58 protein-coding genes, 1 tRNA gene and 1 riboswitch (2 of these 60 only partly in view) are annotated in these 55142 nt (G+C 74.3%); of the genes, 24 read left to right on the forward strand and 35 right to left on the reverse strand.

Annotation, left to right across the window (positions count from 1 at the left end):
- Together V6U77_RS00795 and V6U77_RS00800 are read right to left on the reverse strand one after the other, a co-directional pair.
- Positions 1-190 carry the beginning of a hypothetical protein gene (locus tag V6U77_RS00795; protein ID WP_334604088.1) on the reverse strand. It extends 1049 nt beyond the left edge of the window, so only the first 190 of its 1239 coding nucleotides appear in the window; the start codon lies at positions 188-190; its stop codon lies beyond the left edge, outside the window.
- A 177-nt stretch (positions 191-367) separates the two neighbouring features.
- Complete coding sequence (locus tag V6U77_RS00800) at positions 368-571, reverse strand: cold-shock protein (protein WP_088998148.1); 204 nt, start codon at positions 569-571, stop codon at positions 368-370.
- A 210-nt stretch (positions 572-781) separates the two neighbouring features.
- On the opposite strand from V6U77_RS00800, the gene V6U77_RS00805 reads away from it, so the two are divergent.
- Entirely contained in the window at positions 782-1315 is a 534-nt protein-coding gene (locus tag V6U77_RS00805) for a GNAT family N-acetyltransferase (RefSeq protein WP_334604089.1), read from the forward strand.
- Between the two features lie 51 nt (positions 1316-1366).
- Here the strand turns inward: V6U77_RS00805 and paaN are convergent, their stop codons facing one another.
- Positions 1367-3040, reverse strand: a complete 1674-nt coding sequence (gene paaN, locus V6U77_RS00810; protein ID WP_334604090.1) for a phenylacetic acid degradation protein PaaN — start codon at positions 3038-3040, stop codon at positions 1367-1369.
- Between the two features lie 213 nt (positions 3041-3253).
- Here paaN and V6U77_RS00815 point away from each other — a divergent pair, with 213 nt between their 5' ends.
- A complete protein-coding gene (locus tag V6U77_RS00815; protein WP_334604091.1) occupies positions 3254-3802 on the forward strand; it encodes a matrixin family metalloprotease in 549 nt (182 codons plus the stop codon).
- A gap of 2 nt (positions 3803-3804) precedes the next feature.
- Positions 3805-4317: a hypothetical protein gene (locus tag V6U77_RS00820; RefSeq protein WP_311411751.1), complete on the forward strand. Its 513-nt coding sequence runs from the start codon at positions 3805-3807 to the stop codon at positions 4315-4317.
- Between the two features lie 590 nt (positions 4318-4907).
- On the opposite strand, the gene thrC is transcribed toward V6U77_RS00820, so the two are convergent.
- Both thrC and V6U77_RS00830 read right to left on the reverse strand, forming a co-directional pair.
- Positions 4908-6194 carry a threonine synthase gene (gene thrC, locus V6U77_RS00825; RefSeq protein WP_334604092.1) on the reverse strand — a complete coding sequence of 429 codons (1287 nt, stop codon included), beginning with the start codon at positions 6192-6194 and terminating at the stop codon, positions 4908-4910.
- 10 nt (positions 6195-6204) lie between these two features.
- Positions 6205-6340: riboswitch (SAM riboswitch) on the reverse strand.
- A 142-nt stretch (positions 6341-6482) separates the two neighbouring features.
- Complete coding sequence (locus V6U77_RS00830) at positions 6483-6911, reverse strand: DoxX family protein (RefSeq protein WP_334604093.1); 429 nt, start codon at positions 6909-6911, stop codon at positions 6483-6485.
- A gap of 163 nt (positions 6912-7074) precedes the next feature.
- Here V6U77_RS00830 and V6U77_RS00835 point away from each other — a divergent pair, with 163 nt between their 5' ends.
- Complete coding sequence (locus V6U77_RS00835) at positions 7075-7824, forward strand: hypothetical protein (protein ID WP_334604094.1); 750 nt, start codon at positions 7075-7077, stop codon at positions 7822-7824.
- A 75-nt stretch (positions 7825-7899) separates the two neighbouring features.
- Here the strand turns inward: V6U77_RS00835 and V6U77_RS00840 are convergent, their stop codons facing one another.
- Positions 7900-8823 (reverse strand): hypothetical protein, encoded by a 924-nt coding sequence (locus V6U77_RS00840; protein ID WP_334604095.1) that lies wholly within the window; start codon positions 8821-8823, stop codon positions 7900-7902.
- Positions 8824-9551: 728 nt separating this feature from the next.
- Between V6U77_RS00840 and V6U77_RS00845 the strand changes: the two genes are divergently transcribed.
- Complete coding sequence (locus tag V6U77_RS00845) at positions 9552-10070, forward strand: DUF4232 domain-containing protein (RefSeq protein ID WP_334604096.1); 519 nt, start codon at positions 9552-9554, stop codon at positions 10068-10070.
- Here the strand turns inward: V6U77_RS00845 and V6U77_RS00850 are convergent.
- Positions 10067-10942, reverse strand: a complete 876-nt coding sequence (locus V6U77_RS00850; protein ID WP_334604097.1) for an ABC transporter permease — start codon at positions 10940-10942, stop codon at positions 10067-10069. The two genes, V6U77_RS00845 and V6U77_RS00850, sit on opposite strands and share 4 nt — an antisense overlap.
- Positions 10939-13806 carry an alpha/beta fold hydrolase gene (locus V6U77_RS00855; RefSeq protein WP_334604098.1) on the reverse strand — a complete coding sequence of 956 codons (2868 nt, stop codon included), beginning with the start codon at positions 13804-13806 and terminating at the stop codon, positions 10939-10941. The genes V6U77_RS00850 and V6U77_RS00855 overlap by 4 nt, the downstream gene beginning before the upstream one ends.
- A 360-nt stretch (positions 13807-14166) precedes the next feature.
- Here V6U77_RS00855 and V6U77_RS00860 point away from each other — a divergent pair, with 360 nt between their 5' ends.
- Genes V6U77_RS00860 through V6U77_RS00890 form a run of 7 tightly spaced genes read left to right on the forward strand, consistent with a single transcriptional unit; the run spans position 14167 to position 22466 of the window.
- Positions 14167-15351 carry a hypothetical protein gene (locus V6U77_RS00860; RefSeq protein ID WP_334604099.1) on the forward strand — a complete coding sequence of 395 codons (1185 nt, stop codon included), beginning with the start codon at positions 14167-14169 and terminating at the stop codon, positions 15349-15351.
- Entirely contained in the window at positions 15338-17878 is a 2541-nt protein-coding gene (locus V6U77_RS00865) for a nitrate- and nitrite sensing domain-containing protein (protein WP_334604100.1), read from the forward strand. The genes V6U77_RS00860 and V6U77_RS00865 overlap by 14 nt, the downstream gene beginning before the upstream one ends.
- A complete protein-coding gene (locus V6U77_RS00870; RefSeq protein WP_334604101.1) occupies positions 17875-18345 on the forward strand; it encodes a roadblock/LC7 domain-containing protein in 471 nt (156 codons plus the stop codon). Before V6U77_RS00865 ends, V6U77_RS00870 begins: the two co-directional genes overlap by 4 nt.
- Complete coding sequence (locus tag V6U77_RS00875; protein ID WP_334604102.1) at positions 18342-18815, forward strand: DUF742 domain-containing protein; 474 nt, start codon at positions 18342-18344, stop codon at positions 18813-18815. Before V6U77_RS00870 ends, V6U77_RS00875 begins: the two co-directional genes overlap by 4 nt.
- On the forward strand, positions 18793-19533 hold the full coding sequence (locus tag V6U77_RS00880) for a GTP-binding protein (protein WP_334604103.1): 741 nt from the start codon (positions 18793-18795) through the stop codon (positions 19531-19533). The genes V6U77_RS00875 and V6U77_RS00880 overlap by 23 nt, the downstream gene beginning before the upstream one ends.
- Before the next feature lie 43 nt (positions 19534-19576).
- Positions 19577-20146, forward strand: a complete 570-nt coding sequence (locus V6U77_RS00885) for a hypothetical protein (protein WP_334604104.1) — start codon at positions 19577-19579, stop codon at positions 20144-20146.
- Positions 20147-20168: 22 nt separating this feature from the next.
- Positions 20169-22466 carry an AAA family ATPase gene (locus V6U77_RS00890; RefSeq protein WP_334604105.1) on the forward strand — a complete coding sequence of 766 codons (2298 nt, stop codon included), beginning with the start codon at positions 20169-20171 and terminating at the stop codon, positions 22464-22466.
- A 29-nt stretch (positions 22467-22495) separates the two neighbouring features.
- Here V6U77_RS00890 and V6U77_RS00895 read toward each other — a convergent pair whose 3' ends face one another.
- From V6U77_RS00895 to V6U77_RS00985, 19 genes are all read right to left on the reverse strand, one after another.
- Positions 22496-22861, reverse strand: coding sequence for a gas vesicle protein K (locus V6U77_RS00895; RefSeq protein ID WP_334604106.1), 366 nt, complete (start codon positions 22859-22861; stop codon positions 22496-22498).
- A complete protein-coding gene (locus V6U77_RS00900) occupies positions 22858-23115 on the reverse strand; it encodes a gas vesicle protein (protein ID WP_334604107.1) in 258 nt (85 codons plus the stop codon). The genes V6U77_RS00895 and V6U77_RS00900 overlap by 4 nt, the downstream gene beginning before the upstream one ends.
- Positions 23116-23170: 55 nt before the next feature.
- A complete protein-coding gene (locus V6U77_RS00905) occupies positions 23171-24010 on the reverse strand; it encodes a GvpL/GvpF family gas vesicle protein (protein WP_334604108.1) in 840 nt (279 codons plus the stop codon).
- Entirely contained in the window at positions 23994-24362 is a 369-nt protein-coding gene (locus V6U77_RS00910; RefSeq protein WP_334604109.1) for a gas vesicle protein, read from the reverse strand. Before V6U77_RS00910 ends, V6U77_RS00905 begins: the two co-directional genes overlap by 17 nt.
- A 1-nt stretch (position 24363) precedes the next feature.
- Positions 24364-24711, reverse strand: a complete 348-nt coding sequence (locus V6U77_RS00915; RefSeq protein WP_334604110.1) for a gas vesicle protein GvpO — start codon at positions 24709-24711, stop codon at positions 24364-24366.
- Positions 24665-25096: a gas vesicle protein GvpG gene (locus V6U77_RS00920; RefSeq protein ID WP_334604112.1), complete on the reverse strand. Its 432-nt coding sequence runs from the start codon at positions 25094-25096 to the stop codon at positions 24665-24667. Before V6U77_RS00920 ends, V6U77_RS00915 begins: the two co-directional genes overlap by 47 nt.
- 3 nt (positions 25097-25099) lie before the next feature.
- Positions 25100-25855 carry a GvpL/GvpF family gas vesicle protein gene (locus V6U77_RS00925; RefSeq protein WP_334604113.1) on the reverse strand — a complete coding sequence of 252 codons (756 nt, stop codon included), beginning with the start codon at positions 25853-25855 and terminating at the stop codon, positions 25100-25102.
- Between the two features lie 2 nt (positions 25856-25857).
- On the reverse strand, positions 25858-26325 hold the full coding sequence (gene gvpJ, locus V6U77_RS00930) for a gas vesicle protein GvpJ (protein WP_334604114.1): 468 nt from the start codon (positions 26323-26325) through the stop codon (positions 25858-25860).
- Positions 26322-27572, reverse strand: a complete 1251-nt coding sequence (locus V6U77_RS00935; protein WP_334604115.1) for an SRPBCC family protein — start codon at positions 27570-27572, stop codon at positions 26322-26324. The genes gvpJ and V6U77_RS00935 overlap by 4 nt, the downstream gene beginning before the upstream one ends.
- A gap of 2 nt (positions 27573-27574) precedes the next feature.
- On the reverse strand, positions 27575-28090 hold the full coding sequence (locus tag V6U77_RS00940) for a hypothetical protein (RefSeq protein WP_334604116.1): 516 nt from the start codon (positions 28088-28090) through the stop codon (positions 27575-27577).
- Between the two features lie 276 nt (positions 28091-28366).
- Positions 28367-28876: a GNAT family N-acetyltransferase gene (locus V6U77_RS00945; protein ID WP_334604117.1), complete on the reverse strand. Its 510-nt coding sequence runs from the start codon at positions 28874-28876 to the stop codon at positions 28367-28369.
- Positions 28877-29085: 209 nt separating this feature from the next.
- Positions 29086-29985, reverse strand: a complete 900-nt coding sequence (locus tag V6U77_RS00950; protein WP_334604118.1) for a hypothetical protein — start codon at positions 29983-29985, stop codon at positions 29086-29088.
- Positions 29954-30715 carry a DUF3618 domain-containing protein gene (locus V6U77_RS00955; RefSeq protein ID WP_334604119.1) on the reverse strand — a complete coding sequence of 254 codons (762 nt, stop codon included), beginning with the start codon at positions 30713-30715 and terminating at the stop codon, positions 29954-29956. Before V6U77_RS00955 ends, V6U77_RS00950 begins: the two co-directional genes overlap by 32 nt.
- 22 nt (positions 30716-30737) lie before the next feature.
- Positions 30738-31130, reverse strand: a complete 393-nt coding sequence (locus V6U77_RS00960; protein ID WP_334604120.1) for a phage holin family protein — start codon at positions 31128-31130, stop codon at positions 30738-30740.
- Positions 31127-31840 (reverse strand): hypothetical protein, encoded by a 714-nt coding sequence (locus tag V6U77_RS00965; protein WP_334604121.1) that lies wholly within the window; start codon positions 31838-31840, stop codon positions 31127-31129. Before V6U77_RS00965 ends, V6U77_RS00960 begins: the two co-directional genes overlap by 4 nt.
- Positions 31841-32132: 292 nt before the next feature.
- Positions 32133-32636, reverse strand: a complete 504-nt coding sequence (locus tag V6U77_RS00970) for a DUF3263 domain-containing protein (protein ID WP_334604122.1) — start codon at positions 32634-32636, stop codon at positions 32133-32135.
- Between the two features lie 245 nt (positions 32637-32881).
- Positions 32882-33898 carry an ABC transporter permease subunit gene (locus V6U77_RS00975; protein ID WP_334604123.1) on the reverse strand — a complete coding sequence of 339 codons (1017 nt, stop codon included), beginning with the start codon at positions 33896-33898 and terminating at the stop codon, positions 32882-32884.
- Positions 33895-34905, reverse strand: a complete 1011-nt coding sequence (locus V6U77_RS00980; RefSeq protein ID WP_334604124.1) for an ATP-binding cassette domain-containing protein — start codon at positions 34903-34905, stop codon at positions 33895-33897. Before V6U77_RS00980 ends, V6U77_RS00975 begins: the two co-directional genes overlap by 4 nt.
- Before the next feature lie 118 nt (positions 34906-35023).
- The gene (locus V6U77_RS00985) at positions 35024-35809 is read right to left on the reverse strand and encodes a DeoR/GlpR family DNA-binding transcription regulator (RefSeq protein ID WP_088998118.1); all 786 of its coding nucleotides are present in this window, start codon (positions 35807-35809) and stop codon (positions 35024-35026) included.
- A gap of 195 nt (positions 35810-36004) precedes the next feature.
- Between V6U77_RS00985 and V6U77_RS00990 the strand changes: the two genes are divergently transcribed.
- The 3 genes from V6U77_RS00990 to nagA are packed head-to-tail and all read left to right on the forward strand — an operon-like array spanning position 36005 to position 38960.
- Positions 36005-36934 carry an SIS domain-containing protein gene (locus V6U77_RS00990; protein ID WP_334604125.1) on the forward strand — a complete coding sequence of 310 codons (930 nt, stop codon included), beginning with the start codon at positions 36005-36007 and terminating at the stop codon, positions 36932-36934.
- Positions 36931-37851 (forward strand): ROK family protein, encoded by a 921-nt coding sequence (locus V6U77_RS00995; protein WP_334604126.1) that lies wholly within the window; start codon positions 36931-36933, stop codon positions 37849-37851. The genes V6U77_RS00990 and V6U77_RS00995 overlap by 4 nt, the downstream gene beginning before the upstream one ends.
- Positions 37851-38960 (forward strand): N-acetylglucosamine-6-phosphate deacetylase, encoded by a 1110-nt coding sequence (gene nagA, locus V6U77_RS01000; RefSeq protein WP_334604127.1) that lies wholly within the window; start codon positions 37851-37853, stop codon positions 38958-38960. The genes V6U77_RS00995 and nagA overlap by 1 nt, the downstream gene beginning before the upstream one ends.
- A 40-nt stretch (positions 38961-39000) precedes the next feature.
- Here the strand turns inward: nagA and V6U77_RS01005 are convergent, their stop codons facing one another.
- Positions 39001-40209 (reverse strand): DUF4032 domain-containing protein, encoded by a 1209-nt coding sequence (locus V6U77_RS01005; protein ID WP_334604128.1) that lies wholly within the window; start codon positions 40207-40209, stop codon positions 39001-39003.
- Between the two features lie 112 nt (positions 40210-40321).
- Between V6U77_RS01005 and V6U77_RS01010 the strand changes: the two genes are divergently transcribed.
- Together V6U77_RS01010 and V6U77_RS01015 are read left to right on the forward strand one after the other, a co-directional pair.
- Positions 40322-41089, forward strand: coding sequence for a phosphatase PAP2 family protein (locus V6U77_RS01010; RefSeq protein WP_334604129.1), 768 nt, complete (start codon positions 40322-40324; stop codon positions 41087-41089).
- 9 nt (positions 41090-41098) lie between these two features.
- On the forward strand, positions 41099-42337 hold the full coding sequence (locus V6U77_RS01015) for an APC family permease (RefSeq protein WP_334604130.1): 1239 nt from the start codon (positions 41099-41101) through the stop codon (positions 42335-42337).
- Between the two features lie 42 nt (positions 42338-42379).
- On the opposite strand, the gene V6U77_RS01020 is transcribed toward V6U77_RS01015, so the two are convergent.
- On the reverse strand, positions 42380-44158 hold the full coding sequence (locus V6U77_RS01020; protein WP_442934348.1) for an NAD-binding protein: 1779 nt from the start codon (positions 44156-44158) through the stop codon (positions 42380-42382).
- A 100-nt stretch (positions 44159-44258) separates the two neighbouring features.
- On the opposite strand from V6U77_RS01020, the gene V6U77_RS01025 reads away from it, so the two are divergent.
- The 4 genes from V6U77_RS01025 to V6U77_RS01040 all read left to right on the forward strand — a co-directional run bounded on the left by V6U77_RS01025 (position 44259) and on the right by V6U77_RS01040 (position 48318).
- Positions 44259-44750, forward strand: coding sequence for an MSMEG_6728 family protein (locus V6U77_RS01025; RefSeq protein ID WP_334604132.1), 492 nt, complete (start codon positions 44259-44261; stop codon positions 44748-44750).
- Positions 44751-44841: 91 nt separating this feature from the next.
- Positions 44842-46374, forward strand: coding sequence for an FAD-dependent oxidoreductase (locus V6U77_RS01030; RefSeq protein WP_334604133.1), 1533 nt, complete (start codon positions 44842-44844; stop codon positions 46372-46374).
- Positions 46375-46444: 70 nt separating this feature from the next.
- Entirely contained in the window at positions 46445-47632 is a 1188-nt protein-coding gene (locus V6U77_RS01035) for a hypothetical protein (protein WP_334604135.1), read from the forward strand.
- 242 nt (positions 47633-47874) lie between these two features.
- Positions 47875-48318 (forward strand): HNH endonuclease, encoded by a 444-nt coding sequence (locus tag V6U77_RS01040; RefSeq protein ID WP_334604136.1) that lies wholly within the window; start codon positions 47875-47877, stop codon positions 48316-48318.
- Positions 48319-48392: 74 nt separating this feature from the next.
- On the opposite strand, the gene V6U77_RS01045 is transcribed toward V6U77_RS01040, so the two are convergent.
- Positions 48393-49166, reverse strand: a complete 774-nt coding sequence (locus V6U77_RS01045; protein WP_334604137.1) for an enoyl-CoA hydratase/isomerase family protein — start codon at positions 49164-49166, stop codon at positions 48393-48395.
- 87 nt (positions 49167-49253) lie between these two features.
- Positions 49254-51647, reverse strand: a complete 2394-nt coding sequence (locus V6U77_RS01050) for a M4 family metallopeptidase (RefSeq protein WP_334604138.1) — start codon at positions 51645-51647, stop codon at positions 49254-49256.
- A gap of 183 nt (positions 51648-51830) precedes the next feature.
- On the opposite strand from V6U77_RS01050, the gene V6U77_RS01055 reads away from it, so the two are divergent.
- The gene (locus V6U77_RS01055) at positions 51831-52346 is read left to right on the forward strand and encodes a hypothetical protein (RefSeq protein WP_334604139.1); all 516 of its coding nucleotides are present in this window, start codon (positions 51831-51833) and stop codon (positions 52344-52346) included.
- A 166-nt stretch (positions 52347-52512) separates the two neighbouring features.
- Here the strand turns inward: V6U77_RS01055 and V6U77_RS01060 are convergent, their stop codons facing one another.
- The 3 genes from V6U77_RS01060 to V6U77_RS01070 are packed head-to-tail and all read right to left on the reverse strand — an operon-like array spanning position 52513 to position 54030.
- Entirely contained in the window at positions 52513-52932 is a 420-nt protein-coding gene (locus V6U77_RS01060) for a VOC family protein (protein WP_334604140.1), read from the reverse strand.
- A gap of 10 nt (positions 52933-52942) precedes the next feature.
- Complete coding sequence (locus tag V6U77_RS01065; protein ID WP_334604141.1) at positions 52943-53401, reverse strand: AraC family transcriptional regulator; 459 nt, start codon at positions 53399-53401, stop codon at positions 52943-52945.
- 23 nt (positions 53402-53424) lie between these two features.
- Positions 53425-54030 (reverse strand): TetR/AcrR family transcriptional regulator, encoded by a 606-nt coding sequence (locus V6U77_RS01070; RefSeq protein WP_334604142.1) that lies wholly within the window; start codon positions 54028-54030, stop codon positions 53425-53427.
- Between the two features lie 213 nt (positions 54031-54243).
- Between V6U77_RS01070 and V6U77_RS01075 the strand changes: the two genes are divergently transcribed.
- Positions 54244-54471 carry a hypothetical protein gene (locus V6U77_RS01075; protein ID WP_334604143.1) on the forward strand — a complete coding sequence of 76 codons (228 nt, stop codon included), beginning with the start codon at positions 54244-54246 and terminating at the stop codon, positions 54469-54471.
- Between the two features lie 168 nt (positions 54472-54639).
- On the opposite strand, the gene V6U77_RS01080 is transcribed toward V6U77_RS01075, so the two are convergent.
- Positions 54640-54716 (reverse strand) — tRNA-Thr (locus V6U77_RS01080).
- Between the two features lie 332 nt (positions 54717-55048).
- Between V6U77_RS01080 and V6U77_RS01085 the strand changes: the two genes are divergently transcribed.
- Positions 55049-55142, forward strand: the start of a protein-coding gene (locus tag V6U77_RS01085; protein WP_334604144.1) for an ABC transporter ATP-binding protein. It continues 998 nt past the right edge of the window; 94 of the gene's 1092 nt are visible here — the first part of the coding sequence; the start codon lies at positions 55049-55051; its stop codon lies beyond the right edge, outside the window.

Genomic DNA, 55142 nt, shown 5'->3' on the forward strand with positions numbered 1-55142 from the left:
GACCGTCCGGGGCCGGGACGGCCGGGCCCGCACCCCAGGCGGTGGGATCGCCCGGGGCCGCAGGGGGCGGCGTGCCGGTGGCCGGGGGCGTGTCGGCGCCGGGCTCCGGTGCGGCCGCACCGCCGGGTGGCGGCGCGGCGGGGTCGGGGTCTCCCGGGGGCGGCGCGGCCTGGGGCGGCTGGTCGGACATGAACCCTCCTCAGCGGTGGCTGGAACGGCTCACGATCCTCCCCTGCCGACGCAACCGCGCCGACGCCCGCCCCCGCGCCGGCCGACGGCTGGACCGCACCGGCGGGTCAGCCCGCCGGCCGCCTGACGACCGGGGCGGAGAGGGGCCCACCGGGGGCGGGGGGCGACGGGCGCCCGGTCAGGCGACGACCCGCACGCGCTCGGCCTGAGGGCCCTTCTGGCCCTGGGCGATCTCGAACTCGACCCGCTGGCCGTCGTCCAGTGCCTTGTAGCCGTCCATCTCGATCGCCGAGAAATGGACGAAGACGTCCTGCCCGCCGTCGACGGCGATGAAGCCGTAGCCCTTTTCGGAGTTGAACCACTTCACGGTGCCCTGTGCCACGGTGCACTTCCTCACTCTGCGCGGCGTTCCACGACCCCGAGGCCGGGCGGGCCGGCACCGGAGGACCACCGGCTCGGCGATCGACGAGGGCCGCTGAAACGGTGACCGAAATCGCACGCTACACGAAGCGTGACGAAGGCGCACGACCACAAATCGGGCGAATTTCGACCGGTAGACATCGCCAGTCGTCGCTGTGGTAGGTATGCGTTCATGACGAGCACGCCCGGCGGGCCGGGACCGGGGCGGCGGGCGGAGATCCGGCGGGTCCGGCCGCACGACGCGGCCCGGATGCGGGCCCTGCGGCTGGAGATGCTCGCCGACGCCCCGCTGGCCTTCCTGGAGACCCTCGCCGACGCGGCGGCCCATCCGCACGCGGACTTCGCGGCCGGGGTAGCGGCCGTCTCCGTCGGGGCGGGCACCGCACAGTTCGTCGCGGACCCGGGCGGCCGGCTCGTCGGGCACGCCGGCGGCACGGTGGCTCCCGGGGAGCCGGGGCTGACCGTGGTGTACGCCGTCTACGTCACCCCGTCCTGGCGGGGCACCGGGCTCCTCGGCGACCTGGTCGAGACGGTCGCCCGGTGGTCAAGGGCCTGCGGGCGCCCCGAGCTCATGCTGGAGGTGGTGGTCGGCAACGACCGGGCCTACCGCGCGTACCGGCGGCTGGGCTTCGTCGACACCGGCGTACGCGTCCCGCACCCCACCGTCGCGGCGCTCACCGAACTCCAGATGCGCCGCGCGGCCTGACGCGGCTGCCCGGACCGACCCGTGCGGGGACGGTCCGGGCAGCCGGACGGATCACGCGTGCCGGCGCGACTGCACGATGCGGAACCGGTTGGCCACGTAGGCGCCGTCGGTGAGCGCCGAGTTCGCCGCCGCGTTGGCGCCGCTGCCGTGGAAGTCGGAGAAGGCCGCCGACTGGTTCACGAAGACCCCGCCGGTCAGGTTGCAGGACAGGTGCACCCCGACCTCGATCGCCGCCGCCTCGGCCGCGTCGAGGACCGCCTCGTCGGTGGAGTAGACCGCCGCGGTGAGCGCGCCCTTCTCGCCGACGGTGGAGCGAAGGATCTCCAGGCTGTGCGCGGTGGACTCCGTCGCGATGGCGAACGAGATCGGCCCGAACCACTCCTTCGAGTAGGTCGCGGTGTCGTCGGCCGCCAGCCTGACCACCGTCGGGGTGCGGACCACCGCGCCGGGGAAGGCGGGGTGCTCGACCGTACGCGACTCCAGCACCGCCTCGCCGACCTTGGTGACCTCGTCGAGACGCTCCAGCACCCCGTCGTTGACGATGGCGCCGGTCATCTCCACCCCGCGAGCCGGGTCTGCGGTGATCTTGGCGACCGCCGCGGCGATCCCGCCCGCCACCTCGTCGAAGCTCTTGTGCCCCTGGTCGGTGGCGATGCCCCCACCGGGGATGAGGATGTTCTGCGACGTGGTGCACATCTGGCCGCTGTAGAGGCTCAGGGTGAAGCCGAGGTTGCGGCACATCCCCGTGAAGTCGTCGGTGGAGTCGATCACCACCGTGTTCAGCCCGGCCTTCTCGGTGTAGACCGCCGCCTGGCGGGCGTTGGCCTCCAACCAGTCGCCGTACTCGGTCGAGCCGGTGAAGTCGATGATCTTCACGGCCGGGTGCAGGGCCAGCGTGGAGGCGAGCTTCTCCCCCGGGGCCTCTGGGGCGAGCAGCACCAGGTTCGGGTCGAAGCCGGCCTCGGCGAGCACCTCCCGGGCGTACTTCACCGTGATCGCCAGCGGCAGCACGGCGCGCGGGTGCGGCTTCACGACCACCGGGTTGCCGGTGACCAGCGAGGCGAACAGTCCCGGGTACGAGTTCCAGGTCGGGAAGGTGTTGCAGCCGATCACCAGCGCCACGCCGCGCGGCACCACGTGGAAGGTCTTGCTCATCCGCAGCGGGTCGCCCTTGCCGGCCGCCTTCTCCCAGCCCGCCGTCGCCGGGTGCCGGGTCATCTCCGCGTACGCGTAGGCCACCGCCTCCAGCGCGCGGTCCAGCGCGTGCGCGCCGCCGGCCTGGAAGGCCATCACGAAGGCCTGGCCGCTGGTGAACTGCACCGCGTTGGCCAGCTCGAAGATGTGCTTGTGCAGCCGGTCGAGGATCTCCAGGCAGACCCCCGCCCGGGCCTGCGGACCGGCGTCGCGCCAGCCGGGCAGGGCGGCGGAGGCCGCGGCGACCAGTTCGTCGGCGCCGGCGTGCGGGTAGCGGACGTTCAGCTCGACGCCGAACGGGCTGGTCTCGGTGGCGACCCGGTCGGCCGCGCCCGGCTGGTCGAGGGGGAAGTCACCGCCGAGGTACGCCTCGAAGGCGGCCTTGCCGTCGGCGGCGGCGGTCTCGCCGTAGACCCGGGGGCTGGGCGACTCGGGGTAGGCGGACCAGTACCCGCGCTCCGTGATCGCGGTCAGCGCACGGTTGAGGGTGTCGGCGTGCCTGTCGTACAGGGGGTGCGGGGTCTCCGTCATGCCCGCAATCATGCAACAGGAACCCCTCAGATCAGTAGGCCCGTGTCACAACTCAGATGGTGAGCTGCCAGTCCGTCCAGCCGCCGAGGCAGCGACGGCGTCGCCGCACGCCCGCACCCCCCTCGGGCGGACCGGGGTCCGCGGAATTCGGGTCACACCGGATTCCCCGGGTCGGATACAGTGACGACCTTCTATCTGTATCGAGGAGGTTCTGTGGAGCAACGAGAGTCTGCCTTCCGTCGCCGGCCGGCCTGGACAATGCTGGTGGTGTCCGGGATGCTCGCCGCGTCCGCCCTGTTCGCCACCCCTGCCGCGGCTGACGTGGGAATTGCCGGAAGCGCCTGCAATGCGGTCGACGGCGGGGAACTCGTCTACGATGACTTCACCAAGTACAACGACTCGCTCAGTCACGCGGTCAACCAGTGGAACGCGCTCAATCCCATCAACGTCAGAGCGGACGACGCCTGGAGTTACTCCGACGTCGACGTCAGCGACAGCAATGACGGCGGGAACGGCACGGTCGCCTACTACTCCTGCGTAGCCGGCGCGGACGACATCGTCATGAACACGCACTATCTCGACAGTTACAGCACCTCACGTGATCACGCCGCGATGACCCACGAATTCGGGCACGCCATCGGCCTCGACCACGGTCCTGAGGTGGCGGTCATGGACCCCTACCCGGCCGACTACAACCCGAACATGAACAACAATTTGCAATCGTGGGACATCAGCACCTATCACAGCAAATGGGGGTACTGAAGATGAACCACCGACTGAAGGCCCCGTTCGTCGGGCTGGTCGCCCTTGTCCTGGCCGTCGGCGGCTGGTTCACCTACCAACAGCTTCGCCCGGCTCAGACCCACCCGGTTTCGGTGAGCTTCGCGTTCGACACCACCAACCGCGCCAAGGTCGCCGGCTACGCCGACGCGGTCGTGGTCGGGACCGTCACTGGCGTCGCGGAGGTACGCCAGGGTGAGCGCGGCGCCCCCCACACCATCTTCAAGGTCGCCGTTTCCGACAAGCTCAAGGGCGACGTCGAGGACACCATCCTCGTCGACCAACTCGGCGGAACCCGCGGGAAGGACACCTGGACAGTCGAAGGCGTCCAGCAACTCGCCGTCGGCTCCGCGTACGTCCTGCCCCTCACCAGCCGGAACGGGTCCGACGAACACGTCCTGGTGCTGACCCCGACGCTGGCACCGGTCACCACGTCCGGCGCGAGCGTGCACGTCTGGACCCAGGCGGTGGCGAACCAGGACACCACGGTGTCCTAGCTCGGGCAGACACCGCGGGGCGCCCGGCCCCGATCCGATCGGCAGACAGCCCGGCCGGACCCACCACCCTCGGTCACCGACCTGACCGCAACCCGGTGGACGCGGTCAGGTGGGTGGTGGGGATCGACGCGCTCGGTCAGCCCGCCTGGCGTGGGTGTGCCGCACGACGACGATCGGGCCAGCGGATCAACCGCTGGCCCGATCGGAGGTTGGTCGGGAGGGACGCTCGCACAACGCCTCCGGCGTTGGGTCGCAAGAACTAGAAGTCTCCGGCGAAACGCCCTCCCGCACGGAGCATCTTGCGCCGTCCGATTCCTGCCGTCAAGTCCTTGTCGGCGCGTTTTCCGCACTCACAGCGAAAACCCAGTTACCGGCTGAATCCCCACCCTCCTGCCCGCAACCCCCCAGCCACGCCACCTCCCGGCCCCCCGAACCACGAGGCCGATCATGAGGTTGGCGGCACTGTTCGCGATCGACTTCGCGGCCAACCTCATGATCGACGCGGAGGGGACGGGCGCGGGCCAGGGTGGGTGGGCCAGGGTGGGTGGGGTGGGTGGGTGGGGTGGGTGGGTGGGGTGGGTGGGTGGGGGTCAGCCGAGGAGACCGGCGTCGCGGGCGGCACGCAGCGAGGGCTTTATGCGGTGGGTGGGACCGACCTGGCCGGCCACCGCGTCGAGGGTCTTGAGCCCCTCGCCGGTGTTGAACACGACGGTCTCCGCGGTCGGGTCGAGGCGGCCGGACTCGACCAGCTTGCCCAGCACGGCCACGGTCACCCCGCCGGCGGTCTCGGCGAAGACGCCGGTGGTCCGGGCCAGCAGCCGGATGCCGGTGCGGATCTCGTCGTCGTCGGCGTACTCCATCCAGCCCCCGGTGCGGCGCACTGCCTCCAGCGCGTAGAGGCCGGCGGCCGGGTCGCCGATGTTCAGCGACTTCGCGATGCCGGTCGGCTTGACCGGGACGATGGTGTCGGTGTCGGCGTGCAGCGCGGTGGCGATCGGGTTGCAGCCGGCCGACTGGGCGCCGAACACCTTCCAGCCACCGGCCGGCGCCTCGACCAGGCCGATCTCGACCAGCTCGGCGAACGCCTTGTCGATCTTGGTGAGCAGCTCGCCCGAGGCCATCGGGATCACCACCTGCGCGGGGATCCGCCAGCCGAGCTGCTCGGCGACCTCGTAGCCGAGCGTCTTCGAGCCCTCGGCGTAGTAGGGACGCACGTTGACGTTGACGAACGCGGTGTCCTCGAACTCGTCCGTCTCCACCAGCTCGCCGCAGAGCCGGTTGACGTCGTCGTACGAGCCGTCGATGGCGACCAGCTCACCGCCGTAGACGGCGGTGGTGATGACCTTGCCCTGCTCGAGGTCACCGGGGATGAAGACCACCGACGGCACGCCGGCCCGGGCCGCGTGCGCGGCGACCGAGTTGGCCAGGTTCCCGGTGGAGGCGCAGGCGTAGCGGCCGAAGCCGAGCGCACGGGCGGCGGTCAGCGCCACCGAGACCACCCGGTCCTTGAACGAGTGGGTCGGGTTGGCGCTGTCGTCCTTGACCCAGAGCGGGGCGGTGAGGCCCAACTCGGCGGCGAGGTGCGGGGCGGCCACCAACGGGGTGAAGCCCGGATCGAGGGTGACGCGGGTGGCCGGGTCCTGGCCGGCGGGCAGCAGCGCCGCGTACCGCCAGATGTTGCGCGGGCCCGCCTCGATCTGCTCCCGGGTCACCGCCGCGAGCGCGGCGGTGTCGTAGTCGACCTCCAACGGGCCGAAACACTCGTGGCAGGCGTGCTGGGCGGCGAGCGGGTAGCGGGCCGAGCAGGCGCGGCAGACCAGGGCGCGGGCGGGGCTGGCGGTGGTGTCGATGCCGGAGGGGGCGTACGTCGACGTCATGTCGAGGGTCCTCTCATCTTTCCCCGCATCGCACCCTGCGGCGGGGACGGAATTGGCACCTGCCCCACCGGTCGCTCTGCGGTGAGCGCGCGGGGTGGTTGCCGGGGCGTCGTCGGGCCGTATCCCTCAGCCCCTCTGGATGAGGTATGCAGTTGTGCCTGCGAGTCTAAGCACCGGCGACGCCCGGACTCAGGGGAGATCCCACGCTGTGAGCGACGCCGCAGGTTTCGCGCCGGCCCCCTGACCACGCACGGCGGCGGCGGACCCCGACGCCCTCGGCGGCCTGGGTCAGACGGTCACCGAGGTGGTCCCGGCCGGGCGCCGGGCGCGCAGCAGGGTGTCGACCGCCCACGTGCCGGGACCGAACACGGCGATCAGCAGGAACGACCAGCAGAACAGGATCGCCAGCTCGCCGCCGTTGCGCAGCGGGAACAGCGCGTCGGGCTGGTGCACCACGAAGTACGCGTAGGCCATCGAGCCGGACGCCAGCAGGGCCGCCGCCCTGGTCAGCAGCCCGACGAGCACCAGCGTGCCGCAGACCGCCTGGATCAGCGCGGCCCACCACCCCGGCCACTCGCCGAGCGGGACCGCCTCGCCGGTGCCCCGGTTCCCGCCGAGAATCCCGAGCAGCGAGGCCAGGCCGTGGCAGAGGAAAAGCAGGCCGACGACGACGCGGAACAGGGACAGGGCCGGGCCACCGATCCGGTCAGCGAGCATCAGGGCACCTCCGATCAGGACGAGGGGACGACACCAGGATGCCGACAGGGATTCGGTGATGTCGATTTGTTCCCTGTTCGTGGGAACGCTCCCAAGGATGCCGGCGTGGGCGCTGGCGCGGGCCCGCTACGGTGCGGGCACATCGACGGAAAGGAACACGCGAATGCGTCGCAAGCTCGTCCCGGTGGTGGCGCTCTCCCTGGCCTGCCTGCTGGTGGCCACCACCGCCTGTTCCTCGGGCAACCGGAAGAAGCGCAGCCGGTCCGCCGACCGGCCCGCCGGCACCGCCGCGAAGCGGGACGACGTCGACGCCGCCCCCACGACCACCCGGGCGACCCCGACCCCCCGGCGCACCGGCGACCAGCTCACCTGCCTCGAACTGCGCAACAGCCGGGTCGGCAGCAGGAAGGTCCGCTACCGCGAGTACGCCGCCCCGATCCGCCTCGCCGACGGACGCTGGTCCGACCGGGACGGCACGACGGTGCAGTTGCAGCGGCCGTGCGCCGTCGGCGACCTCGACGGCGACGGCGCGGGCGACGCCATCGGCGTGGTCGTGCTCGACGGGGGCGGCACCGGCCGCTTCTTCACCCTCGCCGCCTGGCGCAACGTCAGGGGCGAACCGGACTACCAGGCCCAGGTCGACCTCGGCGACCGCACCCCGGTGGAGAGCGTCAGCGTGCGCGACGGCAGGGCGACGGTGGTCTACCTGACCCGCCCCGCGGACGGCCCGATGGCGGAGCTGAGCATCCGGCGCACCGCCGTCTACCAGCTCCGGGGCACCACGCTGGCCGAGCTGCGCCACACCGACGCCCGGGTGACCGGGACATTCGGCGACGAGGAGACCGCCGACTCGGGCACCGCGCCGGACTCCCCCGACTCCCCCACCCGCAAGCGCAGGCCCCGGTCCCGCTGACGTCCCCGCGACCGGGCCGTCCCGGCCCGGGACCCGTCGACCGCTGCCGGCTCCGGCGGCAGGAGCACGCGCGGCTCAGCCCGGGACCGGCCGGTGGGCCGCTGGCCTCGGGAGCCGTACGGATGCGGTATCCGGGCAATTCTGCTGGCTCACCTCGCCGAGGCAGCCCCACCCCGGGCCCGGAGGGCGTTCGAAGTACTGGACGGGCTGCGACGGGACGGCCTCGGTGGTGAACGTGCCGGTACCGCTCGGGATGCGTTGCTCGTGGGAACCGGTCGTGTCGGTGTAGGAGGCGACGATGTGCCACTCGCACGTGTGGGTGGACACCTCGGGCTGGATACGGAAGGCCATGTTGGACTGACCGTTGCCCAGCTCGACGACGTTGCGGCGGAAGTACAGCCGGCCCTCCTCCGGCTCGCCCTCGGCCAGGGCGTACGGGCCGTGCGGCTTGTCCGTCGGCCCACCGGTCAGGTCCCACAGCAGCCCCTGCCGGGACTCCGCACCCGCCGGGGGAATGGTGACGACGGTCTGCGCCGTCGGTGCGTGGCACGAGTCCTTGACGGCAGTCATGTCGTTGATCGTGAGCCCGGCGGCGCGGTCGCTGTTCAGGTTCAGGTCGAACGTCTGGGCATGGCCGCGATTCTCGTTGCCGTCCTCCCGCGGGGCCACGTAGGACGCGTGCTCGACCATCCGGCCGCCGAGCGGCTTCAGGAACTCCCACACCTCCGGCCCTGCGCCGGTCAGGGCGGTGAGGGCCGCCTGCTCACCCTCGGTCAGCGGCCGGTCGAGCAGCACGGTGAAGGCCTCGGGCAGGTCCCGGTCGTAGTCGAGGGGCGTGACGGTGGCCACGAACGCGGGCTGCTCACGGTCGACCGCCTTCGCGGCCTGCCTGTCCGAGCGGGCCCGATCGGTGGCCGTCGACCGGTCCAGCAGAAGGTCGGCGTGGTAGGCGAACAGCACGCCGAGCACCACGACGACGGCGGCCACGGTCACGTACACCGCGCGCTGCCTCGGCGGAAGCCTGCGAAGACCGGGCAGGCGTTCGTCGGCCAGCACGGCCCAGGCTTTCGGCTCGCGCGGCGGCGCGGGCACAGACGCGGACGGCGGCGCGGGCGCAGACGCGGAGGATGGCGCGGGCACAGACGCGGCGGACCGCTCGGACGGCGGCGCAGGGGGCGACGCGGATGACGGCTCAGGCGGCGGCTCAGGCGACGGATTGGCCATACCCGATTCTCACTCACCGACACCAGAGCATCACTGGAACCGCTCTCACCTCGCCGGGGTCGAGCGGGACGGGTGACGTCGTAGGCGATTCAGCTCGACAGGCGCCGCACCCGGTCGGGACGGCCCGACCGTCGCCCAAACGGTGGCCCCGGTCCGGGTCGGTCCCACAGTTGGGGCAGCTCGACAGCACTCCACCGGAGCCACGGCGGCCAGATTCCCGGAACCCGCCGCGCGGCTGGCAGGGGCCCGGCGCGAGGGTGTCCGGGGCTCCGGCGGGGCCCGCCCGGTGCGATGATCGGAGGATGGTGACGGCAGGGGCGACGACGAGGCGCGCGTACCGACGTGCGGTCCCGGGTCCGGTTCGGACGGTCGGGGTCGCGGTCGCCGGCCTCGTCCTGCTCGGCGCCTGCGCGCCGGGGTCCGGCACACAGCCGGCCAGCCCACAGCCGGCCAGCCCACAGCCGGCCAGCCCACAGCCGGTCGAACCTCGGCCGGTCGAACCGATGCCGACCGGTCCCCGGCCGGTCGACCCACGGCCCGGCGAACCGGCGCCGCGCCAGACGGCGTCCGACCTCGCGGGCGAATGCCCGGAGTCCGGCGTACGGATCACGTCACCGGGCGTCAGCGCCGCGATGGGACTGCGGGCACTCAGTCTGCAACTGGTCAACTGCGGCACGAAGCCATACCGCCTGAACGGCTACCCGGTGCCGCGTCTCTACGACGGCGACGGCGATCCGATACCCGTCCGGGTCGTCGACGGGGCCGAGGAGATCACGTCGGGCTTCGACGCACCGCCCCGGCCGCTGACCCTGCGGCCCGGCGAAGGCGCTGCGGCCACCGTGCTCTGGCGCAACCTGGTCACCGACTCGACGGTCGTCGCCACCAACGGCGAGCGCCTGGAGATCGCGCCCGCCAAGGGCCGGCCCACGCAGCTGGTGGCGCTGGACGGGCCGATCGACCTCGGCAACACGGGCCGGATCGGGGTCAGCGCCTGGCGGAAGGCGACCGACCCGACGCCTTAGCTGGTGATGTCCTTACGGGTGAAGCGCCAGAAGGCGAGCCCCCAGAACAGGGTCGCGTAGCTGATCGCGGAGATCGACCCGCGTACCACGTCGTCGGTCTGCACCGGCGTCGACAGCAGCCCCAACCAGGCGGTGCTGTAGTGCGTCGGCAGGAACGCGCGCAGCGCGCCCAGGGCGGTGATCTGGTCGAGGATGCTGGAGAGGATCCAGAGCAGCACCGCGCCGCCGACCGCGCCGAGCGCCGCGTCCGTCACCACCGACAGCAGGAACGCCAGGCCGGCCACCACCAGGAGTACGACCGCCAGGTAGCCGAGCACGCCCAGCAGCCGCAGCAGCCCCTCCCCCGGTTCGAGCTGGGCCGCGACGGTGCTGCGCAGCGGCTCCCAGCCGTAGCGAAGCGTGCCGATCAGCAGGGCGGTGCCCGCGAGCAGCAGCAGCGCCAGGGCCGAGTAGACGAGCGCGACGAGCAGCTTCACCGTCAGCAGGCGGGCCCGGGGCACCGGCACCGCCAGCAGGTACCGCAGGCTGCCCCAGCTCGCCTCGCTGGCCACCGTGTCACCGCAGAACAGCGCCACCACCACGACCATCAGGAAGGACGCCGAGACGAAGATGGTGAAGAGCGTGAAGTTCAGCCCGCCCGACGTGGCGAACTCCACGAGGCTGCCGAACTCCCCGCGCCCGTTGTCGTCGTCGTCGCCCGTGTCGAACTGGAACGCGATCAGGATGATCAACGGCAGCAGCACCATGAACCCGAGCGCGAGCTGCGTACGCCGCCGGGACGCCTGCCGCCGGAACTCGGCGCCGAACGGCAGGGTCGCCGAGGGCCGGTAGCCGGCCGCCGCGCCCGCCGTGGGTGACGTGCCCGCCATCATCGGTCCCCGCTTCCCCGAGAGTTCTCGCCCACCAGGGCGAGGAACGCGTCCTCCAGGCGGCGCCGTGGCACCACCCGGTCCACCCCGATGCCGGCCCGGACCAGCTCGGCGACCACCTCGCTGCGGGCGGTGCCGTTGGTGTCCACCACGAGCTGCCCCTCGCCGTCGGGAAGCACCCGCACCCCGGCCATACCGTCGAGCACCGCCCGGGCGGCCTCCCGGTCGGTCACGTCGAACAGCACGCTGGGCGACTCGCCGACGATCTCCTCGACCGGGCCCGAGGCGACGATGCGGCCCTTGTTCACCACCACCGCGTGCGTGCAGGTCTGCTCCACCTCGGCGAGCAGGTGGCTGGAGACCAGCACCGCCCGTCCGTCGGTGGCGTAGCGCTGGAGCACCCGGCGCATCTCCGCGATCTGCGGCGGGTCGAGCCCGTCGGTGGGCTCGTCCAGCACCAGCAGCTCGGGCAGGCCCAGCATGGCCTGCGCGATGGCGAGGCGCTGCCGCATGCCGTGGCTGTAGTTCTTGATCCGCCGGTGCACGGAGTCGCCCAGGCCGGCGATCTCCAGTGCCTCGTCGAAGTGCGCGTCCTCGGCCGGCCGCCCGGTGGCCTGCCAGTACGCCCTCAGGTTCGCTAGCCCCGACAGGTGCGGCAGGAAGCCCGGCCCCTCGACCAGCGCGCCGATGCGCGACAGCACCGGCGACCCGGGCACCAACCGGTGCCCGAAGACGTAGATCTCGCCGGCGGTGGGCTGGGTCAGCCCCATCAGCACCCGCAACGTGGTGGTCTTGCCCGCGCCGTTCGGGCCGAGCAGGCCGACGACCTGACCGGGGTGCACCTCGAAGTCCACGTTCGAGACGGCGACGAAGCCGTCGGCGTACTCCTTGCGGAGCTGCCGCACGGCCAGCGGGACGCCCGCGTACGCCGGGTGCACGGAGCTGTCCTGGCGGCGGTGCCGGCGGCGGACCACGGCGACGACCACGACGAGCCCGACGGCGATCGCGGCGACCAGCCCGACCAGCACCCAGCGCCACACGGTGGCGGCGGTGGGGATCGGGTCGCCGGCCACGGTCGGCAGGCTGACCGTGCTTCCGCCGGCCGCGACGGTGTGCACGGCCGGCTCGACCGGGGTGGCGTACGCCTGGTCGGAGGTCGCCACCACCACGCGCAGCCGGTGCCCGGCCTCGAACCGGCGCACGATCGCCGGCAGGGTGACGGTGACCGGCCGGGCCGCGTCGATCGTCGGCGGCAGGCCGGTGAGCCGGACCGGGGCGACCAGGCCGTTGGGCAGGGTGGCCCCACCCTGGGGGTCGACGTCGTAGAGCTTCACGAAGAGCACCGCCTCGCCCGTCGGCGACGCCGCGCGGACGTCGACGGTCGGGGCGCCGACCACGTCCACCGCCTCGGTCAGCGGCTCCGACTCGAAGCGGGCGTGCTGGCCGGGGATGTCCCCGGCCACGCCGCCGAGCAGCGACGACAACTCGCCGGCGAAGGGCACCGAGGAGATGGCGGCCGGGTTGCCGGCCGGCGGGTTGGCGACGGGCTGGACGGGGCCGGCGACCGGTACGTCCCGGCGGGCCGTGCCGGCGACGCCGGGGTAGTCGGCGTAGCGGTAGCCGGTGGCCACCAGCCCCCGGTCGAGGGCGTCGAAGCCGGCGATGCGCGAGAACGTGAAGTCGTCGCCCGGCGCCTCGCCCTCGCCCTTGACGTAGTGGTCGAGCCACTGCACGGTCAGGAACTTCACCCGGTCCGAGTCGCTCGTCGGGCCCTCGCCGCCGTCGTGCCCGCCGGTGAACCAGGCGACCCGCACGGGCGTGCCGGCGGCGGCGATGCCGCGCGCGTTGGCGTCCGCCTCGCCGAGCGGGAAGAGGCTGTCCGCCGCGCCCTGCACGAGCAGGGTCGGCGCCTTGATCCGGTCGAGCACCCCGGCCGGGCTGGAACGGCGCAGCAGGTCCACGGCGGCCTGGTCGGCCCGACCGGTGGTGGCGATCCGCAGGTAGGCGGCGCAGATGTCGGCGGCGAACCGGCCACAGGCGGGGTCTCCGGCCCCGGCCGGCGCCCGTCCCGGACCGGTACCCGGGCCGGCGCCCGGCCCCGGGCTGGGCGGGCCGGCGGAGGCGGGCGCCCCCTCGGGCAGGGCGGCGCTGGTCCCGGAGAGCCCGGCCGGCCCGGAGCCGACGTTGCCGCCGCCGCCGAAGAAGAGCCCCGCCCAGCCGGACTTGAACACGCCCTCGGTGGGCTCCTTCCCGGTGCTCTCCGGCAGGAAGGAGCGCGACAGGTCGTTCCAGGTGATCATCGGCACGATCGCGTCGACGCGCTGGTCCTGCGCGGCGAGCAGCAGCGCCAGGGCGCCGCCGTACGAGCCGCCGACGACGCCGACCCTCGGGTCCCCGGCGGCGTCGGTACGGATGTCGGGGCGGGCGGCGAGCCAGTCCAGCAGCCGCTGCGCGTCGCGGACCTCGTAGTCCGGGTGGTCCAGGTGGATCTGCCCGCCGCTGCGGCCGAAGCCCCGCGCCGTCCAGGTGAGCACCGCGTAGCCGCGCCCGGCGAACTCCTCGGCGTCGGCGCGGACGGACTCCTTGGTGCCGCCGAAGCCGTGCGCCAGCAGCACCGCCGGTACCTTCTCCCCCGCCGAGGCGCCCTCGGGCAGGTAGAGGGTGGTGTCCAGGTCGACGGGCTCGTCGCCGGCCGGCCCGGAGGGGACGTTCACGATCGCCGCCTCGGTGCGGACGGTCGGCCCCTGCGGCAGGACCGCCCAGGTCACGGCGGCGGCGAGCAGCAGGACGACCACCGCTGCGGCGACGGCGCGCCGGCGGGTGGGCAGGGCACGCCGGATCCACGCGGCCGACGACGGCGATCTCATTGTGCACACGGTACGGCCCGGATCCTGAGCGTTGGCTGAGATCCTCCGTACGTTCGTCCGGCTGATCCGATCGGCGTCGCGTCCGCGCGGTCCAGACCGTCTCATGAGGATGAATTCGCATCACGTGAATTCCGATGTTCGTCGGAAATCCACTCCGATCCATCCTTGTCACTCCCCCGTCCGCCACGAAGGGTGCCCGACGGGCTACCGACGGGTCACTTCGGGGTTCATGACGCAAAGCTGACTGTTCGGCGGCCGGATCGAGCCACCGCTGGTCGGTTAGTTTTCCGGTCCGGTGCACGGGACTTCACCGTCGACCCGACACCCCACCATCCCGTGCTCCCGTCCGAGGAGACAGACATGACCGTCCCCGCGCCGCCGGTTCGCCGGCGGCCCACCGCGGTGGGCCGCGTACTGCCGCTGCTGCTCCTCGTCGCCCTGCTCGCACCGATGACCCTGCTGTTCGTCCAGACCTGGCAGCTCACGGCCGACGACCGGGAGCTGGCCGGCCGGGAACGGCTGGGCGTGCAGTACCTGCGTGCCCTCGCCCCGGTCACCCACGCACTGGTCGACGCCCAGTCCGCCGCCGTCGCCGCCCGGCCCGTCACCAGCGAGGCGCTGACCCGCGCGGTCGAGGCCGCCGCCTCCGTCGACGCGCGGATCGGCGACGAGCTGCGCACCCAGGAACGCTGGGCCGGCCTGCGGGCCAGGATCGAGGCGCTGGGCGCCCGCGGCCCCGCCGACCCGGAGGCGGCCTTCACCGCGTACGGCGAGGCCACCGACCTGCTGCTGGCCCTGCACGGCAAGGTCCGGGAGACCTCCGGGCTCGTCCGCGACCCCCGGCCGGACTCCTTCTTCCTCCAGCACGCGAGCCGGGACCTGCCCGAGACGGTGGTGGCGACGGGGCGGCTGGCCGACCTGGCCGTGCTCGCCGCCGACCGGCCCGCCGCCGAGCGCGACCGCACCGCCGTCGAGATCGCCGCCCTCCGGGTGGGCGTCCTCGCGCCGGCCGGCGACCTGGTCACCGACCTGCGGGCCGCCGTGGACAACTCGGAGAGCGCCGACCTCGGCCCGAGCGTGCTGAACCCGCTCGACACCTACCAGCGGGCCGTCGAGGCGATGGCGGCCCACTCCGCGCCGGCCGGCCGCGCGGCGGGAACCGACCAGTCGCGGATCGCCGGTGCCCGGCAGAACGCGCAGACCGCCGCCGAGCAGCTCCAGCCCGTCATCCTGGACGAACTCGACGCGCTGCTCACCGAACGCTCCCGCGAGCTGGACCGGGACCGCTGGCTGACCGTGGCGGCCGGGCTGCTGGCCGGGCTGCTGTGGGCGGCGCTGGGCGCTTTGTGTCTCGCCGCCCTCCGCCGGCCCCGGGGGCGTACGGCACAGGACCGGCGTGAGCGGCACGGCGCCGACACCCCGCCGGAGGACACGCCGTGGCAGCCGGCCGCCGCCCGGCGTGCGCAACCGCGCCGACCCGAGCCGGCCGGGTCGGCCCGCGAGCCCGGCGGCGCGCAGTGGGGGCACTTCGATGCTGCTCGCTAGGCTCCGCATCCGGGGCAAGCTCGCGCTGCTGGTGGTCATCCCGCTGCTCAGCATGGTGGCGCTGGCCGTGCCGGCGGTGCTCGACCGGGTGGATGCCGCGCGACGGGCCGGCGACATCGCCGACCGGGTCCGCGTCGCCAGCCGGATCGGCAGCCTGGTGCAGGACCTGCAACAGGAGCGCGTCCTCTCGGTCGGCCTGCTGCTCGGCCGGGTCACCCGCAGCGAGCTGATGCAGCGGACCGCCGGCGTGGACGACCGGGTCGCCGACCTGCGGGCCACCCCGGCGGGCCTGCTGCCACCGCAGGTGACCGAGGCCCTGCACGGCGTACGCGGGCTGACCGACGTGCGTGCCGCGGTGCTCGCCGGCACCTCCACCCCGGACCAGATCATGGCCGCGTACGGGCCGGTCAGCACGAGACTGATCGACGCGCTGCGGCTGCCGTTCGGGGTGGACACCGGCACGGCGGCCGGGCGGCAGGTGCTGGCCCTGGACGGGTTGCTCCGCGTCGACGAGGCGATGGGCGCGTGCGCCACCCTCCTCGTGCTCGTCAAGGCCACCGGCTCGCCCCGGACGAGCGCCTCGTACGTCGCCTGCATGGCGGGGCTGCGGGCGGACAACCAGGGGTTCCGCAGCCTGATCACGCCCGAGCAGTTGAAGCTGGTGACCCTCAACGACGCGGCCGTGGCCGCCCGGACCAGCGCGGACTTCCTCGCCAGGAGCGCGTTGGACCCGGCCGGCGCGACCAGGGACATCCCGCTGGACGCGCTCTTCCCGTCGGTCCGCTCGATGATCACCTTCGGGCAGTTCATCGAGAAGAAGCTCGTCGCCGACGTCATCGCCGAGGTGACCCGCCAGCAACGTCGGGCGCTGACCGAGGCGTACCTGGTGGCGGGGATCGTCGCCCTGATCCTCGCGGTGGTGCTGCTGCTCAGCGCCGCCGTCGCCCGGACGGTGGCCCGGCCGCTGACCCGGCTCACCCGCTCCGCCGACCGGGTGGCCCGGGTCGCCGAGGCGGAGCTGACCCGGGTCGCCGACGACGAGACCGAGGGCGCCGGCCCGGTACGCCTCGACCCGGTCGACGTGCGCGCCCGGGACGAGATCGGCGACCTGGCCCGCGCGTTCGACCGGGTGCAGAGCACCGCCGCCCGGCTCGTGGAACGGCAGGTCGCCGGCCGGCGCAACGTGGCCCAGATGTTCGGCCACGTCGGCCGCCGTACGCAGAACCTCGTCGGCCGGCAGATCGCGCTGATCGACCGGCTGGAGCGGCAGGAGACCGACCCCGGCCGGCTGGAGCACCTGTACCGGCTCGACCACATCTCCAGCCGGCTGCGCCGCAACGCTGGCAGCCTGGTGGTGCTCTCCGGCTCGGCCGGCGCGGACCCGCACGTGGCGCCGGTGCCGCTCGGCGACGTGGTCCGGCTGGCGCTCGGCGAGATCGAGGACTACACCCGGGTCGACGTGCAGGTCCCGCCCGGCGTGTCCGTGGCGCCCGGCACCGTCGGCGACCTCGTCCTGGCGCTGGCCGAGCTGATGGAGAACGGCACGGTCTTCTCCCCGCCGCACACCCGCGTGGTGGTGGGCGGCGAGCCGACCGGCTCCGGCGCCCGGCTGACCGTGGTGGACCGGGGCATCGGCATGACCCCGGAACGGCTGGCGGAGGAGAACGCCCGGCTCACCCGGCGGGAGCGGCTCGATCTCGCGCCGACCGAGGTGCTGGGGCTCTTCGTGGTGGGTCGGCTGGCCCGCCGGCACGGCTGGGAGGTGCGGCTCACGCCGACCGCCGGCGGCGGGGTGACCGCGCACCTGGACGTCCCGGAGACGTCGCTGGTGATCCAGCGCGCCGAGCGGGCGGGCGTCACCGTGGCCCGGGCCGCCGTACCCGCCCGCGACGGGCACTCCCCCGCCGACGCGCCGGAGGGCGCCCGCCACCACGCGCCGGAGGCCGCCCGACCCGACGCGGCCCAGGGCGCCCGCGACCACGCGGCGGTCGGGGCGGCGCCGGAGGCCCCACCGTCGGGGTTCGACGCGGCGCTGCTGAGCCGCGCCACCCGCAGCATGGAGTCTGGCGCCTCGTGGGACGCGTTCATCTCCACCGGCGAGCCGGCCGGCGTCGAACTGCGGGCACCGGCCGGCACCGAGCCACGGGGTCCGGCCGCGGCCGATCCGCCGGGCATCCGGCAGCGGGTACCCGGCGCGACCCTGCGCCCGGCCGGACCGCCGGTGACCGGGCCGGTCGAGGCCGTCGCCGCGGACCCGGCCGCCGCCCGCGCCCTCGTCGAGGCCGTCGAGTCGGGCGTACGCCGGGCCGAACTGGGCCGGGGCGCCCCGGCGGGCGGTACGCCGACCGGGCTGACCCGGCGGGTGCCCGGGGCGAACCTGACCGCCACGCCCGCCCGACAGCCCGACAGCCCGCCCGAGAACCCGGACGAGGTCCGCGACCTCCTCACCGAGTTCGAGGCGGGCGTCGCCCGCGCTCTGCGTGAAGTCAGTCAAGACCACCGCTACGAAGAGGGAACATCACGGTGACCAGCCCCTTCCTGCACGACAACGTCGACCACCAGAACCCGGGCGCCGGGGACCTGAGCCCGGAGGCACGCACCTTCAACTGGCTGCTGGACTCGTTCACCTCCAGCACGGCGGGCGTGCTGGAGGCGATCGCCGTCTCGTCGGACGGGCTGCTGATGGCCATGTCGGCGATCAAGGACCGCTCGAACGCGGAGCGGCTCGCCGCGGTGGTCTCCGGCATGACGAGCCTCGCCGGTGGCGCCGCGAGCTGGTACGCCCTCGGCGGGCTGAACCGGGTCGTCGTGGACATGGCCGAGGGCTACCTGCTGATCAGCGCGATCAGCAGCGGCTCCGTGCTCGGGGTGGTCGCCGACCGGTCGGCGAACCTCGGCACCGTCGCCTACGAGATGACCCTCTTCGCCGGCCGGGCCGGCGGCGCCCTCACCCCGAAACTGATCGCCGAGCTGAAGAACGCCGCTCAGCAATGACCCACGAGGTCGCCGGCGAGGGATCGGACCCGGAACCCACGTTCCGGATCCGGCCCTACCTGCGCGCGTCGTCTGCGCACGACACCCCGCCCGGGCCGCCGGCGACCACGGCCGCCCCGGCGCCCGAGGACGGGCCGGCCGGCCCACGCCCGTTCGTGCTCACCGCCGGGCGGGTCGCCGGCGCCGACCCGGCGATCGGGCTGGAGACGCAGGTGACCGTCCGCACGGCGACCGACCGGGCGACGCCGCCGACCTGGCTGGCGCCCGAGTTGCAGGCGATCGTCGCACTCTGCGGCGAGCCGATCTCGGTCGCCGAGATCTCCGCGCGGACCCGGTTGCACTTCGGCGTGACCCGGGTGCTGGTCGGCGACCTCCGCGCGGCGGGCCATTTGGACGTGCACGAGGGCGCCGACGCCCTCGACCCCGACATCATCCTGCGAGTGATTGATGGACTCCGTGCGATCTCCTGAATGGCCGGTCGCCCCGCTGGGCGGGATCGCCGCCAACAGCGCCGCCGCCCGGTACGGCTCCCCGACGGGACCGCAGCCCGCCGCGTCCGCGCCGCCGCCGGCGCACCGGTCGCCGGCCACCGGGGTGGCCGCGGTGCCCCGGCCCGCGCCGGCCGCCGCGCCACCGATCCCGGTGAAGATCCTCATCGCCGGCGGCTTCGGCGTGGGCAAGACCACCACGGTCGGCGCGATCTCCGAGATCGCCCCGCTGACCACCGAGGCGGAGATGACCAGCGCCGGGATCGGTATCGACGACCCGGGCGTACGCTCCACGAAGACCACCACCACGGTGGCGATGGACTTCGGCTGCGTCACCATCGACCGCAGCCTGAAGCTGTACCTGTTCGGCACGCCGGGGCAGGCCCGGTTCGGTTTCATGTGGGACGACCTGGCCCGGGGCGCCCTCGGCGCCCTCGTCGTGGTGGACAGCGCCCGGCTGGACGACTGCTACGCGGCGATCGACTTCTTCGAACGGGCCGGCCTGCCCTTCGTGGTCGGGGTGAACGCCTTCGACGGGCGGCTGGCGCACGACCTCGACGCGATCCGGTGGGCGCTGGCCGTCGGCGACCACGTGCCCCTGGTGCAGTTCGACGCCCGGGACCGGCTCTCGGTGCGGGACGCCCTGCTGGTCGTCCTGGACCGTGCACTCGAGCGGGCCACCCGGGAGAGGAAGTCCTGAACCGTTGGCGGTTCGACCCGTTTCACGAGAAGGGGTGTTCGTGATGAGAGGTGGACTGGACGAGACACTGGCCCGCATGGCGCGCCGCGAGGAGGCGCTGCGCCGGCGGGCCGCCGACGCGGGACCGACGGGCGGGAAGGCCGCCGCGTCGTCGGGAGCACCCGGCGGCGAGCCCCAGCCGAGCGGCGGAGCCGACCCGGGGCACGCCGACGCACGGCACGAGGGACGCAACGCCGGACCCGGCTGGGTCGACCCGCGCCGGGGCGCCGAACCCCGCGACCCCGTGGCGGAGGTCGCCGAGGCGGTCCGCCGGGTGGTGGCCGGCCACCCCGGCACGGCGGTCAGCATCCGGGTTGAACACGGCGGGCAGGCGTACCCGCTGCGGATCGCCTGGACCGACGCGGGCGTCACGATCGACGCGGAGGTCGCCGCGCCGCCACCGGCGTGGCCGATGTCGGTCAAGACGGTGCCGGCGTGGTCGCCGGCCCAGGAGGGGATCGCCCCCGACCCTGCGGCCCGGCTGGCCGAGCTGATCCGCCGGGACCTCTCCCTGCTCGGCGACGGTGACGTGTCCCACGGGGCACGGAACGCGCCGGAGGCGGGCGCGGCGTGACCCCGGCGGCTAGGGTCGGGCGGTGGCGGAACCCGACCTGACCCTGACCGCGAGCCTGCGGCCGGCGGCCCTGGACGCCCGACGGGGCATCGTCCGGCTGCACCCGGAGGTGCTCACCGCGCTGGCGCTGCGCCCCGGCGACCCGGTGCGGCTGGCGGGCCGCCGGGTGAGCGCCGGCATCGTCGCGCCGGCCGAGCCGACGGCCAGCACCGCGCTGCTCTACGCGGACGACCTGATGCTGGGCAACCTGGGGATCCGCGACGGCGGCCAGGTGACGGTCAGCCGCCTGCCCGTCACCCCGGCCGGCCGGGTGCTCCTCGCCGGGCCGGCGCAGATCGCCGCGGTGGTCTCCCCCGACATGCTCCGGCTGGCCCTGCTCGGCAAGGTGGTGACGGCCGGCGACGACGTGTCGCTGCTGCCGCAGGACGTGCTGCCCGACGCCTCGGTGCGCAGCCTGGTGGAGGCCGCGCGGCGCAGCCTCTCGAACAGCGTCGGGTACGCCTGGACCAGCACCCTGCTCGCCGTGGTCGCCGCCGACCCCGACGGCTCGCTGGTCACCATGGACACCGTGGTCGGCTGGGAGCACGGCCAGGCGACCCACGGCTCCGCCGGCACGGGCCCGGACACGGCACGCCTGCGGGCCGGCGGACGGACGGCGGACGGAACCGCCCAGGGCCGGCCCCGCGCCCCGGGTGCGCGCCCCGACGGCCCGGCCGTCGACGCCACCGGGCGGAGCGTCGGGATCGTCGACGACGCGCCGCCCGCGGTCGACGAACTGCCCGGGCTGCGGGCGCAGGCCGAGGAGCTCACCGAGCTGCTGGACCTCGGCTTCCACCACCGGGAGGTGCTCGGTCGGCTCGGCACGACCGTCTCGTTGGGCGTACTGATCGCCGGGCCGGCCGGCTCCGGCAAGGCGGCGCTCGTGCGGGCCGTGGCCGCCCGGGTCGGGGCCCGGGTCAGCCCGCTCTGGGCTCCCGAGGTCGCCGCGCTGACCAACCAGGCCGCCGCGGAGCGGCTGCGCGCCGCCGCGGCCGAGGCGCGCGCGGACGGTCCCGGGGTGCTGCTGGTCACCGACGTCGAGGCGCTCGCCCCGGCCGACCAGGCGGGACCGGTGGCCACGGTGTTCCGGCAGGTGGTCGCCGAGACCGTACGGGCGGGGGCGGCGGTCGTCTGCACCACCGGCCGGCCCGAGGCGGTGGATCCCGCGCTGCGCGCCCCGGACCTGCTCTCGCTGCGGATCAGCGTCCCGCTGCCGGACGCGGCGCTGCGCCGGGAGCAGTTGACGGTGCTGACCCGGCAGGTCCCACTCGCCGACGACGTGCGGCTCGACGAGGTCGCCGGTCGTACCCCCGGCTTCGTCGCCGCCGACCTGGCCGCGCTGCTGCGCGAGGCCGGGGTGCGCGCGGCGCTGCGGCAGAAGTCGGCGGAGACGCCGACGGTGGCGATGGCCGACTTCACGGCCGCGCTGGAGGTGGTGCGCCCCACGACCATGGCCGCCTCCACCCTGGAGCTGGCCTCGGTGACGCTGGACGACGTGGGCGACCTGACGGAGGTCAAGGAGACGCTTACCGAGTCGGTGCTCTGGCCGCTGACCTACCCGGACACCTTCGCCCGGCTCGGCGTGCAGCCGCCGCGCGGGGTGCTCCTCTACGGCCCGCCGGGCTGCGGCAAGACCTACCTGGTGACGGCGCTGGCCGGCTCGGGACGGGCGAACGTGCTCTCGGTGAAGGGCGCGGAGCTGCTGTCGAAGTGGGTCGGCGAGAGCGAGCGCGCGGTGCGCGAGCTGTTCCGCCGGGCCCGGGAGGCCGCGCCCACCCTGATCTTCCTGGACGAGGTGGACGCGCTCGCCCCGGTACGCGGACAGGCCAGCGACGGCGGCACCACCGACCGGGTGGTGGCCGCGCTGCTGACCGAGCTGGACGGGGTGGAGACGCTGCGCAACGTGGTGGTCGTCGGCGCGACGAACCGCCCCGACCTGGTGGATCCGGCGCTGCTGCGCCCCGGACGGCTGGAGCGGCTGGTCTACGTGCCGCCGCCGGACGGGCCGGCGCGGGCGGAGATCCTGCGTGCCTCGGCCCGCAACGTGCCGCTGGCGCCCGAGGTGGACCTCGCGGAGCTGGGTGCGCAGCTGGACGGCTTCTCGGCGGCCGACTGCGCCGCGCTGGTGCGGGAGGCGGCGCTGGCCGCCATGCGGGAGTCGCTGACCGCGTCCACGGTCACCGCCGCGCACGTGGCGGCGGCCAGCGCCCGGGTCCGCCCGTCCCTGGACCCGGCCCAGGTCGCCTGGCTCGCCGCGTACGCCGAGAAGCGGGCCGGCTGACCGGCGGTTCCGGTCGCCCGCGGCGGGTGTCAGTCGGTGGGCAGGAGGGGGCCGAGGGGCCCCAGGTCGAGGTTCAGGTCCTCCGGGGCCAGGCCGAAGTACTCGCGCAGCCCCGTCATCTGCTCCTCCAGCGCCATCAGCGTGGTGCCGATCCGCTCGACCTGCTCCTCGGTGAGGTCGCCGAGGTCGACCCGGCGCAGCGCCTGTCTCTCCATGAGCTGCCGCAGCAGCTCGACCACCGTGAGCACGAGGCTGGCCAGTCCCCGCTCGACGGAGTCGCGGTCGACGGCGAGCCGGCGGTCCAGCGGGGTCACCCGGGGCGGCTCCCACCGGGTGTCGCCGAGGGCGGCGGCGAGTCGGGCCGCCTCGTCCGGGGGGCCGCCGGGCGCGGTCATGCCGGCGGTCCCGGCGGCCGGGAGACGTCGCCCGGGACGACGACGTCGGGCGGTTGCGGCGGGGCGAGCGCGCCGACGGAGGCGACCAGCGCGCGCAGGGAGATCCGGACCAGGTCGACGTCGGCGATGGCGATGGTGATGTCGCCGCTGATCACCACGCCCGTGGCGAGGACCCGGTCGAGCAGGTCGACCAGGGCCACCGGCCGGTAGGCCAGCGGGTCGTCGGCGCTGCTCGGCGCGAGCGACGTGGTCACCACGCCGCCCCTCGGGTGAGCGCCCGGGCCGGCCACCGGACGCTCACCCGCGCCGTCAGCACGCCGGCTCCCGCACGGTGAGCGCCGGCTCCGCGGGACGTTCCTCGGCGAAGGAGTACGGCGGCCACGGGCCGGTCAGCTCGAGGCGGATCTCCGGGTGCCGTCCGGCGAGCGCGTCGACGAGTCGGCGGAAGCCGGTGGTCGCGTCGCGCCCGACCAGGTACGCCCCGTTGAGCACCATCGCCGTGGGCGCACCGGAGAGCCGGCGGTCCTGCGGGGGGTGCCGCCGGGCGGCCACCGCCTCCCCCGCCAGGGCCTCGTGCACGGCGTCAGCGGCGTCGGCGGCGATCCGCTGCCCCTGTTCGCGGGCGGTGAGCTGGGCCCGGCGCCGCCGCAGGTACGCCGCCCCGGCGCCACCCGACCCGGCGGACTCGACCGGACGGGGCGTCGCGCCCGGCACGACGTACCCCTTGACGCCCCACTCGTCGTTGCCGGCGAGCCGGTCCAGGACGGCGGTCAGCTCGACCCGGCGGGCGGTGAGCTGCTCCGCCACCCGGGCCTCGTCGTGGTGGACGGTGGCGAGCCGGGCGGGCACCACTGCGCCGGCGCGGGACAGGGCCGCGACCACCGCGTGGTGCGTCCGCGCCGCCCGCTCCAGCCAGGTCAGGTCCTCCAGGTTCCGGCGCAGCGCCTCCTCGCCGTACTCGGTCAGCGGCGCGGTGCTGACGACGGCGACCAGGCCGGTCGCCCGCACCGCGCGCACCGCGGCGCCATCCATCCCGACCGTCGTGGCGAGCAGGGCCGCATCGACATCCCGTACGACCCCGTGCAGCCACACCCCGACGGCGGGGCCGGCCGGCCCGGCGGCGGGCGTGAGGTCAACCGTCGTACGCATCCCGGTCCTTCCTGCGGGCGGCCTCCCGGGCGACCCGGGGGCGGCGTTCGGCCTCCACCTGCTCCGGGTCCCGTGGGCCGGGCTCGACCGGTGGCCGTGCCCGCGAGCTGAGCCACGGGTCGTGCTCCCACCAGTCGATGCCGATCTGCCGGGCCGTGTCGACCGAGGCGATGACCAGCCGCAGCTTGAGCGTCAGCAGCTCGATGTCGAGCAGGCTGACCCGGATGTCGCCGGCGATCACGATGCCCCGGTCGAGCACGCGCTCCAGGATGTCGCCGAGATTGGCCGGCTCGTGCCCGGCGGGCAGGACCTGGCCGGAGTTCTGCACCACCGGCGGCGGCTGCGTGGTCACCTCAACCCACCTCGCCCTTGCCGCGCTGGTAGCGCCGCAGCCGCCGGTAGCCGAGCAGGCCGCCCTCCAGGTCCAGCTCCACCTCGTAGAGGCCGAGCAGGTCGGTGGAGCTGGGGATACGCCGGTCCTCGACCAACTCCACCCCGACGAGCCAGCCGTCCCGCGACGACTGCAGCGAGGTGGTTCCCACGGGATCCCGGCCGGTCAACTCGACGATCTGCCGCATCCCCTCGCGCGCCGCCTCGGCGGCCGACACCGGTTCGAGGTACTCCTCCTCGTCGTCGTAGGAGTCGTCGGCGGGCTCACTCCTGCGCGCCCGACCGCCGTCGCCGCGGATCAGATCCACCATCGCGCTCGCCTCCCTCGCCCCCGTCGCGCGACGCCCGTCGCGCCTGCTCCGCAACCGCCTGCCGCGCCCGCCGGGTGCCGGGCTGACGGCGGGCCCCGCCGTTCTCCCGCCGGGAGCCGGGGCCGTCGCGGGCCCGGTCCCGGGCGGGCGCCGGCCGTCGGGCACCGCCGGTCAGCCGCTCCAGCACCTGCTGCTGCCCCCGGTCCCGTTCCGCTGCGTCGATCTCCCCGGCGGCCGCCGCCGCGTCCAGCGCCTCCAGCTCGCGCCGGACGTCGACGGGGTCGTGCTGCCGGGACTCCGCCTCCCGGGCGATCACCTTCACCACCGCCGTCAGCCCCCGCACCGGCGCGTACGGCAGGGTCAGCAGCGTCCACAGGATGTCCACCGGTCACCCCATGAGCTGGTGGGCGTTGACGAAGTCGTACGGGGCGAGCGGGCCGAGCAGCCGCATCCGGATCAGCTCCCGGCGCTGCTCGGCGTACTCCTCGACCGCCGCGACGAACTCTTCCTCCCGGTCCTCGTCGACCAGGAAGGCGGCGTTCGCCGCGTCCAGCTCGTTGCTCGGCGCCCGGGGCGCGCTCGCCACGACGAGCGGGGCGAGCGCGTCGGACAGCTGCCGGTTCTCCGCCTCCCGGCGCAGTTCGACCGCCTGGCTGATGATCTCGCCGAGCCGGATCCGCTGCGGCCGCGTGGCCGCCTCCTGCTGCCCGCGCACCTGCTGCGCCAGCTCGGCGGCGGTCGGGTTCTCCGCCAGCACCGCCGCGATCAGCCTCGCCTCGTCGTAGCGGCCGTGCACGGTGTACTGGATGCGGCCCTCGAACTCGTCGAGCGCGGCGGCGAACCGGTCGTGGTGCGCGTCCAGCAGGTCGGCGACCGCGTCGGGACCGGTGACGACCGTGCCGAAGCGCACCGGCAGCACCGGGGCCACCGCCGCCGTGCCGTCCACCAGTTCCTGGTACGCGGTCAGGTCGGCCGGCCGGCCGATCGGCTCGGTCAGGCTCACCTCGCTCACCAGCGCGGCCAGTTCGCCGTGCCGGACCGCCGCCACCTCCCCGGGCGGGTCGCCGACCCCGGCGGCGTCCGGGGTCGGCTCCACGTCCGAGGGCACGATGCCGTAGATGAACAGCCCGGTCTCCTCGGCCATGCTCACCGCTCCCCGTCCCGGCGCCGCCGGGGCCGGTCGCGGTCCCGGGGGTGGCCGCCCTCCCGGTCCCGGGGCTGTCCACCCTCGCCCGCGCCGGCGCCGAGCCCGCCGACGGTGTCCCTGACCGCGCCACCGAGCGCACCGACGGTCCCGCCGATCCCGGACACCGCGCCGCCCGCGCCGAGCGCGCCGGCGGCGTCCCCGACCAGGTCGGACAGGCCCTTCTGGTCCTCGGGGGTGATGTCGAAGCGGTCCACCGCCTCCGCGAAACGCAGGTACGTCTCGATGCTGGCGATGGTGATCCGGGCGTTGATCTCCAACAGTTGGATGCCGACCACGTCGACCGAGACCTGGGCGTCGATCACCACGCCCTTGTCCAGCACGGTCTCCACGACGTCGGCCAGGCTCGAGCCGGCTCCGCCGCGTTCCAGGGCACCGCCGACCGGGCCCCCGCTCGTCGAGACGGTCACTCGCGCTCCTCCCGTCGGCGGCGGACCACGGGTCGGCGGGGCGCCTCCGGGGACCGGCGGTCCCGGGGTTCCTCCCGGGGGCGGCGCTCCTGGGCCGGCTGGGGGCGGCGGGCCCGCTCCGGGGCGCGGCGGCGCGGCGGGGGCTGCTCCTCCTCCGGCTCCTCCTCGTAGTCGCCCTCGTCGTACTCGTCCTCGTCGTACTCGTCCTCGTACCGGTCCTCCTCCGCAGGACGGCGGCGCTGGGGCGGGCGGCGGCGCGCGGCGGGCCGACGCTCCTCGCGTGGCTCCTCCTCGGCTTCCTCCTCCTCGGGCTCGCGCCGGCCGCGCGGCTCGTGCTCCGGCCGCTGTCGCCCGCGCTCCTCCCGTGCCCGCTCCTCGCGCTCCTCCTGCCGCTCGCGCTCCTCCTGTTCCTCGCGCAGTGCCGTCTCGTGGTCCCGGACGACCTGCGAATCCTCGATCTCGCCGCGCCAGCCCTGCACCGAGTCCGGATCGAGGACGGTCTGGGTCATCACGTGCCGGACGAAGTGCTTCAGCTCCAGCCGGACCCGACGGCCCTGGGCCCGCCACAGGTTCCCGGTGTGCTCGAAGAGGCCCTGCGGGTGGTACTCCAGCACCACCAGGATCCGGGTCAGGTCGGGCGACAGTTCGTGGAAGCTCACCGTCCCGTCGACGGAGCCCTTCTCGCCCTTGGAGCGCCAGTGGATGAGCTTGTCCGGGATCTGCCGGACGATGGTGGACTCCCAGGTGCGGTGCGACCAGAAGACCTGCGCCTTCCAGGTCAGCTTCTCGTCCGACTCGGTGTCGACGTTCTCGACCTTCTTCATGAAGCTCGGGAAGTCGCCGAACTGGGTCCACTGGTCGTACGCGACGCGGGCCGGCACGCCGACCTCGATCGCCTCCACGATGTTGGTGACCTTGAGCTTCTTGCCGCCGCCCTTGCCGCCCTTGCCGCCCTTGCCGAGAGCCGACATGACCTTCTCCTTACCGCCGGCCACTCCGGCATGGAACATCGCCTTCACCGGTGAGCCGCCCTCGCCGAGCTTCTGCGCACCGGTGGCGGCGGCGATCAGGCCCGGACCGCCGCCCTGCTTCGCGTACTCGCTGAGCCGGCCGGTCGCGCCCGTGATCCGCTCGGTGACCAGGTGCATCGCGCGTTCGCCGATGGCGCTGGCCAGGTTCCGCGCCTCACCGGCGAGTTGCCCCCTGAGCTTGTCCCCGAGGCCACCCGGGTTCGTCGTGTCCGCCATGGTCACCGCCCCCGCTGTCCGGCGTCGGTGTCCGTGTCGCCACGGCCCTGCTGCCCGCCGTCGCCGTCGCCGCGGCCCTGCTGGCCGCCGTTCGGGCGCCCCTGCTGCCCGCCGTCGCCGCGGCCCTGCTGGCCGCCGTTCGGGTGCCCCTGCTGTCCGCCGTTGGCGTCGGTGTCCGTCCGGTCGCCGCCGGCCGAACCGCCGGCACCGCCCTTGCGACGCAGCGCGTCGGCCGAACCGCGCAGCTTGCCGCTGATCGCGTCGACGCCGCTGCCGGCCGCGGCGGTCGCGGCCGCCTTCGAGGCGGAGGCGAGGGGGGCGCCGAGGCGGCCGATGGTGCCCAGCTGCGGGGACGACTTGAGCAGGTTGCCACCCGCCTTCAGCAGTCCGCCGGGCTCCCGACTGGCCCGACCGGCCGCGACCGCGGCGGCCAGGGTGAGTGCGGTACGCAGCTTGCGACGGCGGCCGAGCAGGTAGCCGAAGCCGACCGCCAGCCCGATTCGTGCTCCGCTTTTCATCAGTTCTCCTTCGCTCCCCGCAGCGCCGGACACCTGACGGCAATGGTCTGGATAATGGCCGCCGGGGATCAGTTCACGCCGGACCGCACATCTGGTGTCCCGTTCGATCGGACCCGGCCGGCAGTACCCGTTCACCTATCGGCGAAACATTCCGGCGCGTTGTCGACGGCCATCCGTCGAGATCGGGAACAAGTGCCCGTTCGGGCACACGGAACGGACACCCCGGCACTGCGGAGCAGGAAGGACGTCAGAAGGTAAAGAACTGGCGAATGGCCGTCACGGGGTCGGCAGCGCCGAATCGAGGCATATTTCGGCGTACACCTTCCCGCCGTCCTGGCGCAATTTAGCGCCACATTTCTTCAGCACTGACACGGCGCCGTGATTGTCGACCGTGGTATCTGCGACGACGCGCCGCATTCCGGCCGCCGCCGCCTCGTTCAACAACTCACGCAAGGCGGCCGCACCGATTCCCTGGCCCCGCGCGGAGCGGCCCAGCCACATTCCCGTCTCGACGGTTCCCGGCCCGTCGCGGCGGCTCATCCGGATCATGCCGACCACCTCGCCGCCGGCCAGGATCGCGTACATGCAGGTGCCGGTCGGGCCGTCGAGGCCCCCGAAGCTCGCCCGGTGGAACTCCCGGAACGCCTCCCGCCGCGCGTGCGACCACCCCGCCGGGGCCTGCACCGGCGGCATCACGTCGCCGGGCTCCGCCTCCGCAGCCGCTACGGAGAGCAATGGCTCCAGGTTCTGCTCGTCCACCGGCTCCAACCGGACCGTTCCCGCCACGTGCCGCAGTCTGCCGCTCCCACCGGCCCGAGTCCACCCCATCGGGCTCCGACTGGCGGAGTGGCGCAAGGTACCAGCCGGTCGGAGCCCATCGTGTTCCACCTCACGCTCCGCTGTCGACCGATCCGGTGAGCCAGCCCGCCTACCGACCCGGGGGCGGCCGCCGGAAGTGCGCCCCCTCGGCCGGCCCGCAGGCGGGTCCGGGCAGCTCAGGGCCCTCCGGCCTCGAACTCGCAGAGCACCACCGAGGCGTCGTCGGCGGGCTTGTGCCGGCGCAGCCGGTCCGGATGGTCACGCTCCGCGACGCGTACCCGGTCGATCAGGGCACCCGGTCCCTCGGCGGTGGCCACGTCCAGCAGCCCCGCCCAGTCGAGCAGACCGAACTGCTCGACCAGGGCCGACGCGCCGTCGCTGAGCAGCGCCGCCCGGCGTACGGCACCCGGCCCGCGCAACGGCAGGGTGCCGGTCACCGCGTGGAACGCCGCGTCCGGGTCGGCAGCGGCCACCCAGTAGCCGTGGGTGCGGTTCATCCGCTCCCGCTGCACGCCGACCGCCTGACGGAACCGGGTGGTCCGGTCGGCGGACCCCGCCGGCACGGCCGCCACCGTGGCCCGCAACGCCGCCATGGCGGCGTCCAGCCGGTCGTCGGTGACCACGCTGACGCGCCCACCGGCGTCGAGCACCAGCGGGCTGTCGCAGAGCACCAGGTAGTCGAGGTGGTCGCCGCCGTCGCGCAGCAGGCAGACGGTGCTCGAGGGAGTGCCCGGGTGGTCGAGGTCACACCCGTCGCCGTGGTCGGCCCGCACGGCGAGGATCGCCGCCGCCAGGTTGCTCATGAGGGTCGCCGTCGGGCGGGCCGCCTCGGCCAGCCCGATCCGGGCCGCGAGGTGCCGGACGTACCAGGACGGCCCGTGCACGCAGCCCGTGTCGAAGCCCTCCGGCACGGTCGCGCCGTCCAGCACGCCGGCCAGCGGCCCGAACCGGAGAACGAGGTCCTCGTTGACGGGCCGGCCGGGCGGCGGCGCGGACGCGGAGCGTACCCGCATCGTCCGCGCCGCCCCGACCACCCGGGTCGCCTCAGCGGCGACGGAGGTCGTCGGCGGCCTCATGCGCCTGCCCCTGCGTCTGGTGGGCGGCCGACCGGCCCTGCTCCCGTACGGCGGACGCGCCGCTGACGGCGGTGGAACCGACCGCGCGGGCCGCCTCCTGCGCCGGCTCGCGCAGGTTGTGGCGCATCCCCTGGCCCACCTCGCGGCCGACCTCGCTGGCCTGTTCCCGCAGGTGTCCGGCCTGCGCACGCAGCTGGTCGGAGTGCTCGCTCACCATCTCCCTGGCCTGCCCGGCCCACTGCCGTTCGGGACGGCTCGCCGGGATCAGCGACGAGACCAGCAGCCCGGCGCCGAACGCGATCAGGCCGGCCGCGAGGGGGTTGCCCTGGGCCTGCTGGCGGGACTGCTGCCCGAGCGAGCGGGCCTCCTCCCGCACCGACCCGGCCGCGTGCGACATCTGCTCCCGGGACTGCTCGCCGAGCGCCCGCGCCGAATCGGCCGCGTGCGACATCCGCTCCCGGGACTGCTCCCCGAGCCCTCGCGCCGAATCGGCCGCGTGCGACATCCGCTGGCCTGTCGCCTGCGACATCCGCTGCGCGGCACCGTGCCCGTCCGACTGCACGCCCATCACCTTCTCCCTGGCCCGGGTGAATGCGCCGCGGGCCTGCCCGACGCGCTCACCGGCGACCCGCCGCGGATTGACCTTGTCGGCCAGCGCGTCGACGTCGCTGCTCAGTTCGTTCCGGGTGTTCTCGATCTCCCACCGGATCCGGTCCGGATCGTTGGACATGATCTGCTCCCTCCCGGCTGGTTCACCGGCCGCGCATCGCGTCCGGTATCTCCCCTGCGGTCTGCTTCGTGCGAGGCAGCACCACGCGGAGTCGCGCCATCTCCTTGCGCGCCCTGCCGAGCAGGACACCCGTGACGGCGGCCCAGATGACGGCCACGATCAACGCCGCCCAGCCCTGGTCCATCACGTTGGACAGCCCCCACCACAACGCGTAGGACACGAACAGCACCGTCAGGAAGCCGGCCAACGCGGCCCCGCCGAACATGCCGCCGACCCTGCCGGCCTGACCCGCCTCCTCGCGCAGCTCCGCCTTGGCCAGGTCGACCTCCTTGCGGACCAGCGTGGAGAAGTCCCGGGTCACGTCGCCCAGCAGCTCGCCGACCGACTGCGTCCGTTCCTTCTCGGGGGCGCTCACGGCGCCACCCCACCCGGGATGTCCGGCCCCTGCCGGCCGGGCGGCGAGGCGTTGCGCACCCGGGCCGTCCCGGTGTACGCCTCCTCGGCCACGTACGGCGCCTCGACCGTCCGCTCGTACGGCTGCGGCCCGGCCGGCGTGGGCGCCATGCCCGGTCCGGTGGGCGCGGCGGCCGGCGGGGTCGACGGCTGGCCCGTGCCCCGCGCCCCGTCGCCCGAGGCGGTCAGGTTGCGCGTGAGTCGACCGACCAGCATGCCGGCCAGGGCCGCACCGGCCAGGAAGGTGCCCGGGTGCCGGCGTGCGTACGAGCGCATCTCGTCGAGCACCGCCGCGGGTTCGCGCTCGTCGAGCCAGCCCGCCGCCTGCTCGGCGGCGTCCGCCATCCGGCGGACCGCCTGGCCGGCCATCCCGGAGTCCTCGCTCCGCTCCGCCATCGAGCCGAGCTCGCGCCCGATCCCGCGCAGCCCGTCGGCGGCCCGGTGCTGCTGCGCCCGGGCCTGGTCGCGCAACTGCGTGCCGGCCTCGCCGGTCAGGTTGCGCGCCTGCCGTCGGGCTTCCGAGGCCACCTGTCCGCCCTGTTCGGCGGCGGCGTGCGCGACCTGGCCGCCGGCCTGGGCCGCCTGGTGCCCGACCCGGGACGCCTCCTGCCGGGCCTGCTGTGCGGTGCCGGTCGCACCGTCCGGTGGCCGGCTCGGGTTGATCTGCGTCATCGCCCGCTCCCTCCCTCGGCCCCGGGCCACGTCACGGCCCGGAACGTGAACCGGCCGCGAGACGCGGCCCGGAACGACACCCGCGTACCCGCGCCGGTCGCCGACATTCCGTCCCGGCGGCGGGGGCAGAGTGGTGGGTCGCCCGGAGCAGTGCCAGGTCGAGGGAAGAGTGGCGGCCCGCGCGGTGCCAGGTCGACGTCGCCCCTCAAAACGCGGCGGGCGACGACAACGGGACCGGCCGGTCGCAACCGACTCGTCGGGGCCGGGAACCGGCCCTCGGGGGCGACAGCGGTCAGCGGCGCCGGTTACGGGCCCGCGAGGACCGCAACCGGCGGAGCCGACCGATCAGCACCGGTTCGACGGCGAGGGCGGCCGGGTTGTCGAGCAGCCCGTTGAGCAACTGGTAGTAGCGGGTGGCCGAGAGGCCGAAGGTGTCCCGGATGGCCTGTTCCTTGGCGCCGGCGTGCCGCCACCACTGCTGTTCGAAGGTGAGGATGCCCCGCTCCCGCTCGGTCAGCCCGCCGTGCGGCGGTGCGACCGCCACGGAGCCGGAGCCGTCTTCGCCGTCGGTGTCGTCCCGCGGCGGTGCGCCCGCCTCGCCGGATGACGCCACGGCGGTGTCCGGCTCCGTCGCCGGGCGGGGATGCGGGACGGCCGGCGCCCCGGCGACCGGGGCGCTGCGCGGCTGGGGGACGACGCTCGCGTCCTCCCGTTCCTCGCCGGTGGTGCCCGTCGCGCCGGAGCGGCCCGGCGCGGGCGGCTCGGTGGCGGCCGGGGCGGCGTCGGCGGGCTGCATGGCGCTCCTCGTGGGGCTGGCGGGCGGCACAGCACGACGCCGACCGGTGGGGAACACCAGCCTAACCAGGGCCGACCCGGTTCGCATCGGACGACGGTGCCGGCCGTGCGCCCTCCGGTCCGCCTGCTCCGCGCCCCGCCGATCCGCCGCGGACCGGCCGCACGGCGCCAACCGGGGCAGGCCCCTTCGCCGGCGAGGGCGGTGCGACCGGGGCCGGGGAGAGCCGCCGGCCGCACCGCCGGCGGTCAGGAGATGTCGCGCCGGCGCATCGCCCAGAGGGCCGCGCCGAGGATCACCACGAACCCGACCACCATCATCACCGAGGACTGCTGCCAGGTGATTTCGAGCGTGTCCGGTTCGCACTCCCCGAAGTAGGTCGCCTGGCAGGTGTTCCAGTCCTGCAGTGTCACCTTCTTCTGCATCCACGCCACGGCGTAGGTGGGCAGCAGCCACGCCTCGGCGAAGCGCACGCCGGCCATCGCCAGCAGGATGCCGAGGCCGAACTGGCCGACGACCATCAGGGCGATCACTCCGCCCAGGGCCATCGCGGTGTGCCGCCCCAGCGAGGCGAGCGCGAAGCCGATGGTCGCGGTGACCAGGGCGAGCACCAGCCCGCGCAGCCCGGTCAGGGCGAAGGACTGCCACGCCCCGGAGGTCATCTTCGCCGTGCTGCCACGGAAGACGGCGACCAGCCAGAAGCTGCCGAACCAGAGCAGCGTCGTGGGCACCGCCAGGGCGACCAGCCCGGTGAGCAGCGCCGCCAGCTTCGTCAGCAGCACGGTCAGCCGCTTCGGCCGCCACAGCAGCAGGTTCATCATTCCGCCGGTGTTCCACTCGGCCCCGACGAAGGAGGCGCCGACGACGAACCCGACCAGCGCCAGGATCGCCGCGAGCGGCAGCAGCGTCTCGCCGAAGCTCTCCCGGAAGTCGAAGGTGGAGGGCAGGAACCACTGCGTCTCGATCGCCTCCCGGGGCGGCGGCTGGATGGACGCGCAGTCCTCCGGGAAGTCGTCGGCCTGGGCCGTTCCGGCGGCCTTCGCCTTGTCGCACTCCGCGCGGTACTGCGCGTTGTGGCGGACGTCCCGCTGCCACTGCTGCTCGGCGGCGCGCTCGGCCTTCGCCAGCGTGGCGGCGTCGATCTTCTCGTTGGTGAGGAAGACCCCGATCACCACCAACGCGAGCACGAGCAGGCCCAGCAGGCTCATCCAGCGGGTGAAGCGCCGCTTGGTGAGCCGGCGCAGCTCCGTACGGTAGAGACTCACGCGCCCCACCCTCCTGCGGCGGCGCCGGGCTGTCCCGCGCCACCGACCTTCGTGGACTGGTCGACCTGCCGGTGCTGGCCGGGTACCGGCGCGGTGGCGGTCAGTTCGAGGAAGACGCTCTCCAGGTCGACGGCGATCGGGGCCAGCTCGCTGACGTAGAGGCCCTGTTCGGCGAGGAGCCGGGTCACGGTGGCCGGCTTGTCGACCCCGGCGAGCATCAGGTGGTCGGCCTGGCCCGTCACCCGGATCCCGGCGCGGGTCAGCGCCTCGGCGGCGACCGGCAGGTCGGTGACCGCCTCCAGCCGCACCCGGACCGCCCCCGAGGAGTGCTGGGCGAGCACCTGCTCCACCGGCCCGAAGGCCACCCGTCGGCCCAGCGAGATGATGGTGACGGAGTCGCAGATCAGTTGGATCTCGCCGAGGATGTGGCTGGAGAGCACCACGGTCATCCCCGACTCGGCGAGGCTGCGCGTCAGGGTGCGCATCTCCCGGATGCCGCCCGGGTCGAGGCCGTTGGCCGGCTCGTCGAGGATCAGCAGCTTCGGGTTCTTCAGCAGGGCCGAGGCGACGGCGAGCCGCTGCTTCATGCCGAGCGAGTAGGTCTTGACCCGCTCGCCGGCGCGGTCGCGCAGCCCGACCAGCTCCAGCACCTCGTCCACGCGCTGCTGCGGCACGTCGCCCGCGCCGGCGAGCAGGGACAGGGTGTCGCGCGCGGTGAAGTGCGGGAAGAACTGCGGGCTCTCGACGATCGCGCCGACCTGGCCGGCGACGGCGGGCAGCGCCGCGGGCACCTCGTGGCCGAGGACCGTCATCCGTCCGCCGTCGGGCCGGATGAGGCCGAGCAGCGTACGCAGCGTGGTGGTCTTGCCCGACCCGTTGGGACCGAGGAAGCCGTGCACCTGTCCTTCCTCGACCCGCATGTCGAAACCGTCGAGCGCGTTGCGGGTGCCGCGCCGACGGCTCTTGTACGTCTTGCGGAGACCTTCGATCTCCAGGACAGCTGGCAAGCTGCACCTCCCCCGATGGGTGTATGACAGGCGACACCATACGCGGTATGCAGCGGGCCGCAATACCCGGTATGCATCCGACGCGCCGACGGGACGGGGAAGGGACCTCCTCGACGCCTCAGGCGCAGACGACCGTGACCCCGGCGGCGCGGAACGCCTCCACCACCTCCGGATTGGCCCCCGAGTCGGTGACCAGCGTCTCCACCCGGTCCACCGGGCAGATCCGGGCGAAGGCGTGACCGCCCAGCTTGGACGAGTCCGCGATGATCACGACCCGCTTGGCCCGGGCCACCATCAGGTTGTTCATCGCCGCCTCGCCCTCGTGGTGGGCCGCGGCGCCGAGCTGCGGGTCGATCGCGTCCACGCCGAGCAGGGCGACGTCCAGGGTGACCTCGCGCAGCAGCGCCCCACCCAACGGGCCGACCAGCTCGAACGACTTCGGGCGGACCACACCGCCGGCCACCACCACCTTCATCCGGGAGCGGACCAGCAGCTCGTTGGCGATGTTCAGCGCGTTCGTGACCACGGTGAGCTGGGCACCCTCGGCACTGGTGTTCAGGTCGGGCCGGACGGCGAGCGCCCGGGCCACCTCCGTGCTGGTGGTGCCGCCGTTGAGGCCCACGACGGTGCCCGGCGAGACCAGCGCCGCGGCGGCGGCGCCGATCCGCTGCTTCTCCGCCGAGTGCTTGGCGGTCTTGTAGCGCAGCGGCAGGTCGTACGAGACGCCGTTGGCGACCGCACCACCCCGGGTCCGGGTGATCATCTGCTGCTGGGCGAGCTGGTCGAAGTCGCGCCGGATGGTGGCCTGGGAGACGTCCAGCCGCTCGGCGGCCTCCTCGACGCTGACCCGGCCGTTGTCGGTCAACATCTCGAGCAGGGCGTTCCATCTGGCGTACCGGTCCACCCGGGCCCCTCCAGTTACTGCGCGGTCGGTGATTGATTGCGTGCACAGTAGTGCGCGAAACTACGAGGGCGCAAAAACCTGCCTTGCGCGATGCCGGGGCTGGTTGCCACAGCCAGCCGGTTTCGCGCAGAATAACGCGCGAAAGGCGGCTCTAACGAGCCGTATTGCGCACCGCTCCCCTGCGTAGGAGTTCTCATGTCGTACGTCGACGCCGAGATCGCGAGCCAGCCCGACTGCTGGCGGGAGGCCGCGCGACTCGCCGCCACCGCGACGGACCGCCTCCCCCGCGCCGGCGAGCGGGTCGCCGTCGTGGGCTGCGGCACGTCGTGGTTCATGGCGATGGCGTACGCGGCCCGCCGCGAGCACCTCGGGCAGGGCGAGACCGACGCCTTCCAGGCCTCCGAGTTCCCCGCCGGCCGGCGCTACGACCGGCTCGTCGCGATCACCCGCTCCGGCACCACCACCGAGGTCACCGAGCTGATCGCCGCCCTGCGCGGGCGGGTGCCGAGCACCGTCCTGGTCGGCGACCCCGACTCCCCCGCCGTCGCGCTGGCCGACGCCGCGGTCACCATGCCCTTCGCCGACGAGCGTTCGGTGGTGCAGACGCGCTTCGCGACCACCGCGCTGGCCCTGCTCCGCGCCCACCTCGGCGACAACATCGACGCGCTCGCCGCCGACGCCGAGGTGGCCGTACGCGCCCCGCTGCCGATCGACCCGGCCCGCATCGAGCAGGCGACCTTCCTCGGCCGCGGCTGGACGGTCGGGCTCGCCCAGGAGGCGGCCCTGAAGTGCCGCGAGGCGGCCACCTTCTGGGCCGAGGCGTACCCGGCGATGGACTACCGGCACGGGCCGATCTCGATCGCCGCACCGGGCCGGCTGGTCTGGGCGTTCGGCGAGCTGCCCGACGGGCTGCCGGCGGACGTGGCGGCGACGGGGGCGGCCTTCGTACACAGCCGCACCCACGGCTGCCGCACGGTGCTGGGCAGTTGGGCCGCCGGCCGTACGCCGGTCGACCCGATGGCCGACCTGATCCTGGCGCAGCGGTTCGCCGTCGCCCTCGCCACCAGCCGGGGCCTCGACCCCGACGCGCCCCGGCACCTGACCCGATCCGTGGTCCTCGCGTGAGCTCAGCCGACGTCGTCGTCGCGCTGGACGTCGGCGGCACCGGGATGAAGTGCGCCCTGGTCCGGGGCGACGGCGTCGTGCTGCACGCCGAGCGGCACCCCACCGACGCCGGGCGCGGTCCGGACGCCGTGGTGGATACCGTCCTGGGGGTCGCCGAGGGACTCGCCGGCAGGGCCCGCGCCGACGGGCTCGACCCGGTCGCGGTCGGCGTCGTGGTCCCCGGGGTGATCGACGAGGCGCGCGGGATCGCCGTCTGGTCGGCGAACGTGGGCTTCCGGGACGTACCGCTGCGGGACCTCGCCCACGGACGGCTCGGGCTGCCCACGGCGCTCGGCCACGACGTGCGCGCCGGCGGCCTGGCCGAGGCCCGCCTCGGCGCGGGCCGCGACGCCGGGCACGTCCTGTTCGTCGCGATCGGCACCGGGATCGCCGCCGCCCACGTGGTCGGCGGCACGGCCGTCACCGGCGCCCACGGCGCCGCGGGCGAGATCGGCCACATCCAGGTACGCCCCGGCGGGCCGCGCTGCGGGTGCGGCCGTCCCGGCTGCCTGGAGGCGGTCTCCTCCGCCGCCGCGATCGGGCGGCGCTACTCGGCGCTGGCCGGCGTGCCGGCGACCGCCGCCGAGGTCGCCGGCCGGGCGGGCGGCGGCGAGGCGCTGGCGGCGGACGTCTGGCGGGAGGCAGTCGAGGCGCTCGCCGACGGCCTCGCCACCGGTCAGGCCCTCTACGACGTGGAGACCGTCGTGCTCGGCGGCGGGCTCGTGCGGGCCGGCGCGCGGCTGCTCGACCCGCTCCGGGCCGCGCTGCACGAGCGGATGACGTTCCACCGGGAGCCGCGCCTGGTCGCGGCGGCCCTCGGCGACGAGGCCGGCTGCCTCGGCGCCGCCCTGCTCGCCCTCGACACTCTGGAGAAGTGATGGCCAACCGGGTGACCGGCAAGGTGGTGACCCCGACCGGCGTGATCCGGCAGGGCTGCGTGGAGCTGGACGAGGGCCGGATCAGGGCCGTCGCCGAGTACCCGTCCGTGCGCGACGGGCACTGGATCGTGCCCGGCTTCGTCGACATGCACACGCACGGCGGCGGCGGACACACCTTCACCACGGGCGACGCCGAGCAGGCCCGGCAGGCGGCCGACTTCCACCTGCGGCACGGCACCACCACCCTGCTGGCCAGCCTCGTCAGCTCGCCCTTCGTGCTCATGCGCTCGGCCACCGAGGCGTTCGCCCCGCTCGTCGCCGAGGGGGTGCTGGCCGGGATCCACTTCGAGGGGCCGTACCTCTCCTCCGCCCGCTGCGGCGCGCAGAACCCCGAGTACCTGCGCGACCCGTCCACCGACGAGCTGACCGAGCTGGTCGAACTCGGCGGCGGGGCGGTCCGGATGGTCACCCTCGCCCCCGAGCGGGACGGCGCGTTGGAGGCGATCAAGCTGCTCACCGCGCACCGGGTGGTCGCCGCGGTCGGCCACACCGACGCCACGTACGACGAGACCCGCGCCGCCGTCGCGGCGGGTGCCAGCGTCGGCACCCACCTGTTCAACGGGATGCGGCCGGTGCACCACCGCGAGCCCGGCCCGGTGGTGGCCCTGCTGGACGCCCCGAACGTGGTCTGCGAGCTGGTCGCCGACGGCGTGCACCTGCACGACGGGATGCTGGCCTTCGCCACGTCGACGGCGGGCCCCGAGCGGGCGGCCCTGATCACCGACGCGATGGCCGCCGCCGGCATGTCCGACGGCGAGTACGACCTGGGCGGCCAGGCGGTCACGGTGGCCGACGGCGTGGCCCGGCTGGCCCGCGACGGCGCGATCGCCGGCAGCACCCTGACCATGGACGCCGCGCTGCGGCACGCGGTGGCCGCCGGGATCCCGATCGCGGACGCCGTCCGGATGGCCTCCACCACGCCGGCCCGCGCGATCGGCCTCGGTGACCGGTTGGGCGCGCTCCAGGTCGGGCTCCGGGCCGACCTGGTGGTGCTCGACGACGACCTGAACGTGGTCCGGGTGATGCGCGGCGGTTCCTGGGTGGAGTGACCGGCGGCCGGGCGGGGCGGCGCTCCTGCCGGGCGGGGCGTCAGGCGGTGGGGACCTCGACGCCGAGCACCGCCTGCTCGTCCGGGCGGTGCACCAGCACGTCGGCCAGGAACGACTGCACGGCCGGGGCCATCCCGACGTCCCGCCCGGCCCGCTCGGAGAGCAGCCACTTGTGCTCGATGATCTGCGCGAAGAGCTCCTGCGGCTCCAGCTTGCGGCGCAGGTGCGCCGGCACGGCCCGCACCACCGGCTCGAAGACCTCGGTCAGCCAGCGGTGCGCGGCCTGCTGCTCGTCGGTCAGGTAGCTCTCGGCCCGGTAGGCGTCGAGGTCGTTGAGCAGCCGGCGGGCCTGGTTCTCCTCGGCGTCCAGGCCGGTCAGGCGCAGCAGCCGTCGGGTGTGGTAGCCGGCGTCGACCACCTTCGGCCGGATCAGGTAGCGCCCGTTGTCGATCGTGGACATCGCCACCTCGGCGACGTCGAAGCCCAGCTCGTTGAGGCGGCGGATCCGCCCCTCGACGTCGTGCCGGGCCTCCCGCTCGACCTGCTGCTCGTAGGTGATCTCGTGCCACAGCCGCTCGTAGCGCTGCACGACCTCCTCGCAGACCACCTCCGGGTCGATCGAGGCGTGCAGCAGCCCGGCGGCCTGCAGATCGAGCGCCTCGCCGAAGATGTTGACCCGGGCGATCTCCAGGTCCTCGCCGCGCTGCCCGTTGGACAGGGAGTGGTGCAGCGCCCCTGTCTCGGCGTCCACGAGGTAGGCGGCGAACGCCCCGGCGTCCCGGCGGAACAGGGTGTTCGACAGCGAGCAGTCGCCCCAGAAGAAGCCGGTGAGGTGCATCCGGACGATCAGGGCGGCGAGCGCGTCGAGCAGCCGGCCCATCGTCTCGGGGCGCAGGGTGTGCGAGAAGAGCGCCCGGTAGGGCAGCGAGAACTGCAGGTGCCGGGTGATCAGCACCGACTCGAGGGGTTCCCCGTCCTCTGTCTGCCGGTCGGCGACGATCGCCACCGCCTCCACCGACGGGAAGTCGATCCGCTCCAGGGCGCGCAGCAGGTCGTACTCCCGCTCGGCGATCCGCTCGCGGGTCTCCTTGAACGCGTAGACGTACTCACCCAGCCGGACGAAGCGGACGATGTGCCGGGAGATGCCCTGGGGCAGCGCCACCAGGTGCTGCGCAGGCCACTCCTCCAGCGGGGTCGACCAGGGGAGATCGAGCAGCGCCGGGTCCACGAGGGCCGAGGTGATCCGCACGGGGACAAGTCTGACGGGTTCCCCCCGCCGAGCGCCTCCCTTCGTGGCTCGGCACACAGCCGTCCCCGGCCCGTCCCGGTCCGGCGCCGACCGGGGCCGGTAGCGTGACGGGGTGCGGGAGACCACGGCGGTACGGGGAAAGGTCCAGCTCCGGCCGGTCCAGCCGGCCGGCTGGTGGTTCGACGCGCTGCTGCTCACCGCCCTCGTCGGGTTGACCGTGGCCCTCGCCGACGAGCGGCTCTTCGGGATCGACCGCGCGATCGCCGACTGGTCGCAGGCGCACCGGCCGACGGCCGCGCACTGGACGGCGGTGATCCTCAACTACCTGGGGCAGGGCACCCCGCTGACGCTGATCGCCCTGGGGCTCGGGGTGCTGCTCGCGGTGCGGCTGAGATCCGTGCTCCCGGTGCTGCCACCGGTGCTCGCCTTCGCCCTCAGTTACCTGACGATCGGCCCGCTCAAGGTGTGGACCGCCCGACCCGCGCCCAGCGCGAGTGTCAAGAAGCCCTTCCTGCCCGCCGAGCAGACCCTCCCGTTGTTCCAGGACGAGCTGCCACTGCGGTTCGCCCAGTCCTATCCCTCGGGCCACGTCGCGAACGCGATCCTCTGGTACGGCGTCATCGCGTTGCTGCTCGCCCCGCTGCTGCGCACGTACGGCCGCACGATGCCGCCCCGGCTGGTCGCCGTGGTCCGGGTCGTGCCGCCGGTCGTGGTGCTCTGCACCACCACCTACCTGGGCTGGCACTGGCTGACCGACTCGGTGGCCGGGCTGCTGCTCGGGCTCCTCCTCGACCGGCTGCTGCACCGGGTGCCCTGGGACGACCTGCCGTTGCCGGGCGCGCTGCGGGACTGGAACCGTCCGTTCATCTCCGCCCCATAGGGTCCCGCCGTGGATCAACTGGCGCGCCGGCTGGGCGTAGCAGACGCGGTGGTCATCGGCCTGGGGTCGATGCTCGGCGCGGGCGTCTTCGTGGTCTTCGCGCCCGCCGCGGCGGCGGCCGGCGGGGCCGGGCTGCTGGCGGCCCTCGTACTGGCCGGCCTCATCGCCTTCTGCAACGCCACCAGCTCGGCCCGGCTCGCGGCCCGCTACCCGGAGTCCGGCGGCACCTACGTGTACGGGCGGGAGCGGCTGGGCCCGTTCGCCGGGTTCGTGGCCGGCTGGGGTTTCGTGGTCGGCAAGACGGCGAGCTGCGCGGCGATGGCGTTGACCATCGGGGCGTACCTCTGGCCGGGGCAGGCCCGGCTCGTCGCCGTCGGCGCGGTGGCGGCGGTGACCGCGGTGAACCTGCGCGGCGTCGGCAGGACCGCGACCGCGACGAAGGTGCTGGTCGCCGTGGTGCTGGCGGTGCTGGCGCTGGTCGCGGTGGCCGGCGCGCTCGGCGGCGACGTCTCGCTCGACCGGCTCGGCGACCTCGACGGCGGCGGGCGGGGCGTGCTCACCGCCGCCGGGCTGCTCTTCTTCGCCTTCGCCGGGTACGCCCGGATCGCCACCCTCGGCGAGGAGGTACGCGACCCGGAGCGGACCATCCCCCGGGCGGTCCCGCTGGCCCTCGGCGTGGTGCTGGCGGTCTACCTGGTGCTGGCGGTCGTGACCGTCGGCGTGCTCGGGGCCGACCGGCTGGCCGCATCCGCCGCGCCCCTGGCCGACGTGGTGACGGCCGCCGGGCTGCCCGGGCTGTCGTGGCTGGTGCGGGCCGGCGCGACCGTGGCGGTGACCGGGGTGCTGCTCTCCCTGCTCGCCGGGGTGGGCCGCACCGCGCTGGCGATGGCCCGCCGGCGCGACCTGCCGGGGGCGCTCGCCGCCGTCCACCCGGTGCACCGGGTGCCGCACCGGGCCGAACTGGCCGTGGCCGCCGTGGTGGTGGCGATCGTGCTGCTGGGCGACGTCCGCGACGCGATCGGCTTCTCCAGCTGCACCGTGCTGGTCTACTACGCGATCACCAACGCCGCCGCGCTGACGCTGGGCCGCGACCCGGGCCGGCGGCTGCCGGTGCGGGCGCTGGCCGTGCTGGGGCTGGTCGGCTGCCTGCTGCTCGCGGTCAACCTGCCGCTGTCCAGCGTGCTCGCCGGCGCCGCCGTGCTCGCCATCGGCGCCCTCTGGTACGCCCTGCGCCCCCGCCGGGCCTGACGCCGCATCCGGGACCGGCGTGGCGGCGGGTCGGTCGGCCCGTCACTCCTCCGGCTGCCGCGGTGTGGGCGTGACCGGGTCCTCCGGCACCGGTGGCGCGGCCTCGCGGAGCAGGGCGTTCAGGCCGGCCCGGCGGGCCACCACCGTCAGCCGGTCGCCCGCGACGATCACCAGGCGCGCGTCGGGCGCCCAGTCGAGGCGCTGGCCGGCCCGGGCGTGCGCCAGCAGGCGTACGCTCTCGGCCCGCCCGACGGCGGCGAGCGGCCGGCCGTCCAGCGCCGATCCGGCGGCGACGCTGACCTCGGTGACCAGCAGCGCGTGCCGGCCGACCGGGATCGTGGCGATCACGGCGCGGTCCAGCAGCGCGGCCGCGAACGACGGCGCGGCGAGGTAGGACACGCTGCGCGAGACGCCGATGCCGAACGCCTGCTGGATGCGTTCGGCGAAGTGGCCGTCGAAGAGGCGCAGCACCACCTGGAGCTCGGGGTTGACGGCCCGGCCGTTGAGCGCCGCCTGGAGGTTGGTCTCGTCGTCGGTGGAGACCACCACCAGCGCCTGGCAGCCGCCCACCGAGGCCGACTGGAGGGTCTCCTCCAGCGCGGCGTCGCCCACGATCAGCGGTACGCCCAGCCGCCGGGCCAGCGCGCCGCCGCGCGGCTCGGGCACCTTGTCGATGGCCACCACCTCGACGCCGAAGTCGCAGAGCTGGGACATCACCCGGGTGCCGACGTTGCCCAGCCCGACCACCACCACGTGCCCGGAGCGCTCCGGCTGGATGCGGCCGGAGTGCAGGGCCAGCCGGGCGTTGACGATGCCGTCGACCACCACGGCGGTGATCAGCGGGATCAGCGCCAGCCCGGCCAGGTTGAGCACCACCTGCATGACCTGCTCGGCGGCCGACTTGTTCGCATCCGGGTCCTGCCCGGTCAGCGTGGTCACGAGCGTCAGGTAGAGCGAGTCGGCCCAGCCCTGGTGCGAGGCGTAGCCGTTGAGCCAGCCGAGCACCCCGATCACCGCCAGCAGCACGATCACCGCGACGCCGATCTTGCGGGTGGCGAAGCTGCGTACGGCGCGCAACAGCACCGTCAGGGGGCGGCGACGCCGGCGGGCCCGTCTCAGCCGGCGGGCGGCCAGCTCCGTCCCGGGCGGCGTGCCGGTCGCCTCGGCGATCACCAGGTCGGCCGCGCGCCCGTCGGCGGGCAGCAGCCGGACCTGCTGCGGGTCGCGGGTGTCGGCCACCCCGCAGACCACGTCGGTCGGGCGTACGTCGTCGCGGCGGGCCACGTAGAGGGTGCGCCCGCCGTGGCGGAAATGGGTGGGGGCGACCTCGCCCAGCGCCGCGGCCACGAAGGCGGGGGCGGCCATGGAGGCGTCGGAGAGCACCGCCGAGTCGGGGAAGATCTGCCGCACCCCGTTGGCGAGGTTGGTGTTGAACATCCGCACCACCAGGCGCAGCCCGGGCTCGACCTCCTGCGCGCACAGCGCCGCGTGCATGTTGCCGACGTCGTCCTGGTGCAGCAGGGCCAGCCCGTCGGCGCCGGCCAGGCCGGCCCGACGGAAGGTGACCTCGTCGAGCCGGTCGGCGCGGACCACCTCGACGCCCTGCAGGTCGCGCCCGTCGGGCTCGTCGGAGCTGGGTCGTTCGGGCACCACCAGGGTGATCCGGACGCGGCCGGCCTCGAACTCGGTGGCGAGCAGCGCGCGCACCACCCAGTAGGCGAGGGCGTCGCGGCCACAGACCACGTAGTGCGCCCGCGCGTCGCCGTTGACCCGGAGCCGCCGGCCGGCACGCCGCGCACGATCCAGCAGGGGCTCCGCCATGCGCCGCATCGTAGTCAGCCGGTCGCGCCGGGCGCAGCCCTCTGATCATGAGCGCTGGTCGCGTCGGCATGTCCCCCGCGGCGACGGGTAGAGCAGCGGCATGCAGACGTTCCTGCCGTACCCGGACTTCCTGGCCAGCGCCCGGACGCTGGACCAGAAGCGGCTGGGCAAGCAGCGGGTGGAGACCATCCAGGTGCTGCGGGGCCTGACCTGGCCCACGTACGGCTGGCGCAACCACCCGGCCGTGAAGATGTGGGCCGGGTACGAGGAGGCCCTCACCCGCTACGGGCTGGACGTCTGCGCGGTCTGGTGCGAGCCCGGGCGGGCCGACACCTGCGCGACCACGATGACCGCCGACCTCGCCGCCGCCTGCGGCCTGACCGAGGTGCGTACGCAGTCCGCGCTGGCCGAGGCCGGGGAGCTGCCGCCGTGGCTGGGCCGCGAGGACCTGCACCGCAGCCACCGCTCGTCGCTGCTGCGCAAGGATCCCGGGCACTACGGCCCGATCTTCGGCGACGACGTCCCGACCGACCTGGAGTACGTCTGGCCCTCCTCGGACCGGCAGCGACGCTGTTTGCCACCGCCGACGTGAGTCGGGGCGCGTGAGGCGCCCGCGGTCGGGGAACGTTGCTCCTGGCAGGTCACCGGGCAGACTGGAGACCCATCCGGCGGGGAAGGTGCACATGGCGCTGTCGAAGGTGGTCGGTCGGCTCATCGGCGTACGCGAGCACGAGGTGGACCCCGGCGGTGGCGGCGCGGACCGAGTGCCGGGCCGGGTCGAGGCGGTGGTGGTCGGCGGCGGGATCGCCGGCATGTCGGCGGCGGTGGTGCTGGCCGAACGCGGGGTGGCGGTGACCGTGCTGGAGGCGGCGCCGACGCTCGGCGGCCGGCTCGGGGCCTGGCCGGAGACCCTCGCCGACGGCGCCCGGCAGATGAACGAGCACGGCTTCCACGCGTTCTTCCGGCAGTACTACAACTGGCGCTCCGTCCTGCGCCGCGTCGACCCGGGGCTCGGCTTCCTCAAGCCGGTCCCGGGCTACCCGATCCTGAGCGAGCGCTGGCCGACCGAGGAGTTCGGCAGGCTGCCGCCCGCGCCGCCGGCGAACCTGCTGGCGCTGCTGCTGCGCAGCCCGAGCCTGCGCCTGGGCGACCTGCGCGGGATGGACCGGGACGCGGCACTGCCGCTACTCACCTACGACCCGCGGCGCACCTACGCCGAGTTCGACGACACGACCGCCGACGCGCTGCTCACCTCGCTGCGGCTGCCGGACCGGGCCCGCGCGATGCTCTTCGAGGTCTTCTCCCACTCGTTCTTCAACCACGAGGCGGAGATGTCGGCGGCGGAAATGATCGCGCAGTTCCACTTCTACCTGCTGGGCAACCCGGAGGGGCTGGCCTTCGACTGCCCGGACGAGGACTACGCGACGGCGATCTGGGAGCCGCTGACGCGGCACGTGGAGAAGCACGGGGGCCGGGTGGTGACGGGCGCGGCGGTCACCGCCGTGACCCGCGAGAGCGCCGGCTGGCGGGTGACGACCGCCGACGGCACGTCGTACCCGGCCGGGCACGTGGTGCTCGCCGTCGACCCGCCCGCCCTCGCCGCGCTGGTCGCGGCCTCGCCCGGCCTGGCCGACCACGCGCCCCGGCTGGCGGCGCGGATGCCCGCGTTCGGCCGGCCCGGCCCGCCGTACGCGGTGGCGCGCTACTGGTGCGACGGGGACGTCTCCGCCGACCGGGCGGTGTTCAGCGGGGTGTCCCGGCAGCCCACCCTGGACTCGGTGACCCTCTACCACCGGCTGGAGAACGAGTCCCGCCGCTGGGCGGAACGCACCGGGGGCTCGATCGTGGAGCTGCACGCGTACGCCTGCGAGCCGGGCGTGCCCGCCGAGGAGCTGGCCGAGCGGATGCGGGCCGAGCTGACGGCGCTCTGGCCGGAGGCGGCCCGGCTGCGGGTGCGCGAGCTGCGTGCCCGGGTGGAGGCGCAGGCGCCGGCGTTCACGCCCGGCAGCCACGCCTGGCGGCCGGGGGTACGCACCGACGCCGACGGGCTCTACCTGGCCGGCGACGGCATCCGGACGGAGTTCCCGAGCGCGCTGATGGAGCGCTCGGCGGCGACCGGGATCGTGGCGGCCAACCACATCCTGCGGGCCGAGGGCGGCGCGACCGAGCCGGTCCGGTCGATCCGGCCCCGGGGCCTGCTCGCCGGGCGGGGTTGAGCAAAACGGACAAAAGGGCCGCTTGGCTGGCCTAGGCTGATCGTCTGGGATGAGCCGGGAGGTCAGCGGGATGTCGCCGCGCACGGACGACGACCCGCTCGTCGCCGACGTGCCGCGGGACGACGCGTACCCGCTGATCCGGGACGAGCGGGCCTGCGTCGTGACCGCCCTGCGGCTCGGCTGGTGGATGGCGGACGCCTACCACCACGCGCGCACCGCCGAGCTGCGCGACCCCGGGGCCGAGCGGCCGGCGGGCGCGCCGGCGAAGCTGTCCAACCTGACGGAGATGTCGGGGCGGCGGCGCCTGCAGATGTACCTGGACGGCGTGGACGTCGCGCTCGCGCAGATCGCCGAGCTGACCCGGCGCGTCGGCCCCGCGCCCGCCACCGCCGACGCCCGGGCCCGGGTGACCGACGGGTCCGGCGACGCCCTGCTGCTCGCCCTCGACGACCTCAACGTGGAGCTGCTGCGCTGGACGATGGCCACCAACCAGCGGGTGGGTCTGGCGTACCGGCTGGGGCGCTCACTGGCCGACACCGTGCGCTACGGCGACGCCGTCCGGCAGGGCGACGCCGGGCAGGTGGCGCACCGCTTCGGCGGCCGGCAGTTCGAGATCGGCCGGTGGCTGGGCGAGCTGGCCAGCGTGCTGCCCCCGTACTCGGCCGCGGTGGTCCGCCGGTCGCTGTCGGCGTGGGCGTCGGCGGTCACCAGGGCGGACGTGGGCGACCCGACCGAGGCGGGGCTGCCCGAGCTGGCCCGCGAGCTGCGCAACCAGGGCGAGTTGTGGCAGAGCGTGCTCACCGGCGGGCTGCACCCCAGGGACCTGCTCGACGAGGAGGACTACGCGATCGCCGCCCGGAACCTGATCGTCCGGGACCGGAAGCTGGTGGTGCAGGCCGTGCGGGGGATCTTCTGGCCGGTGCTCGTGCCGCTGCTCGCGGTGCTGTTCGCCGTGGTGGGGGTGAGCGCGCTCGCCGCCGCCGGTTCGCCGGTGACCCGGGCGGCCGTGGCCCTGCTCGGGCTGGGCGCCGGGCTGGCCGCGATCTGGCGTACCGTCTCGGGGCCGGCGCTCGCGGTCGCCGCCGAGGTCAACCGGCCGCTGCTGGAGAGCGAGCTGACCGCGCGGATGGCCGTACGCATCGACCGGCCCCTGGCCGCCGCGCGGGCCGCGGGCCGGGCCCGCCGCCAGCGCCGCCCCGACGAGCCGGGGCCTCGATCGAAATCCGTTGCCCCTCTCTCCCCCGCCGACCTACCGTGATCGCGCAAGGTCAACCACCGCCGCGGGAGCTGGTCATGTCGATGTCGCACGTCACCTGTGTGCCGTCGTGCCTGCCCACGCCTCCGGCGTACGGCGGCGGTCACCGCGCCGAAGACCCCGGGGGCGGCCGGCCCGACTGACGCGTGCCCGCACGACGTCGAGCCGCCCGTCCGCACCCGGACCGGGCGGCTCTTTCGTCCTCCGGTCCGCCCAGCTCGTCACCGTCACGGAGGGAGACACCGGTGGACGCCGTCCTCGTCGTCAACGCCGACCTCGGCCCGCTGCACCGGGTCACCGTCCAGCACGCGATCCGGATGCTCTGCCGGCGGGTCGCCGAGATCCACGAGGCCGAGCCGGACCGGGTGATCGGGGTGTTCCCGGTCCCCCGGGTGGTGCGCCTGGTCCGCTACGTGGTGACCCGGTGGCGGTTCAGCACCGGCCCGGCCTGGTCCCGGGCGGGCGTGCTGCGCCGCGACGGACGCTGCTGCGCGTACTGCGGGGGGCCGGCCGGCACCATCGACCACGTCCTGCCCCGCTCGCGCGGCGGGCGGAACACCTGGCGGAACACGACCGCCGCCTGCTACGGCTGCAACCAGCGCAAGGGCGACCGGACGCCGGCCGAGGCGGGCATGCCGCTGCGGCGCGAGCCGACGACCCCGACCTGGGCGTCACTGGCCGGGCGGTGACGGACCGGCCGGCGGGAACGGGGGGCCGCGTCGGGGGTACGACCCTCGGCGCGGCGCCCGCCGGCCCCCGGCGGTCAGTGCGGGGCGGGCGGGGTCCAGCCGAAGCGGGCCGGGCGGCGCTCGTGGAAGGCCGCGACGCCCTCGCGGGCCTCGCCGCTGGCCCGGACCTGCCCGTGCCACCAGGCGATCCGGTCCTCGTCCGCCCGGCCGTCGACGATCTCCTTGGCGGCGGCGACGCTGAGCTGCGACCGGGCGGCCACGGCGGCGGTGAGTTCGTCCACCCGGGCGGCGAGCCGGTCGCCCGGCAGCACCTCGTCGACCAGGCCCACCCGCAGCGCCCGCTCGGCGTCGACCAGTTCGGCGGTGAAGAGCAGGTGCTTGGCCGCGGCCGGGCCGACCAGCCGGGCCAGCCGACGGGTGGTCGGCGCCGGGTACACCAGACCCAGCCGGGCCGGCGGCACGCCGAACCGCGCGTCGGCGGCGGCGACCCGCAGGTCGCAGGCGACGGCGAGCTGGCAGCCGCCGCCCACGCACGCACCCCGGACGGCGGCGACGGTCGGTTTGCCGAAGGCCGCCAGCCGCTCCTCGGCGGCCACCGCGATGCTGGCGTCGCCGGCGTCCAGCAGCTCGTCCAGGTCGCCCAGGTCCGCGCCGGCGCAGAAGGTGTCGCCGGCGCCGGTGAGCACCAGCGCCCGCACGGCCGGATCGGCCTCCAGCCCGTCGAGCAGCTCCGGCAGCCGCCGCCACATCGCGGTGGTCATCGCGTTGCGCCGGGCCGGGTTGCGGATCACCACCGTCGCCACCGGTCCGCTCACCTCGACGAGGAGTTCCGCGTCCGCCACCGTCACCACCCCTTCGACGTCCGCCCGGCCGCCGGGAGCGGCGACGCGTCGGTGCGGCGACCATAACGGCGCGGGCCCGGCGGCGCGGCTACGTCAGGAGACGTTGAGCGCGGTGTCGTCCACGACGAAGGACGTCTGGAGCGAGGCGTCCTCGACGCCGGTGAACCTCAGGGTCACCGTCTGCCCCTTGTACGCGGCCAGCGAGAACGACTTCTGGCTGTACCCGGCGGCCTTGTTCAGGTTCGAGTACGTGGCGAGGGTCGCCAGCACCGTCCCGGAGGAGTTGAGGACCTGCACCCGCAGCGTGTCGTACGCGGTGCCGGTGGTGGTCTCCGCCGAGTCGACGTGCAGCCAGAAGCTGAAGTTGTACGACGTGCAGCCGGCCGGCAGGCTCACCGACTGGGAGAGCGTCTCGGTGCGGCTGCGGCCGTACCCGTTCATCCACGCGCTCCACGTGCCGGTGCGGGCCGGCTGCGCGGTGCCGTGCTGGCCGATCACGCCCGAGGTCTGCGCCCAGGTGGTGGCCCCCGACTCGAAGCCCGGGTTGCCGAGCTTCTGCCCCGGGCTGGTGCAGCCGCCGCCGGTGCCGTTGACCGTCAGCGTGTAGGTGGCGCTGCGGGTGACCGAGCCGGCGCCGTTCACGGTGACCGTGTAGGTGCCCGGCGCCGTGGCGGCCGTGGTGGCGACGGTGAGGGTGGAGGAGCCGCCCGAGGTCACCGAGGCCGGGCTGAACGAGGCGGTCGCCCCGCTCGGCAGGCCGGACGCCGACAGCGTCACGGTCTGCGCCGAGCCGCTGGTGGTGGCGGTCGCCACGGTGGTGGAGACCGAACCGCCCGGGTTGACCGCGCCGGAGGTCGGCGAGAGCGAGACCGAGAAGTCGTTGCCGGTCGAGCACGGCGCGTCGTTGCCGGCCACGTTCACCGCGGTCCAGGCCGCCTGGACGGTCCGGTACTCGGTGGAGCAGCTGCCGTACAGGTCGGTCGCGGCGCGCAGCGAGTACGCCCGGGCGGTGTTGGCCGGGTTGCTGGTGTTGACGTACGAGGTGTTGGAGGTGAAGTACGTGTCCAGCGCCCGCCACCAGATCTTCTCGGCCTTGGCGCGACCGATGCCCGTCACCGCCGGGGCGGAGCCGCAGATCGGCGAGGTGCCGTACGGGGTGGCCCCGGTGCCCTCGGCGAGGTTGAAGAAGAAGTGGTTGGCCACGCCGGACGAGTAGTGCACGTCCTTGTTCTTCGTGGAGGTGGACCAGCAGCTGTCGCCCGAGCCGTCCAGGGCCGGGTTGTACATGTAGCGCAGCGGCGTACCGTCGCCGTTGATGTTGATCTTCTCGCCGACCTGGTAGTCGCCCGGGTCGGCGGGGCTGTTGGCGTAGAACTCGACCATGTTGCCGAAGATGTCGCTGGTGGCCTCGTTGAGGCCGCCGGACTCGCCGGAGTAGGTCAGGCCGCCGGGGACCACGTTCTCGGTGACGCCGTGGCTCATCTCGTGGGCGGCCACGTCGATGGAGACCAGCGGCCGGGAGTTGCCGCTGCCGTCGCCGTACGTCATCCGGGAGCCGTCCCAGAAGGCGTTGACGTAGTTGTTGCCGTAGTGCACCCGGCTGGGCACGCCCCGGCCGTCGCCGAAGATGCCGTTGCGCCCGTGCACGTTCTTGAAGTAGTCGAAGGTCCTGGCGGCGCCGTAGTGCGCGTCCACGGCGGCGGACTGCCGGTTGGAGGTGGCTCCGGTGCCCCAGGTGTTGTCGGCGTCGGTGATCGTGGTGCAGGTCGACGTGCCGTTGTTCATGTCGCACGTGGAGCCGTTGCCGCGCAGCGGGTCGATCATCTGGTACGTGCTGCCGGAGAGCGTGGTGTCCACGGTCACGCTGCCCGAGTAGACGCTGTTGCCCGTGCCGGCGACGGCCTCGATCTCGTCGTACGAGCCGATGACCTTGCCGGTGGTGGCGTCGGTGAGGACGTGGAACCGCGACGGCGTCTGCCCGTCGGGGTGCCAGCCGGTGACGACGGTCTCCCAGGCCAGCCGGCCCTTGCCGGAGCTGGCGTCGACGAACAGCTCGGGGCTGCCCACCGCCGTCAGGGTGCCGGAGAAGGCGGCGCGGGCGGCCTTCTTCGCCGCCGCGGCGGGAACCTTCGCCGTGGTGGGCAGGGTCAGCGGGGCGTCCAGACCGACCGAGGAGCCGGCGTAGCCGCCGTTCGGGGTCGTGTGGATGACGAAGTCACCGCCGTACACCCGCAGGCCCTGGTAGGTCCGGGTGTAGCGGGTGTGCGCGGCGCCGCTGGCGTCCACCTTGGTGCTGTGCACCTGGTAGGACTCGGCGCTGGTGCCCTGCACGGCGCCGGGGTTGGTACGCAGGACGCTCGCCGCGGCGGCGGCGGGTCCGCCCGGGGCCGGGGCGGTGGGGGGTGCCGCGAGCGCCGGGGTGGCGACGACGGTCAGCAGGCCGCTGGTGAGCAGGGCCGTACCGACGGCGGCAAGGGGTCTTTTCACGTGCCCTCCTGAACGGGGGTATGCGCGACAGGGATAGTCACGCATGTAGATATAACGATGTGAAGACCCAAAAGAGAAGGGGTGATCCGGATTCCGCCCGGGACACTGACCGTTCGGTGGAACCGGGGCCGGTGGGAACCGCGCCGCCGCGCCGCGCGTCCGAGCGGCATGAGATCAGCTTCGATGGCGCTCGTCAAGGTCGCGCTGGTGGTGACGCTCCTGTCCGGCTGCGCGGCGGCAGACCCGGCGGAGCGGGTGGACTCCCTGGGGTCCCCGCGACCGACACCCTCGCCGACGGCCGCCACGCCGCCCTCGCAGCCGCCGACCACGCCGCCCTCCGCACGGCCGGCGGGCACGGCGGCGCGTGTCGTGCTGACCCGCTCCGGCGGGATCGCCGGGCGCGACGACACCGTGACGGTGGAACCCGACGGCCGGTGGACCGTCGTCGACCGCGCCGGGTCGCGGCGTACCGGCCGGCTCTCCGGCGCGGACCTGGACCGGCTGCGCCGGCTCGTCGCCGACCCGGCCCTCGCCGCCGGGGCCGGCCGCCCGGCCACCCCCACCGCCTGCCGGGACGCCTTCAGCTACCGGCTGACCGTCGGGACGGTGGAGACCGGCTACGTGGACTGCCCGTCCGACGGTGACGCGCCGACGACGGCCCGCGAGGTGGTGGAGCTGCTGGTCGCGGCCACCGGCTGAGCCGATCCCCGCCGACCGGGCGGGCTCTCAGAACCGGTGGTCCGCCGGCGCACGCCCCAGCGGGCGGTCCTACCGCTCCCGGGCGCCCACTTCCTGCCCCAGACAAGCGATCGGGAGGCGGGGCCACCGGCCGCACGCCTCCCGATCATGACCAACCGCCGCCAGGTCAGCCCCGGGGGAACATCTGGCCGATGCGGATCTTGTTGCCGAACGGGTCGCGGATGCCGAAGTCGATCCCGTACGGGCGCTCCATCGGCTCGTCGGTGATCTCGACGCCCTTGGCGACCAGGTCCTCGTACGTCTTGTGCGCGTCGTCGGTGGTCATGAACAGGTACCCGCCCAACGCCCCCTTGGTGAGCAGCTCCCGGACCTGCCCGGCGGTGGCCGGGTCCAGCGCCGGCGGGCCGGGCTTCTCCAGCAGGATCTCGCGCTCCGGGTCGCCGGGCAGGTTGACCGTCAGCCAGCGCATGAAGCCGAGGTCCTGGTCGGTGTTGACCTCCAGGCCGAGCTTCCCGACATAGAAGTCGAGGGCCTCGTCCTGGTCGAGCACGTAGATCTGGGAGCGGCTGATCGCGTTCATCGTCATGCCGGGAACGCTACGGGCCGGGCCTGACCTGCTGCTTATCCAAAACTGACCTCTGCTGCCCGAAGCTGCTGGGCCGGGTCCAGGCCTTGGTGAAGCACACCGGCACGGCGGCGGTCGGCGCCTTGCGCCGCCGGTACTCCGACGGCGGCTCCCCGACGATCTGACGGAACGTGCGGCTGAACGTGCCCAGGCTGGAGAAGCCGACCGCGTAGCAGACGTCGGTGACGTCCCGGTCGGTGTGCAGCAGCAGGTACATGGCCCGCTCCACCCGCCGCCGCTGCAGGTAGCGGTGCGGCGTCTCGCCGAAGGTCGCCCGGAAGGTGCGGATGAAGTGCGCCTCGGAGACGTACGCGATCCGGGCCAGGGCGGGGATGTCCAACGGCTGGTCGTACGCGCGGTCCATGGCGTCCCGGGCGCGCAGCATGGCCCGGTTCGACTCCTCCGTCGCCCTGCTCACGCCGCCCAGCATAGGACGCCGCCCCGCCGGGTCCGTCACCTCGGCGCGGTCGCCAGGATCGTGTCGAGGCCCTGGTCGAACAGTTCGTCGTCGCTCCATCGGGTGTCGTCGAGGTGGCCCGAGGCACCGAGGGTCGGATAGGCGGTGGGATTCGCCGCGATATGCCGCCGGGCCTCGGCCCGCGCCTGCGGATCCGCCGTCTGGCGCCAGGTGGCCTCGGTGAGCGCGGCCCCGATCACGAAGTTGGCGAGCAGACGGGTGGACACGGCCAGCCGGCGACCTGAGAAGCCCCCGCGGACCAGTGCCGACTGGAGGAACTCGGTGCGCGCGAGCACGTTCGGGCCGAGCATGGGACGCCCGATCAGGTTCGCCGCCCAGGGGTGGCGAAGGATGGCCGCCCGCCAGCCCCGGGCGAGCGTGCGGACGTCGTCGCGCCAGTCGCCCACGTCCTGCGGGAGTCGCACCTCGCCGAAGATCTCATCCATGGCCAGGTCGAGCACGTCGTCCTTCGTCTTCACGTGCCAGTACAGCGCGGTGGGGGTGACGTCGAGCCGCTCGGCGAGGCGACGCATCGTCAGTCCGTCGCTGCCATTGCGGTCGAGCAGGGCCACCGCCGCGTCGACGATGCGTTGGCGGCTCAACGGCGGCGCAGTACGGCGCGGACGGGCGGGTTCCGTGCGGAGCCACACCGAGCCGGCACCGGAGCGGCCCGCTGACTCTTCGCGCGGCTCCGGGCCGGACTGGTTGAGCGTCACCCGACCACCCTAGTACGGTGCTGGAGTAACTTAACGCCGGTAGGTTGCTCGACGTATGTTAGGTTCGTCGGCCAGCGCGTCAGCCGAGGGAGGCACGACATGCCCCTGATGCGGATCCAGCTCGACACCGACCCGACGACGGCCCGTCGGGTCCTGGCACTGCACCTGGCCGGGAAGCACCACCACGAGTCCCGGGAAGCCGCCCGGAGCGAGGTCTGGCGCCACGGCCGCACGCCGGCCGCCGACCCGGTCTTCGTCGGCGTCACCAACGGCAGACCCGTCCGCCTGATCTACGACGTGGAGGTCCACCTCGACACGACTCCCTGAGGCGGGAGTGACGGAGTTCGACGTGGACGGCCGTGGCTGCCACGGGTCGCGACGCGTCAGGCGCTCAGCACGCTCGATGGACGGCCGCCTTGACCCGGTCGACTGTCGGCGCTGCCGTCAACCGGCCGGGCCACGACAGCGCCGAGCGAGAAGTTGCCTGATGAAATTTGGAGCCCCCGGCCGGGATCGAACCGGCGACATCTCGCTTACAAGGCGAGTGCTCTGGCCAGCTGAGCTACAGGGGCGTGTGGTGCCGACGTCAGCATAGCGACTGACGTCCGGATTTCCCCCTCGGCAGGCCCCCCGACCACCGGAAACGTCCCGGACCCGCCGACGGTGACCGGTAGTAGCGGTCGATTGATGTCCGCCCGTGCCCGACTGACCGGAATGTCTATGCGGCCCGTCCCATCCCGTGCTTCCCGCCTTGGCACGTGGCGCAAAGCCGTTTACCGTGCAGTGACACGGACGACATCTCGATCACCGAGACGCTGCCCGTGGGCCGGCGCATCCCCGTGCCGGCCGCTCCTTCACTCGGATCGTCCGGCACGTTCCTGCCGGTGAAAGGAAGCACCCCACCATGGCTACGGTCACCTACTCCAAGGCGTCCCGGATCTACCCGGGCCAGGAGCGTCCCGCCGTCAACCAGCTCGACCTGGAGATCGGCGACGGTG

Source organism: Micromonospora sp. CPCC 205546, assembly GCF_036902715.1.
Lineage (GTDB): Bacteria > Actinomycetota > Actinomycetes > Mycobacteriales > Micromonosporaceae > Micromonospora.

What these genes read in the sequence shown, in the direction of transcription:
- V6U77_RS00805 (WP_334604089.1), top strand. Translation starts at nt 782, where the DNA reads ATGACGAGCACGCCCGGCGGGCCGGGACCGGGGCGGCGGGCGGAGATC.
- paaN (WP_334604090.1), bottom strand. Translation starts at nt 3,040, where the DNA reads ATGACGGAGACCCCGCACCCCCTGTACGACAGGCACGCCGACACCCTC.
- V6U77_RS00820 (WP_311411751.1), top strand. Translation starts at nt 3,805, where the DNA reads ATGAACCACCGACTGAAGGCCCCGTTCGTCGGGCTGGTCGCCCTTGTC.
- thrC (WP_334604092.1), bottom strand. Translation starts at nt 6,194, where the DNA reads ATGACGTCGACGTACGCCCCCTCCGGCATCGACACCACCGCCAGCCCC.
- V6U77_RS00830 (WP_334604093.1), bottom strand. Translation starts at nt 6,911, where the DNA reads ATGCTCGCTGACCGGATCGGTGGCCCGGCCCTGTCCCTGTTCCGCGTC.
- V6U77_RS00835 (WP_334604094.1), top strand. Translation starts at nt 7,075, where the DNA reads ATGCGTCGCAAGCTCGTCCCGGTGGTGGCGCTCTCCCTGGCCTGCCTG.
- V6U77_RS00845 (WP_334604096.1), top strand. Translation starts at nt 9,552, where the DNA reads ATGCCGACCGGTCCCCGGCCGGTCGACCCACGGCCCGGCGAACCGGCG.
- V6U77_RS00850 (WP_334604097.1), bottom strand. Translation starts at nt 10,942, where the DNA reads ATGATGGCGGGCACGTCACCCACGGCGGGCGCGGCGGCCGGCTACCGG.
- V6U77_RS00855 (WP_334604098.1), bottom strand. Translation starts at nt 13,806, where the DNA reads ATGAGATCGCCGTCGTCGGCCGCGTGGATCCGGCGTGCCCTGCCCACC.
- V6U77_RS00860 (WP_334604099.1), top strand. Translation starts at nt 14,167, where the DNA reads ATGACCGTCCCCGCGCCGCCGGTTCGCCGGCGGCCCACCGCGGTGGGC.
- V6U77_RS00865 (WP_334604100.1), top strand. Translation starts at nt 15,338, where the DNA reads ATGCTGCTCGCTAGGCTCCGCATCCGGGGCAAGCTCGCGCTGCTGGTG.
- V6U77_RS00875 (WP_334604102.1), top strand. Translation starts at nt 18,342, where the DNA reads ATGACCCACGAGGTCGCCGGCGAGGGATCGGACCCGGAACCCACGTTC.
- V6U77_RS00880 (WP_334604103.1), top strand. Translation starts at nt 18,793, where the DNA reads ATGGACTCCGTGCGATCTCCTGAATGGCCGGTCGCCCCGCTGGGCGGG.
- V6U77_RS00885 (WP_334604104.1), top strand. Translation starts at nt 19,577, where the DNA reads ATGAGAGGTGGACTGGACGAGACACTGGCCCGCATGGCGCGCCGCGAG.
- V6U77_RS00895 (WP_334604106.1), bottom strand. Translation starts at nt 22,861, where the DNA reads ATGACCGCGCCCGGCGGCCCCCCGGACGAGGCGGCCCGACTCGCCGCC.
- V6U77_RS00905 (WP_334604108.1), bottom strand. Translation starts at nt 24,010, where the DNA reads ATGCGTACGACGGTTGACCTCACGCCCGCCGCCGGGCCGGCCGGCCCC.
- V6U77_RS00915 (WP_334604110.1), bottom strand. Translation starts at nt 24,711, where the DNA reads ATGGTGGATCTGATCCGCGGCGACGGCGGTCGGGCGCGCAGGAGTGAG.
- V6U77_RS00925 (WP_334604113.1), bottom strand. Translation starts at nt 25,855, where the DNA reads ATGGCCGAGGAGACCGGGCTGTTCATCTACGGCATCGTGCCCTCGGAC.
- V6U77_RS00935 (WP_334604115.1), bottom strand. Translation starts at nt 27,572, where the DNA reads ATGGCGGACACGACGAACCCGGGTGGCCTCGGGGACAAGCTCAGGGGG.
- V6U77_RS00940 (WP_334604116.1), bottom strand. Translation starts at nt 28,090, where the DNA reads ATGAAAAGCGGAGCACGAATCGGGCTGGCGGTCGGCTTCGGCTACCTG.
- V6U77_RS00950 (WP_334604118.1), bottom strand. Translation starts at nt 29,985, where the DNA reads ATGAGGCCGCCGACGACCTCCGTCGCCGCTGAGGCGACCCGGGTGGTC.
- V6U77_RS00955 (WP_334604119.1), bottom strand. Translation starts at nt 30,715, where the DNA reads ATGTCCAACGATCCGGACCGGATCCGGTGGGAGATCGAGAACACCCGG.
- V6U77_RS00965 (WP_334604121.1), bottom strand. Translation starts at nt 31,840, where the DNA reads ATGACGCAGATCAACCCGAGCCGGCCACCGGACGGTGCGACCGGCACC.
- V6U77_RS00970 (WP_334604122.1), bottom strand. Translation starts at nt 32,636, where the DNA reads ATGCAGCCCGCCGACGCCGCCCCGGCCGCCACCGAGCCGCCCGCGCCG.
- V6U77_RS00990 (WP_334604125.1), top strand. Translation starts at nt 36,005, where the DNA reads ATGTCGTACGTCGACGCCGAGATCGCGAGCCAGCCCGACTGCTGGCGG.
- nagA (WP_334604127.1), top strand. Translation starts at nt 37,851, where the DNA reads ATGGCCAACCGGGTGACCGGCAAGGTGGTGACCCCGACCGGCGTGATC.
- V6U77_RS01020 (WP_442934348.1), bottom strand. Translation starts at nt 44,158, where the DNA reads ATGGCGGAGCCCCTGCTGGATCGTGCGCGGCGTGCCGGCCGGCGGCTC.
- V6U77_RS01025 (WP_334604132.1), top strand. Translation starts at nt 44,259, where the DNA reads ATGCAGACGTTCCTGCCGTACCCGGACTTCCTGGCCAGCGCCCGGACG.
- V6U77_RS01030 (WP_334604133.1), top strand. Translation starts at nt 44,842, where the DNA reads ATGGCGCTGTCGAAGGTGGTCGGTCGGCTCATCGGCGTACGCGAGCAC.
- V6U77_RS01035 (WP_334604135.1), top strand. Translation starts at nt 46,445, where the DNA reads ATGTCGCCGCGCACGGACGACGACCCGCTCGTCGCCGACGTGCCGCGG.
- V6U77_RS01055 (WP_334604139.1), top strand. Translation starts at nt 51,831, where the DNA reads ATGGCGCTCGTCAAGGTCGCGCTGGTGGTGACGCTCCTGTCCGGCTGC.
- V6U77_RS01060 (WP_334604140.1), bottom strand. Translation starts at nt 52,932, where the DNA reads ATGACGATGAACGCGATCAGCCGCTCCCAGATCTACGTGCTCGACCAG.
- V6U77_RS01065 (WP_334604141.1), bottom strand. Translation starts at nt 53,401, where the DNA reads ATGCTGGGCGGCGTGAGCAGGGCGACGGAGGAGTCGAACCGGGCCATG.
- V6U77_RS01075 (WP_334604143.1), top strand. Translation starts at nt 54,244, where the DNA reads ATGCCCCTGATGCGGATCCAGCTCGACACCGACCCGACGACGGCCCGT.